The sequence below is a fragment of the Victivallis vadensis genome, from assembly GCF_003096415.1.
Taxonomy (GTDB): Bacteria; Verrucomicrobiota; Lentisphaeria; order Victivallales; family Victivallaceae; genus Victivallis; species Victivallis vadensis.
On sequence record NZ_QEKH01000011.1, the window covers coordinates 1 to 57,671 of the forward strand.

Sequence of the window (57,671 nt, forward strand, 5' to 3'; positions counted from 1 at the left end):
ATTCCCTTTATGTTGAGATTTTGAGTTACTCAAAATAAAAGGCAGATGCAACCTTGTCAAACAACACATCCCATCACAAAATTTGGGACATTATCAAAAGTTTACAAAATCAAAAATATATTACACCTTAATCTGTTTTTAATCAATGGATAACGCCAGAATATGATAAATCAGAAACGCCATGTAATTTTTAAAATAAAACTTGCAGTGCAGCGGGTTCCGCAACCGTCCCTTGCATTTCCCCGATACTTCGGCTATATTCTCACGATAACTCTCATTCAAGCAGGAGACAAAGAACATGCTCAAAGGTATTTCCCCGCTGATCAGCCCCGAACTGCTCAAAACGCTGGCCGAAATGGGCCACGGCGACGAGATCATCCTGTCGGACGCCCACTTTCCCGCCCATTCGATGGGGATTCCGGTGCTCCGCGCCGATGGAATCCGGGTGGCTCCGCTGCTCGACGCGATCCTGCCGCTCTTCGAACTGGACGCTTATGTGGACGCCCCGGTGGTGATGATGGCCGCCGTCCCCGGCGACACCCTTGACCAATCGCTGCTCGACGGTTACCGGGCCGCAATCGAAAAGCACGCGCCCGACGCTCCGGCAACCGCCCATATCGACCGCTTCGACTTCTACGAACGCGCCCGGAAGGCATTCGCGGTCGTGGTCACCGGCGAGACCGGCAAATACGGCAACATCCTGCTGAAAAAGGGCGTAACGCCGGTCAAATGACCCCGGTTCCCGCCACTTCTTACCGGAAATTGAAAAAAATATCCGTAAAAAACAGCAAAGAAAGTTGCAAATGCTCCCGATCCGGTTATATTCCGTGGCAGCACACGGCGATAAACGGCGTCTGCGGTAACAATTCTGGAGAAGGATATGTCGGAAGAAATGAAAAAGGTTGAACAGGGAAGCATCACTCCCGAAGAACGGACTCTGGGACTGGTCTGCGTCCTGCTGCAATTCCTGACGGTGGTCGGGCCGCTGATCGTGTGGCTGATCAAGAAAGATGAATCCGCCTACCTCAATGCGCTCGGCAAGGAGACGATCAACTTCCAGCTCACGCTGCTGATCCTCTATGTGATCTGCGGAGTGCTCACGATCATCGTGGTCGGCGCGCTGCTGGCGCCGCTGGTCGGCCTCTTCGGGTTGGTGATGATCATCGTGGCGGCGGTCAAGGCGAACGAAGGGATCATCTACCGGTATCCCTTCTGTTTCCGCTTCCTCAAGTGACCGGATCTGCCGTTCCGGCTCCGGGGCCCGATGGTTCCGGGGCCTTTTTTCTTTCCGCGTTCCGCGGCGGCAATACCCGGATTTCCATTGAGGCGGCCCGATAGCCGTCGCCGCCCCAGAAGAGCAGCCGGTGCGTTCCCGGCGCGAGCATAAGATCGCTCCCGGCGGCAATCTTCCCCTGATAGCGGTTGTCGAGGTAGAAATGAACTTCGGCGGGAGTGCAGTCGAGCCGGAACCGGACTCCGCCGCCCGCTTCGGCCCGGTAGGTGCCGGGGGCGGGAGTGACGACGGCGGTCGGCTTCGGAGCTTTCGCATTGGCTTCCCTGCGGCAGTCGCGGCAGCTTTGCAGCGGAATGCCGCGCACGACGGCGCCGGGAAAGGTTTCGCCGCAGAACATGCCGGGACGCAGGCCGCTGCGGCGGCAGAGCGCGGTGATTTCGCGGTGCGCCTCAGGCCACTCCGGAGGCGGAGCGTTGCGGTAAAGCGTCCGCATCATGGCTCCGGCGGCGGGGGCTGCCAGCGGACCGCCGACCAGATCGGGCGACGGCGTGCCGTCCTTGTTGCCGAACCAGACGCCGACCGTCCACTCCGGGGTGAACGCGATACACCACGCATCGCGGTTGCCGTTGGAAGTGCCGGTTTTCCACGCGACCGGCAGGCCGCCTGCCCCCGGCAGCGCCCGGCTGCGCAGCATCGACGCGAGCATTTCGCAGCTCCCGGCGCTCCACACCGCGGTTCCGGCGGGAGCGGCGGTATCCTCCAGCAGCAGAAACGGGCGATGGATACCGCCGGAGGCGATCGCGCGATAGGCGTTGGCGAGGTCGAGCAGCGTCACATCGAGGCTGCCGAGCGCCAGAGAAAGACCGAGCTTGTCCGGCGCGGGAGCGCCGGGACGCCACAGCCCGAACCGGGAAAGCGTCCGTTTCACCCGCTCCGTGCCGAGCGATCGCAGCAGCCGGACCGCCGGGGTGTTCAATGACTCCGCCAGCGCCGTCTCCGCCGAAACCCGGCCGCGGAACGTGCCGTCGAAGTTTCCGGGGCGGTAGCCGCCGTAAAGCAGCGGCGAATCGTCGAGCACGGTGTCGCCGGCCAGCATCCCGCCTTCGACCGCCTCTCCGAACAGGAACGGCTTCAGCGCCGAACCGGGCGAGCGATACGCGACGGCGGCATTCACCTGCCCGGCGGGAAGCGCCCCGAAGTCCAGGGTACCGACCAGCGCCCTCACCTTGCCGGTGCGGTTCTCCAGCACGGCCAGCGCCCCGTCATGAACCGAGGGATGAAGCGCAACGCTCCGCTTCAGCAATGCCAGCGCGGCGTCCTGAAGTTCAGGGTCGAGAGTGACCGTCACCCGTTCCGGCAGCGGGGCTTCCGCGCTCCGCTCGGCCAGCTCGAAAAACTGCGGATCGGCGGCGCGCCGCCACAGCGGCAGCGAAAAGTCCCGGTAACGCAGCGGTTCTTCGGCATAAATCCGTCCGGCCTCCCCGGCGGTCAGCAGCTTGCGGCGGACCAGCATTTCCAGAACGGTTTTCTGCCGCCGGCGCGCCGCTTCCGGGTGCCGGTCGGGACGGAAGCGGTTGGGGCGCTGCGGGATTCCGGCGAGCAGCGTGCATTCGGCGAAGTTCAGCTCCGACGCGGACCGCCCGAAGTAGTAGCGCGCCGCCGCTTCGACGCCGTAGAGCTTGCCGCCGTAGGGAAGATAATTGAAGTACGCTTCGAGGATTTCGCGTTTGGAGTGCTTTTTCTCCCAGCCGCGCGCCAGCTCCATCTGGCACAGCTTGTTGAACCACGAGCGGGGCCGCCGGTCGGCCAGGTTCATCAGCTGCATCGTGACCGTGGAGGAGCCGGAAACGATCCGGCCGTGTTTTAAAAGCTGCCAAAACGCCCGCGCCGACGCCGCCAGGTCGACACCGTCGTGCCGGTAAAAGTTGCGGTCCTCGACTGCGAGCGTGATTTCGACCAGATGCGCGGGAAGCGCATCGAGCCGGACCGGGAAACGCCACTCGTAGTCGAAGCCGGGCCGGGAATGCAGCAATCTCCCCGCCCGGTCGAAGAACCGGCGTGCCGGAATCCGGCGCGCCAGCTCCTCCTCCGGCAGCGGCACGCAGTACGGCAGCACCCATTGGCGGAACGCGGCAGCCGCCGCGAAAACCGCCGCTAGGATGGCCGCGCCGGCCGCCAGACGCCTCCGGTTCAGGACAATCCGCCGCATTATACCGTCATTTCACCTCAAAAAGGCCGTCCGTGACGGAGACCGCCTTGAGTTCGGGGCGGTACATCGATTCGATCTGCACCGCCGGAATCGCGAAGCGGCCGCGCTGCACCGCGCGCACCCGGTAGGTGACGACGGCTTTGCCGGCATGGATGTCGCCGAACAGCAAAAAGCGGTCGTCGCGCCGTTCCAGCATCCGGGCATCCACGCCGGAGTCGACACGCTTGTCGAATACCGCATTGCGGGTCGCCAGACGCTCGTCCTCGATTTCGAGGCCGCCCGGCAGCAGGTCGCTGATCACGATGTTTTCGCATCCGGCGGCGGCGGTCACGGTGATCCGCGCCTCCAGCAAATCGCCGGAGTTGCAGCATCTGACCGGCTTGGCGTCGGCGTCGAAGTATTCGCGGCGGATCGTGAAGCCCTCGGCAACTTCCCTGCCCTCTTTCGGCAGCCCCCGGCTGCTCACGTAGACGTAAAGCGGGGCTTCGCCGCTGTTCACGACCGTGAACTTCGCCGGTACGGCGAAGTCGGCCCGGAGTGCGGAGCCGCCGTCAAGCGTCCGGTCGGGTTGGCCGGAGACCTGAAGCGTTCCCTTGCAGGCTCCCTTCGCATGGCGGGCGGCCCAGCGCGACAATCCGAGCGCGGCCCACGCGTTGTTCTGGGTGGAGCCCCATTCGCCTTCGGGACGGATCTTCTGCTGCAGCAGCGCGGCAAGCCGGGTCACGGCCGGATTCTCCGGCGCGAGATCGCCGAGAATCCACAGCGCGAGGCCGAGGCGGCGTTCTTCGGAGTCGAGCGCCCCGCCGGAACGGCGGCTGTAAAGGTGGAAGGGATGATTCAGCAGCGGCCCGATCACCCTGGCGCCGTCCGCGGCGAAGTTGGCGCGGATCAGCGCGGCTCCGGCGAGGAAACGGCTGAACAGCTCGGGATTTTCCGAAATCACCGCGCGGGCGGGAGCCTCCGCCGAGGCCGGATCGGCCAGCGCCAGCAAATAGCAGGCGTAACCGCGCTCCTCGGCGGAGTTGCCGCGGTCGTTCACATACCGGCGCAGCTGCGTGACGATCTGCCGTTTCTCCTCCTCCGGCAGCGGATAACCGGCCAGCTCGGCTTCGAGCAGGAAATGCCACGCAAAGAAACTCCCGGCCATCCACGAGGCGCGTTCGCCGGGCCACATCGAATAGCAGCCGTCATATCTGCGCATCGCCTGAATCCGCGCCAGCGCGGAGCGGAGCTTGAGATCGGCATCCGCGCCGAAACCGGCAGGCAGGATTCCGGCCTCCTCCAGCGGCTTCACCGCGAGGAACGGGAAAGCGCCGGCGACGGTCTGCTCCAGACAGCCGTAGGGATACTCGTTCAGCCAGCGCAGCGCACCGGCGACCGAAAGCGCCGGGGAGCCGATCTCGACCGCCGCCTTGCCGAACGTCAGGTCGAAGTCGGGGTGCGCGGTGTCGAACGTGGCGCTTCTGCCCGGTTCGACGGTGTGGATCACGGTCCGGTTTTCGGCCTGCCGGGGCGGGCGCACCGTGAAGCTCTCGCTGCCCCGGACGACCGTGCCGCCGAGTTTCAGTTCGGCCCGGACCGTCACCGCGCCGGGCAGCTTCGACGCCCGGACCGGGATGGTCACGACCCGGCGCTCCCCTTTGGCCAGCTCCAGCTTGCCGGAAGCGGCGGCGACCGGTTCGAGCGCCCCTTCGACGGTGATGCTCCAGTCGGCGGCGCTCTGTGCAAGCTCGTGGTTGAAACAGGTCAGCGCGAGTTGGAACTCATCCTGCGGCGCGACCGCGCGGGGAGCGGCGATCTGCACGGTCGCCGGTTCGCGCAACACCAGCTCGCGTTCGGCGGAACCGGTCTGCTCCTTATCCGAAGCGATCGCCATCAGCAACAGCGCCCCGGTGTGGTCTGGCAGCTGCAACTGATATTCGCCGCTGCCGGAAGCCGGCACGGAAACGGTCCGCATCGCGACGACCGCCGGAGCCTTCAGCGCGGCGGCGAACGGCGACAGGAAACCGGCGAGCTTGTCGCCGCCGCCGATCCTGCCGTCCACCACCTGCAATGCCGGATAGAGCTGCCTGTAGGTGTCGCCGAAGCGGAACGGGCAGTTGACTTCGCCGAAGAAGAACTTCCACGGGTCGGGCGTCTTCCAGTCGGTCAGCGCCAGAATGCCCCGGTCCACCGCCCAGAGCTGCAGTTCCGCCGGAACCGGCTGCCCCGCGAAGTCGCTGACCTCCGCCCGAACCGTGACGGCCTCGCCGGGACGGCTGACGGCAGGAGCATGAAGTTTCACATCGAGCCGCCGGGAGTTCTGGTCCACCGGAATCCGCACGAGGCCAGAAAGCCGCTTCGGAATTTTCGGGTCGTCCGACGGATCGGTCACCACGGTGACTCCGGCGAAATAAGTCCCCTGCGCCAGATCCGCCGGTACCGGAATCTCGATCGCATTCCGCCCCGCCTTCACCCGGTGGGAAGTGATGGAACGGATGCGGTCGGCTCCGGCCGTGACCACCGCCTCCCCCGCCGCCGGGGCGTTGAAGGCGAACTGCACGGTTTCGCCCGGCTGGCAGGATTCGGCGTCGAGTTCAAAGGCCAGCACCGACGGATTGCGCGACCGTTCGCCGCTCTCGCCCGCATAGTGCCAGAATTCGGTTTCGGCCAGCAGGTCCCCCGCCTTGTCCGCGACGCGGAGCGTGAAGTCGCCCTCCTGCGGCATTTCGATTTCGCAGCGGTAGATGCCGCGCCCTTCGGGAACAAGCGCCAGCTTCCGCGCCGGAAACTCCTGCTGAAACTGCTGCCACTGATAGTTCCAGCGGCCGTCCTCTTCGACCAGCCGGTAGTCCCAGTCCCTGCGGATCAGGATGCCGGAGAGGGCGGGTTCCTTCAACTCATACGGCTTGCCGTCCGGCGTCACCGCCGCGATGCGGAACACGCGGCGATTCCCCTGCGCTCCGCCGTCCTGCAAACCAAGATAGTGGTCGCGGTAGTGGCAGAACGCCCGGACGGTGCCGGAAACGCTCCGCCCCACCGGCGGTCTGGCGGTCGCGACCACGACGATTTCGACCGGCAGGACGGGCTTGTACGCCAGCTCCGGGATCTCGAAGCTGTCGTTGAACGCCCCGCGGCTGACCTCGCCGGAGCTGCGGAAGGTGCGCGCGGAACTGCGCTCCACCGCGGCGCGGGTGCCGAAGGTGAAGCCGCGCCAATCCTGCGGCCTGAATTCCGCGACCGCTTCGCGCACATTCAGGGTGACCGGGCCGCTCTCCAGCGGCACGCCGAAATAGTAGTCGACCCGCCCTTTCACGCGAAGCGTTTCCCCCGGCGCAAGCGTTTCCTTTTCGGCGCGGAACTCCATCTTGAGCTGATCCGGCACATATTCGCCGACCAGAAAACGGGTGGAGCCGTAACACTGCGCCGCCGCCCGGTCCTCGCCGGGAGCGCGCAGCCGGACGGAGTAGGCACCGGTCGCCGCCCCCGCCGGAATCTCCACTCCGGTTTGATAGAAACCCGAAGCACTGCCGGTCACCGGCCGGGAACAGAAGAGCTTCCCCGACGGAGCGGTCACTTCCAGCACCAGCGGCACTCCGCCCGCCGCGTTCAGCTTCCCGGCGTCGCGCAGATAGCCGAAAACGCCGATGGTTTCACCGGGGCGGCAGATGCCGCGCTCCGGGAACAGAAACGCGCCATATCCGGCCTGCCGGGCAACCGGCAATCCCCGGTCCGCCTTGCGCAGGTCGGAGCGGTTCAGTTCGGAGAACGGCAGATAGGTCACATCCTCGCCCTGAATCGCGACCAGCAGCGCCGGCTGATCGTCGGGATCGGCCAACGGCTCAAATTCGATCTTCCCGAATCCTCCCGCATCGGTTTCGGCTTCGCCGAGCGGCTGCAGCTTGCGGCTGTAGAGCTGCACCACCGCGCCGGAGACCGGACGGTTCCCGGCCAGCGACCGCACCGCGAAACCGACCTCCCGTTCACCGGCGACCGCCTGAAGCGCCAGGTCGGTCAGCACCACCAGCCGCGAATCGCTGCGGGAGGCGTCGGGCGAGGAAATCCGCAACTGATACACACCGGGAACCCGCTTCAGGCCGAGCGCGTCGAAGGGCAGCGCGATACAGTTGCTCCGGTTGCGGGCGGCGGGAGCGTCCAGCGTGACGGTGCGGAGGCTCCGGGAACAGTCGCTCCACGGGGATTGCAGAAAATCCAGCAGCCGGTTCGGGTAGACCTGAGACAGCTCCACCTGGACCTTGCCGGTGTTGACCGTTTCGACCGGCAATTCCCAGACGGAGCCGGAAACCGGGAAGAAGGAGCCGTTGCTGAGGAAATTGATCCGGGGCGGCAGTTCGGAAGCGATGAAGCCGGGGCGTTCGGTCCGTTCCAGCGGCGGAGCACCGCCGGCAGCGGGCAGGCCCTGCTTTACCGTGAACTGGTAGAATTTGCCCGGCTCGAATCCGGCGGAGATGTACCAGCGGTCGCCGCTGCTGTTCACATTCAGCGCCAGCGGCGGAGTCACGCTCAGGAACTCCGCCGCCTTCTCCGGCTGCGGCGGCGCGCTGAACCGGATTTCAAAGCGGGAATTGTCCGCGTCATACCGCGTTGAGAGAATCCGCAGCGGTTCCGGGGCGGTGGCGACCGGCGGCTTCGGCAGCGGCTGCGGAGCCGGAACCGGTTTCGGCGGTTCGGCGGCCGGGGCGGGGGTCGGCTTCTCCCTGTTCCGGGAATAGAGTTGGATGGCGAGACCCGCATTGAGGGCAAGTGAGGCGAGAATGACCCCTCCTGCGGCGTACCGGACGACTGTTTGCTGTTTACCCATGATGACCTTTTTCTTCGACGATGGAGATTGGCGTGGAGTGGTATTATACAGGGTTTTCACAGGATTTCAACTGCCGGAAACAAGTTTTTCCGAAATCATTTTTTCTCCCGGAAAAATCCGGAAAAACCGGCCCAAAGGGCGCCTCCCCGATCCTGATGCGATTTTACTTTTCCGGCAAAGCAGGTTATATTGCCTTATCGTACAAAATGTTTTTTCCGGAGGAGAATTTTCATGAAATATATCGGTGCACATGTCAGTATTTCCGGCGGCGTCGAAAACGCGCCGCTGAACGCCCATGAACTCGGCGCCACCGCTTTCGCGCTGTTCACCAAGAACCAGCGCCAGTGGCACGCCGCTCCGCTGACCGCGGAGTCGATCGCCGCCTTCAAGGCCAACTGCGAAAAATTCGGGTTCAAACGGGAAATGATCCTGCCGCACGACAGCTATCTGATCAACCTCGGCCAGCCCGACCCCGAAAAGCGCAAAGCCTCCATCGCCGCCTTCACCGATGAGATGAGGCGCTGCCATCAGCTCGGACTGGTCAAACTGAACTTCCACCCCGGCAGCCACCTGAAACAGGTCTCCGAGGAGGAGGACATCCGGCTGATCGCGGAAAGCGTCCGCGAAGCGATCGACGCCGTCCCGGAGGTCGTCGCCGTATTCGAGAACACCGCCGGGCAGGGCAGCAACATGGGCTATCGTTTTGAACAGATCGCCGCCATGCTCGAACAGGTCGACCGCCCCGGCCGCGTCGGCGTCTGCCTCGACACCTGCCACACCTTCGCCGCCGGTTACGACCTCGCCACCCCGGAGGGCTGCGAAGCGACCTTCAAACGCTTCGACGAGCTGATCGGCTTCAATTATCTGGCGGGCATGCACCTGAACGATTCCAAAAGCAAGCTCGGCGGCAAGCTGGACCGGCACAATTCGATCGGCAAGGGCGAACTCGGCTGGGAAACGTTCCGCCGGCTGATGGCCGAGCCGAGGCTCGACAATATTCCGCTCGTGCTCGAAACAATCGACGAAACCCTCTGGAAACAGGAAATCGCAATCCTTCAGGCCTTCAGCCGCAACGAGAACCCGGAACTGCCATGGTAAATACCTGGCGTCAAAGCGATACGCTCAATGCGGAACGCAGGAAGACGGCTTCGACGGGGCCGTATTTCTGCAACGAATAGTCAAATGCGGCGGCGCGGGCGGCGAGTCCCATCGCGGCACACAAGCCGGAGTCGGAGGCGAGCTGCTTCAGGGCATCCGCCCATTCCGCCGGGGAATCGGCCAGAAAACCGGTCACGCCATGCCGTATGACTCTGACGTTTTCGCCGACGGGACTGGCGATGGCGGGAAGTCCCGCGGCCTGATACTGAATCAGCTTGTATGCCGATTTGCCGCGCGAAAACGGATCATCCGTCAACGGCATGATCCCGGCATGGCACTGCAGCAGCAATCCGGCTTCCGCGTCGGCGGACCAGTCGGCAAAACGCATCCGCACGCCCGGGATCGCACGGGCTTCGAGATCGCGCCGCGCAATCACCAGCAATTCAAAATCCGCCGCCCGGCTCATCGTGCGAAGCGCCCCGGCGGCCTGTTCCAGATAGGAGTAGGTGACCGGGGTGCCGATCCAGCCGACCGTAAAGCGGGGAAATTTTTTCACTCCGGCGGGATCGTAAGCGCCGAGATCCACGACGGTCGGAATTTTGATTGCGTTGGGGTTCAGGGCTGCCACCCGTTCCAGCAGGAAGTCGTTGGCGGCGATCACGCCGTCGGCCCGCCGGATCAATTCGTCATATTTACCCGCCAGCCGGGGCCTGGAAGCATACTTCTCCCACACATTGTCGTCGAAGTTCAATATGTAACGGTGGCGGCGCAGAAATTTCAGCTCGAATGCGGCGGAAAGCTCGGGCAGCAGCTCGTATTCGACCAGCAGCCGTTCCGGCAGGCGGGGCAGCAGTGCAAGCCGGCGCAGCAGCGCTCCCGCCGCCAGCAGCCGCGATTTCCCCTGCCCCGCGTAAAGCCTCCTCAGATACGCGGCACGGAAAAAAGGATGGTATTCCGGCCGGAAGCCGCCGTTTTCCAACGCGTTACGGAACAGGTAATAACGCAGGCGGCTGGAAGCTCCCATCTCGTCATACCGGGTCAGAACCCCCAGCGGAATACTCATAAAACGTCGCCTTCCAGTTTGAATGCTGCCGATGCCGTCATTCAATATAGCGCGTTTTCCGCAAAAGTACAGGCCCGCGCGGAAAAACTACGCCTGCCGGAGCTGGTCGAGGCGGCGTTCGCAGGCGATCATCAGAATCTGGTCGAGGATCAAATCCAGCTCGCCCTCCATCAGCTTCGGCAGGTCGAACGTATTCACATTGAAGCGGTGATCGGTGACGCGGTTCTGCGGGAAATTGTAGGTCCGGATGCGTTCGCTGCGGTCGCCGGTGCCGACCTGGGAACGCTTGTCCGCGGCCTGCTTGTCGGCCTCCTCCTGCTGCTTATGTTCGAGCAGCCGGGCGTAGAGAATGCGCAGCGCGATCTCCTTGTTGCGGTGCTGGGACTTCTCCTGCTGGCTGGCGACCGCGATTCCGGTCGGGATATGGGTCACGCGCACGGCGGAGTCGGTGGTGTTCACGCACTGGCCGCCGGGGCCGCTGGAACGGAACACGTCGAAACGGAGGTCTTCGGGGCGGATGTCAAGCTCCACTTCCTCCGCCTCCGGCATCACCGCGACGGTCACGGTGGAGGTGTGGATGCGGCCGCCGGCCTCGGTGGCAGGCACGCGCTGCACCCGGTGCACGCCGGACTCATACTTCATCAGCGAATAGACTTCGTCGCCGGAGAGTGAGAAGGAGACGTCCTTGATCCCGCCGAGTTCGGTGTCGGTCTGGTCGAGCACTTCGATGCGCCATCCCTTCTTTTCCGCGAATTTCATATAGGCGCGGAAAAGTTCGCCCGCGAAAAGCGCGGCCTCGTCGCCGCCGGCGGCGGGTTTGATCCCGACGATGATATTCTTGGCGTCGTTGGGATCGGGCGGCAGCAGCGAAATCTGAATGTCAGCTTCGAGTTTCTGCGCCCTCTCCTCCAGATCGGCGATGTCGGCGGCGATCAGTTCACGCAGCTCGGCGTCGGTTTCGGCGGTCAGCATCTCGCGGTTGTCGGCAAGTTCGGCAAGCGCCTTGCGCCAGTCGTCGAACTTCCGGAACAATGTTTCGAGTTTGCGGTGTTCCTGCGATACCCGGCGGCACTCCGCGCCTCTGGCGTAGATGGCCGGATCCGCCAGCGCGGCCTCGAGCTCCGCGAAGCGTCCGTGCAGGTTTTCGATATATCCGGCGATGTCTTCAGGTACCATTTGCAGTCAAATCCCAAAAAAGGCCTGCCGGGAAAAAGCTCCGGGCAGGCCCATGAATTCCATAAAGCGAGCGGATCAGCCCTGCTTCTTGTAGCGGCGGTTGAACTTGTCGATACGGCCCGCCGTGTCGACGAACTTCTGCTTGCCGGTGAAGAACGGGTGGCACTTCGCGCAGATACCGACCTTGTACTCCGGACGGGTCGATTTGATGTGCCAGACTTCGCCGCATGCGCAGGTGACGACAGCCTCACCGTACTTCGGATGCAGATCCTTTTTCATTTGTCATAACTCCATGTTCAGGTTATATTATGTAAATTGTAACAGATCGTTTTCAATCAAAAGTCAAGTATAAAACATATCACGCTTCCGGGAAAATTCAAGCGCGGTATCAAAAAAACAGGAGACAAAGTCATGCTGCTGGCCGAATTCATCCGCCGGACGGGTTTTACACCGGAATTTGCCGATACGCTTTCCTCCAACTGGCAGGAAGTGCCGGACACGGAGGCGCTGCCGGAATGTTTTACGGATGGCTTTTTCGAACGTTACGCGGAAAAGCTGGCGGTCCCGACGCCGTTCGCCCCGGAACTGCCGGAATTGAACGCGCGGGTCGCGGCGGAACCGGCGCTGCGCGTCTACGCGAATCTGATCATCGACGCGGCATTCCGGCGCGATGAACCCGGTCTGGGAAAGTGGCCGGCGCCGGAAAAGCTGCTGACGCGGCGGCAGTGCGGCCTGTTTCAACTGCTGACGGCGATGTCCGCGCTGCCGCTGATCGCGGCAAGCTACCGGAAAATCGGGCTGCCGCCGGAGTATGCGGACGGTCCGGCGAAGTGGATCGGCGGAACCATTGCGATCTACGCCGCCGCGCATGACGGCAATCCCGGCCACGACCTGCAGCAGATTCACTGGCTGAAGCACTATATGGAAAACCGCCTGTTCCGGGTGGGGCGCTTTGAATTTCTGGTCCACAGCGCGCCGGAGTGGCTGCCGGCGATCTACCGCAGCCGGAAATCGGGGCGGACCGTTGCCCTCTGCCGGGACGGCTGGGTCCTGACGCAGGAAGGTTTCCGGGCCCGCAACGGGGCGGTCGGAGTCGCGGGCGGCGAAGGGTATCCGGTCCGCCCGGAAGCAGCCGGAATCCAGATTGCGCACCTCGACGAGGCGGACGGCAAAGTGACCGGAATCCCGATCAATCCGGCCACCGGGCGGGCCGAACCGGAACAACGCGAAACGCTGGACCTGACGGAATACGCTCCGGTGCTGTCGGCGCACGAGTGGGTGCCGAGTTTGCACATTCCGGGCGGCGGCGGCATGACGCCGGAGCTGGCGAAGGAGTCGCTGTGCCGGGCGGTGGAATTTTTCCGTAGATATTTCCATAAGGAACTGCATGCGATCTGCTGTGAATCGTGGATACTGAATCCGGACTGGATGGCGGAGCTGCCCGGTTCCAATCTGGCGCGCTTCATGGAGGAGGTCTACCTGACGCCGATGCCGGAGGTGGACCGGGCGGGCCTGTTCTTCGTCTACGGGCGTTCGGAGGGAAAGCTTTCGGAATACCCGGCGGACAATTCGCTGCGCCGGGCGTTCCGCCGGATCATCGACGCCGGCCGCCCGCTGCGGATGGGAGGCATGTTCATCCTGACGGCCGACCTGGACCGGTTCGGCACGGGAACCTACCGGAACCGCTGAAAAGTTGCAAAAAAATCGGATACCAGGCTTGAAAAAATAAAAAACGGGTGTCCATTATAGACTATGCAGGTGGCAGGATAGCTCAGTCGGTAGAGCAGGGGACTGAAAATCCCCGTGTCCCCAGTTCGATTCTGGGTCCGGCCACCATTCTTTTTGCCTTCTTTCGGGGAGCCCCCCTCAAACAGCTCCCGAACGATGGATCGAGCAGATCCGAATACGATGAGGAAATACCGTTCCTCCGCTTCGATAAAGTATCGATAAGTTATCGCATTTCTTTATCAATATTACACTTTCAGCCCCGTCATCCCGGCTCTCCTGTTTCAAAGTCAGGACAAAAGTACCGGCAGGAAACGGAAAAAACTTGCAAACCACCAACCCGATGATATCTTACGAGCAGAGGTTTCTGTAAACCGGGAGGTTTTTCATGCAAGATCTTGTCTGTTCCTCCGATCTCCGCTGGATGCGGGCCTTGAAAGCCGTGGCATGGTTCTTTATCGTGACCGGCATATTCGGGGTTCTGGCGACAATCTGGTCGGCTGTTTTTTACGACCGGCTTGTATTGGACTTTGGAAATCTCCTCAACCTGTTCGCCGGATACGGCCTGCTCCGTCTCCGTCGGGGCTGGCGTCTTTATCTGCTGGTCTATTTATGGATAACAGTTCCCGGCGGCGGCATTCTTCTGGCTCTGTTTCCGTGGCTTCCACTGGATCAGGCTTATCGCAACTGGCATTGGCTGTTGTTCGGCGGCCTGCTCCTGATTGAACTGCTTCTGGCCTCCTGCCTTGTCGTTCTTCTTCAGCCGAGGGTAAAAGCACTGTTCCGAACCGATATCAACCGGCTTGGATGCCGCGCAAATCAGGAGAATCAAGAATGGTGAAGTTTTTCAGGAAGCCGTGGTTCTGGATATTGCTCCTTGACGTTCTCTATCTGCTGATTGCAGTTTTTCTGTACTCTCCTTTGCATTGTTTCCAGATGCCGCTTATTCCGATTGGGAGGAGTTTTATATCATGAAATGGCGCGACAGCGCCATTCGCTCCCTCTACTCACTTTTCACTTTCCTGATTTCGCTTGCCTGCTGCATCATCACGCCGTTTCTTCGGAAAACCGCTGTCAGAGCAAAAGCTGCATCGATGTTCATTTATCTGCTGCTGGCTCTCTTTTCGCTGGGCTTCCTGATGCCGTCATTCGAAGCGGCACGGGAACCAGCCCGACGGATTTCCTGCGGCAGCAACCTCAAACAGATCCGGATATGCCTCGAACAGTATGCGGAAGATTTCAATGGCTTTCTGCCGCCGGACCTGCCGACTCTTTTCGAGTCGGCGTATCTGTCGGATGCGGCAATCTACCGGTGTCCGGGCAGGCGGGAATCACACACGGATTTCTCCGACTACCTCTATTACGGAGCAAACCGCAGGATTGATGAAAAACCGCCGTTCCTCCTCCTGAAGGATCGCGCGAGAAATCATCCGGGAAAGTATGGCAATCTCATGCTGTCGAACGGCAATCTGCAGCACGAAAGAGATTGAGAGCTTATCCCTGAATAAAGAATATCACTCCCCCCTCCCCTGCCGCCCGACGGAATCTTTCAGGCGTTTGGGATAGTTGGTCGTGATCGAATCGACGCCGAGGGCTGCGTAGCGCAACGCTTCCATCGGAGAATCCACCGTCCAGACATGGAGTTCAAGCCCGCCGTCGCGGATCGCTTTGACCAGTTCCGCGTCGAGCTTCGGGTGCCGGCAGAGGTCGAGTCCGTCCGCGTTGATCGCGCGGGCCAGCCGGATCAGTTCTTCGGCGGAAGGCGTGGGGCGGCCGGTGGCGCGGTCGGTGCCGAGCCCGCGCAGATAATAGGTCTTGCAGTCGGGCATCTGCTCCTTGGCCAGTTTCAGCAGTGACGGATGAAAGCTGATCAGGCGAATCCGTTCCATCGGCACCCGGGACTTCTTCAGTTCCTCCTTCACCAGCGGCAGAATCAGCGGATCATCCTCCTTGAGTTCGATATAGACCAGCTGTTCCGGCGTCACGACCCTCAAAAGCTCGGAAAGCTGCGGCAGCGCCTCCCCCTTGAACTCCTCGCCTTTGAATTTGCCCGCGTCAAGCCGGCGCAGCTCGGCCAGGTTGGATTCGCTGATTTTCAGGTCGACGCCGGTGGTCCGCTTCGTGTTCGGATCGTGACAGATGACCAGCCGGTTGTCTCTGGTGCGGTGGATATCGCATTCGACCCCGTCGGCCAGTTGGCGGCCGGCCAGCTTGAACGCCGCCAGCGTATTTTCGGGCGCCTCCCCGGAGGAGCCGCGATGGGCGATGTAGAGCGGGGCGGCGTGAAGAGCCGGCAGAAGCATGACGGCGGCCAGCGGGAGAAATCCGAGTTTCATGGACAGAATCCTTTCTGTGTCTGTGGCGGTTTCAGTTCGCATAACATATCATCCCAAACAGGATTGTCAACCGCCCGGAAAACGCGGCTTTCCATACCGGTTTTACAATTTTTACCATTTCTCCGGCCGGAACGGATCAATTTTGTAAAAAGCCCCCCGCCTTTAGTTGCAATACAATTCATTGATCATCAAAGCAATAGCCGAAAATCAGACGACTTGGCACGAGGATTGCTTTTCTTCCGGCATACGGTTTCCGTCAACAATCATTCAGAAACACAGGTGTAACATGAAACTAATCATCGCCTACATCAAGCCGGAACGGTTGAATCCGGTGAAACAGGAGCTTTACAAGAGGAACATCTTCAAGATGTCGGTCAGCAACGCGCTCGGCTGCGGCCAGCAGAAGGGATACGTCGAAGCCTACCGCGGTGCGATTTCCGAGGTGAACCTGCTCAAGAAGGTGCGGCTGGCGATCGCGGTGAACGATGAATTCGTACAGCCGACCGTGGACGGCATCATCGCCGGGGCGCGCACCGGGCACATCGGCGACGGCAAGATTTTCGTGCTGCCGATGGATCAGTGCATCCGCATCCGCACCGGGGAAACCGGCAGCGAAGCGATCGGGTAAGGCAATTCAATGATTTCTTTCGGAGGATATTTCATCATGAACAGTTTGAAAACAATATTGATCCCCTTCCTCGCCGTCGCCGGGACGGCGCTCGCCGCCGGGGAAACCGCCGCCGTGCTGACTCCGGCGCAGGAGGCGATCTTCACGATCAACAACGTCTGGGTGCTGATCGGCGGCATGCTGGTCTTTCTGATGCACCTCGGCTTCGCGACACTCGAAGCGGGCCTCTGCCGGGCGAAGAACTGCACGAACGTACTGTTCAAAAACACGCTGGTTCCGGCGATCGGTTTCATCACCTACGCGGTCTGCGGATTTTCGCTGATGTATCCCGGTGAAGCCAACTGGCTGCTGGGCAAGGTGATCGGCTTTGCCGGATTCGGCATGGGGGCCGACCCGGAGGCCTCCATCGCCGCGGCCTACGCCTACAACGGCGGCAAATTCACCTACTGGAGCGACTTCTTCTTTCAGGGGATGTTCGCGGCGACGGCGGCCACGATCGTCTCCGGCGCGGTCGCGGGCCGGGTGAAGGTGAACGCCTATCTGGTTTTCACGCTCTTTTACGTGTCGATCGTCTATCCGATCATCGGTTCGTGGGGATGGGGCGGCGGCTGGCTGGCGGGAATGAACTTCCATGACTTCGCCGGTTCGACCTTCGTGCACAGCGTCGGCGGCTGGGCGGCGCTGGCCGGGGTGATCCTGCTCGGCCCCCGGATCGGCAAGTACGTGAACGGCAAGGCGATGCCGATCATGGGGCACAGCATGCCGCTGGCGACGATCGGCACCTTCTGCCTGTGGCTGGGGTGGTTCGGCTTCAACGGCGGCTCGATCCTGAGCGCCGAACCGACCAAAATCTCCTACGTGCTCTGCACCACGATGTTCGGGGCGAGCGCCGGAGTGATCGGCGCGATGCTGTCCGGCATGGCGATCCTGCGCAAGCCCGACCTCTCGATGACCCTGAACGGCTGTCTCGCCGGACTGGTCGCGATCACCGCCGGAGCCGACTGCGTCAGCCCGACCGCGTCGATCCTGATCGGCCTGATCGGGGGAGTGATCGTGGTGCCGTCGGTGCTGATTTTCGACAAGCTGCAGCTTGATGACCCGGTGGGCGCGCTGTCGGTCCATCTGGTGAACGGCGTCTGGGGCACGCTGGCGGTCGGCATCTTCGCCTTCCGTGAAACCGGCTACACCTTCCTGACGCAGCTGACCGGCGCGGTGACGGTCGGACTGGTCGCCTTCCCGTGCGCATTCGTGATCTTCTACGCGGTGAAAAAGACGATGGGCATCCGGGTCAGCACCGAGGAGGAACTGCGCGGCCTCGACCTCGGCGAACACGGCATGGAAGCCTATCCCGGCTTCCAGTTCTTCAGCAACCAATAGAGGAGCGGGAGTCCCCCTTCCCCAACCGGAACCGATTGCTTTCAACCGGTTCCGGTTTGCTTTTTCCACAAAACGGATTATAGTTCTTTACTATAAGGAACAATGCCGCAAGAGGAGTGGAAGCAATATGGAAAAATGGACTTTCGATGTAAAAGGGATGCACTGCGCGAGCTGCGCCGCCAATGTTGAAAAGGCGGTCAAAAAGCTCGAAGGCGCTTCCGAGGTCTACGTGAATTTCGCCGCAAACCGTCTGGCGCTCGACGCCGATCCGGCCAAACTGACGCAACAGCAGGTGATCGACACCGTCCGCGCGGCGGGTTTTGAAGCCTCGCTGCCGGAAAGCGCCGGTTCGGAGCCGGTCAAAATCAACTTCGACGTCAAGGGGATGCACTGCGCGAGCTGCGCCGCCAACATTGAAAAGACGGTCGGGAAGCTCGACGGCGCTTCCGATGTCTATGTGAACTTCGCCGCCAACCGCCTGACCCTCAGAATGATACCGGAAAAGCTGACCAGCCGGCAGGTGATCGACGCCGTCCGCGAGGCCGGTTACGAGGCCTCGGTCGCGGAGGCGAAGCAGAGCGCGGCGAATGAGGAGGAGGAAGCCTCCGAAGCGAAGCGCGAATTGTTCCGTTTCGTGACCGCGGTGGTGTTCGCGGCGCTGCTGTTCTACACCGCGATGCACGGCATGCTCCATTTGCCCTTCTTCCCGATATCGGACAAGGCGCGGGCGCTTCTGGAAATCGTGCTGCTGATTCCGGTGGTCTGGGCCGGGTTCCGCTTCTATACCAGCGGCTTCCGTTCGCTGTTCCGGGGCGCGCCGAACATGGATTCACTGATCGCCTGCGGCACCGCTGCCGCGGCGGCCTACAGCTTCTATCTGTGCGCGCAGGGTGAATTCAAGCATCTCTACTTCGACACCGCCGGGATGATCGTCGCACTGATCATGCTCGGAAAATTCCTCGAAGGCCGTTCCCGCCGCCGCGCCTCCGGCGCGATCCGGGAGCTGCTGGAACTCGCACCGGAAACCGCCGTACTGGTCACGCCGCAGGGGGACCGGGTGGTTCCGGCCGCCGAAATCCAGCCGGGCGACCGGCTGCGGGTCAAGCCCGGCGAACGCATCCCCGTGGACGGCGTGGTCGAGGAGGGTGAAACCAGCATGGACGAGTCGATGCTCAGCGGCGAATCCATGCCGGTCGAAAAAGCCCCCGGCTCCGAAGTGACCGGCGCGTCGGTGAATAAAAACGGTTCGATCGTGATGAAGGCGACCCGGGTCGGCAGCGACACCGTGCTCGCCCGGATCGTGCAGCTGGTGCAGGATGCGCAGGGCTCGCGCCCGCCGATCGCCCGGCTGGCCGACCGGATCTCCGGCTGGTTCGTGTGGGCGGTGCTCGGCATTTCCGCCGTGACGTTCCTCGCATGGCTGCTGGCCGGAGCCGGTTTCCCGGCGGCGCTGAGCTTCGCGCTGGCGGTGATGGTGATCGCCTGCCCCTGCGCCCTCGGGCTGGCGACGCCGATCGCGCTGATCGTCGGCATCGGCCAGGGGGCGAAATCCGGCATCCTGATCAAGTCCGGCGCCGCGCTCGAAACCGCCGGCAGGATCAGCACCGTGGTCTTCGACAAGACCGGCACGCTGACTGTCGGGAAACCCGCCGTCACCGAGGTCAGGGTGATTCCGGGGGCCGGTTTCGACGCCGACCGGATGCTCGCGGCGGCAGCCTCCGCCGAGGCCGGTTCGGAACACCCGCTCGCGCAGGCGATCGTGACCGCCGCCCGCGAGAAAAAGCTCGAATCGTGGAAGGCCGAACAGTTCACCGCCCGCCCCGGCTTCGGACTCTCCTGCCGTCTCGGCGGCGCGGAGTGGCTCTTCGGCAACGCCAGGCTGATGCGCGCGGTCGGGCTTGAACCGGAGGTCCCGGAGCTGAAACTCTCCGGCGCCGGTTCCGTCGTCTACGCCGCCCGCAACAAAAAGCTGATCGGCGTGATCGGCATCGGCGACCGGCTCAAGCCCGGCGCGGCGGACGCCGTCGCCCGGCTCAAATCCCTCGGCATCAGAAGCGCGATGCTGACCGGCGACAACAACGCGGTCGCACAGGCTATCGCCGCGGAACTCAAGCTCGACGAATTCCGCGCGGAGCTGCTCCCCGGCGACAAGGCCAAGGCGCTCAGGGAGTTCCAGGCCGCCGCGAACGGCGGAGCGGTCGCGATGGTCGGCGACGGCATCAACGACGCGCCCGCGCTGGCGCAGGCCGATGTCGGAATCGCGATCGGCTCCGGCACCGCGATCGCGATGGAGGCCGCCGACGTGGTGCTGATGAACAGCGACCTCGCCGAAGTCCCCGCCGCGATCCGCCTGTCGCGGGCGACGATGCGGATCATCCGTGAAAACCTTTTCTGGGCGTTCTTCTACAACGCGATCGGCATTCCGCTCGCCGCCGGGGTGTTCTACGCGCTTTTCGACGGCCCCATCCTGAACCCGGTTTTCGGGGCGCTGGCCATGGCGGCCAGCTCCGTCTCCGTCGTGCTCAACGCCCTGCGGTTGCGCGGCTTCCGCCCCTGACCGGAACGCAGGCCGTCTTCCGGCGCTCCGTTCTCAGTCCGGGAACAGGGCGCGGAATTCCGCCGGGGCAGGCTGTGCGCCGTAAGGGGAGAGTTCAAACAGTTCGGCCCTCCGGATTTCATCGCCCCGCGCTCCGTAACGCTCGCGCAGGGCTTCACGGGCAAATTCCGCGGCCTGCCGGTCGCGGCCTCCCCAATGGCGGTCGAGATACTCCTGCCGCTCCTGCCGGCTCATGCGATCCGGCTCCGGCGCTTCCAGCCCCATGTTCCACGGCAACCACTCGTAGAACTGGGAACGGTGGCAGTCGAGCATCCGCAATTTGGTTTCCGCCACCGAATCGATCTCCGTCACCGCGTCGGCGCGGATCGGGCGCGGATCGGTGAAGGCGTCATATCCGTATGCGAAAACCGGGTCCTTCCGCGGAATCGGCGTATCGGCGCAGTACATCGGCACCCGGACCAGATACGCACAATCCATCACGCACTGGGCGGTCGCGCGGTGGTCGGCATGGTAATCGCAAAGGCGGTGGGAGATCACCACATCCGGCCCGAAATCCCGGATCACCCGGATCAGTTTTTCACGCAGTTCCAGCGTGCATACGACATGGCAGTCGGGTACATCCAGAATCTCATATCCGGTCAGCCCGGCGACCTTCGCCGACTCCTGCGCTTCCCGGTGCCGCCGCAGCGCCAGCGCGGCAGGCTCCATCGCATAGTGTCCGCAATCGCCGCTGCTGACGGAGACGAATTTCACCCGGTGTCCAGCCTTCAGCAATTTGACCGCGCATCCTCCGAACAACAGATCCGGGTCATCCGGATGCGCCCCGATCACAAGATAATTCCTCACCATTTCAGCCATCTTTTTCCATCTCCGGTAAAAATCAATTCCATCCGTTTCAGAAGATAGCCCCTCCGGCTTCCCTTGTCAAGTTCCCGGTTCCTTAAGGAAAAGCAACCAACTCGAAGTCCATCCAATTTTGTCCCAGTGAACTTGCAGAGCCTTCTGTGCCAGTCCGTGGGTACAATGCCCGGAAAGGCAGAGTGGCAATCTTGGAGTGCGGAGATTCATCTCCGCTTTCAAGTCGCACGTGAACTTTATATTCAACTTTGCATTGCATCAAGAACAGGCGAGGCTGCCCGGAGGGAAGTGAGCACCGCACCTCCGGCCTGCGGATGGGTCCGGGGGACGTCGCGCACGTCCCCCGGACCCCCTCGCCGGTGGCGGAAGCCGGTCCGATTGCAAGGCACTTCCGCTCGCGGGCGCGGCTTCGCCGCTTACTTGTCCGCCTGCGGCGGCCAACCCCTTCAACGCCCGCGTTGCGGGCTACGCCAGGGGGGGCTTCGCTCACTACGTTCGGCTTCGTCACTACCGTTCCTCGTTACTTGCTACCGCAAGTAATTCCCTCACATGCGTTCGCGGCGCTGACCGCGCTTATTGTGCGCCGCGTAAAAGGCAGCACGGCCTTATTATGCGCCGCGTAAAAGGTGACGTGGCCTTACTTATGCACCCAAAATGGTTTTGGTGACCGACCGATGCTTGGCATGTGCCCACCGCCGCACGCCCCCCGAAGGGGCATTGGCGTGCGCACCCGGCAGCGGCACCTTGCCGCCCGCCTGTGCGACCCCGGAGAACGTAGAGCGCGTACTCGGCAGCGGCACCTTGCCGCACTTGCCGCACTTTGCCGTACTTGCCGCCCGCCGTCAAAATTCGCAATTTTTTCCGATTATTTCCGCTTCAGGGGTTGACATTTCATCTTTTCTATTGCATAATTAATGTACAAACAGAAACGGAGATTGTACATGAATTATACAAACACCGCCATCTGCTCTCCGCGCGAACAGGTGATCCGGAATGTGATGGCCCTGATCCGGGAGCGGGAGCTGCCGCCGGATGCCGAAGTTCCGGCGGAAAACCTGTTGGCGGAGCGGTTCGGCGTTTCGCGCGGCACGGTTCGTTCGGGGCTGGCCGTGCTGGCGGAACGCGGCGTGCTCGAAAAGCGCGGCCGCCGGATGCACGTGGTTCCGAAGCCGAAGGGTTCCGGTTCCTCGCTGATGAATCGGACCATCATTCTGCTCGGCCCCTCCGACAAGGACGATGCGATCCGCAAGCGCAACTCCGGTTTCATGGATGCGATTCAGGCGGGAGCGCTTGAGGAGGTGATGGCCCGGAATATGCACTCTCTCTGGCTGAACGCCTCCCAGCTGCACGGCGGAGAACTCGAAGAACTCGCCCAGATCCGCCCCGGCGGGGCGCTGCTGTTCACTCCGGCTCATCCGACTCCGGCCTTCGACGCGGCGGCCCGGCGGCTCGCGGCGTCCGGGATTCCGGTGGTTTCCTCGGTTCACAGTACGCTCTACGAGAAGATCGACCATGTGCTGCCCGACCACGCCGAAGGCACCCGACAGCTGACGGATGAACTGCTCCGGCGCGGCTGCAAACGCATCCTCTGCTATCTCGCCCGGGGACGCGCCGAATACTGGGTCGCCGCCCGTTACCGGGGCTACAGCGCCGCAATGCAGGCGGCCGGCCTCACTCCCGAACCGCTTCCCGAAAACTGTTACTGGGGCTGTAACTACGATGCCGAAGATGCGTGGCAGGAGTCCCGGTTCCACGAGGAAGTCCGGCTGGCGGCGGGATACCTGCTCGATTACTTCAGGCCGGGTGCGCCCGCGCCGGATGCGCTCCTCGCCAAGACCGACTGGGACGTGCCGATTCTCGCAGCGGCGCTCCGACTGCTCGGCCGCACTCCCGGCAAAGATGTGGTAATCGCCGGATACGACAACAAGATCGCTTTCAACGGCTGGTCCCGACTGGAAAATTACACGCCTCCGCTGACCGTGGATAAAAGGAATAATGAAATCGGCCGCCGCATGACCGCCCGGCTGCTGACCCATATCGACTCCCCGGAAACTTGGAAACCGGAAAATATTCTGGTAACTCCAGAGCTGATTACAATTTCATAACTCACGGTTATTTCGGCATAAGCGGCAAGGTGCCGCTGCCGGGTACGCGCTCTATGCCCTTCGGGGGGCGTGCGACCAGGCACAGGCAAGGCATCGGTCGGTCTGCATAACCACTTAAACGGCATGCAAATAAGGTCGCACAACCACTTACGCGGCGCACAACAAGCGCGGTCAGCGCCGCGAACGAATGTGAGGGAATTATTTTGCGGCAGCAAAATAACGAGGAACGATAGTGACGAAGCCGAACGTAGAGAGCGAAGCCCCTCCGGCGTAGTGAGCGCAGCGAACGATGAGGAGTTGACGGGCGCAGCCCGGCAAGTAAGGGGCGCTAGCCCCGCCCGCGAATGGAAGTGCTCCGCAAGTCAACGGGAGTTCCGAGGCGAGCGGGGAGGTCCGGACGGGCGATCGTGCACGCCACAGGCGGGCAGGCCTTGAAAAAGGCCCTCCGGAGCCATCCGCAGTTCAAAGCGCAACCAGTTTGTTGCCTGGAATGGCATGGGAAGGTAGCTAAGCGTATGAGTGACTGCATGATTGCGTGCGACTTGACATCGGACGGCATTGGGCCGGACAAGTAAACATCGCCTTTGAGTTGTTGCCGGTAACGGCCCTGAAATAAAAAGCGACCTGTGAACAAAGGAGAAAATATGTATAACATGAGAAAGGATAAGCAGATGCAACACGAAAATTCGGCAATTTCTCTTAACATACCCGGTATTATGCGCCGGAATTTTACTCTTATTGAGCTGCTCGTTGTGATAGCGATCATCACCATTCTCGCTTCCATGCTGCTTCCGGCGCTGAACTCGGCGCGGGAACGGGCGCGCTCTGCCAAATGCCTGAGCCAGATCAAGCAGAACACTTTCGACATCATCAACTACGCGGACGATTACAGCGGTTATGCGCCGGTCTGCGTCAAAATGGGTGGTCTCAGCTACGCCTGGCCCCGGTTGCTCTGGAAGCTCGGTTATTCCAAACCTCAGATGTTCGTCTGCCCTTCCGCGCAGGGCTACAACCGCGGCACCGAACTGCTCGGCCCCAAGTTCAATAACGACGGCAACAACTGGACTGCCGGCTGCCATTACGGAATGAACCGCTATTTCGGCACCTACGGAACCGGCGGCAACAAGTATTATTATTTCCCGGATGATGCGGCAACCATCATCGGTAACAAGATTTATCCGATCAAAGTCACCCGCAGGGGATCGGAAACCATCATGCTGGCGGATTCCGTGGTCGCCCACGGCGCAACCGGGATTCCGGATGTGGAAGCCTACGGCGTTCCCTTCGGCACTCCGGCTCTCTCCCGGTCCAAGACCGTGCTGGACAATTGCCCCTACATGATCGATTCCCGCCACTCCGGCAATGCCAATGTATCATTCGTCGACGGCCATGCCGTGAGCAGACAGCGGGCGATTTTCGTCTATCAGGTCACCGACAAGCTCGACCGGTATTTCCTGCCGACCTTCAATCAATGAGGTATGAAATGAAATTTCTGCTGACACTCTCCGCACTGCTGGCCGGAACGCTGCTGACGGCGGCTCCGACGCTGTATGTGGACAACCTCAAAGGCAGCGACGCCAACGACGGCTCCCGGGAGAAGCCGCTCGCTTCGATCGAACGCGCCTGCAAACTGGTCAAAACCGGCGGGCGGATCGAAGTCGCCGACACCGGAACGCCCTATTCGCTTCCCTACGGCGGCCCCGGCAAGGAACGGGGATTGCGGCTGCTGACCGGCGGCACGGCGGATTCGCCGCTGGTGGTGGAGGGCAACGGAGCGGTGGTTTCGGGGCTGGCGGTAATTCCGGCGGAAGCGTGGAGCAAGGAGGCCGACGGCGTCTATTCGCTGCCGTTCGACCCGATGAGCAACTTTTTCCGCCGGGACATGAGCAAAAACTACTGGCTGCCCGGCACGCAGATCTGGTTTGTGAACGGCAAGGCCGCACCGAACCTGCTCGACCGTGAAACGCTGGAAAAAACGCCCAACGGCTTCTGGTGGAACAAAAAGGAGCGCAAGGTCCTCTACCGGTTGCCGGAGGGCAGACAGCTCTCCGACCTGAAAATCGAACTCCCCGCCAACTACGGCTTCTACATCCACCGCGACCACACGATTGTGCGCAACTTTACGATGATGTTTTCCTGGAACGACGGCTTCGACGCGGCGGAAACGCCGAAAAGTGCGATGTACCTCAACTGCCTGGCCTACAACAACTGCGGCCAGGGAATGTCGATCCACGACGCGAGCAGCGTCTACTATCAGGATTGCGGCGCGGTGAACTGCGCCAGCTCGGCGGTCTGCAACGTCGGGCAGAGCAATGGAGTTTACAAACGGTGCGTGCTGATCGACAGCACCTTCGAGGCGGCGGTGTTCCTGAACAACGATTCGAGCGCGCTTTTCGAAGAGTGCCTGATCGCCGATGCGGAACCGGCGGAACTGGTCTGGCAGCGGGGCCGGTCGAAGATCACCTTTTCCAACTGCGTGCTGATCGGAAACGGGAAGAACAATCTGGCGATGCTGGAAGCGGGGGCGCTCTCCTTTTTCGGCTGCACGATGCGCAACGGCACCGGCTTCCTGTCGCTGGAGCCGCGTTCCGCGACCGGTTCGCTGAGCGTAGAAAAGTCGCTGCTGCGCGGCTTCGCCCGTTACTATGTGAAGCTGCCGGACCAGCCGGCCGCGCTGCGCGTCAACCTCGCCGGCAACCGGTACGCGCCGAATGCGGGGCACTGGTACAAAGGAAAATCCGAAGTTCCGGGGACCTCCCCCGCCCTGACGGCGCTGAAACTGGACCGAGGTTCCAAAGCCGAGGAGTTCCGGCTCACGGGGCGCAAGTCCAGTGAAAACCCCGGCGCTCCCGGCCGCCGTTCGCAGCGGATCGGCGCCCAATTGCCTGAACCGGTCTGGCAAATTTACGACCGTCTGAAAAATTATCAGGCCACACCGGCCGGAATCGTCAAAAAAGGAGCTGTTTTAAAATGAAATATTCATTGTTTTTCGCCCTGCCGCTGCTGGCCGGGACGCTGGCGGCCGCCCCGGTCGGACTGCAGCAGGAGATCGCCGCCGGAATTTCCTCCGGCAAAAAGGAGATCGTGCTTACGCAGCCCGAATACCGTTCCGGCCGCACCGTCGAACTGAAAAAACTCGACGGCGTGACCATCGACGGCAACGGCGCCAGACTGGTGATGACCGACCTGAAACACGCGGTCCGGCTGAGCAACTGCCGCAATGTGACCGTCAAAAACCTGACGGTCGACTACGACCCGCTGCCTTTCACACAGGGGGTGATCACCTCGGTTTCGCCGGATTCCCGGATAGTGGAGTTCACGATCGACAAGGGCTATCCCGACCTGACCGGCCCCTACGCGGTGGGGCGGATGCACCTGTTCACCGCCGACGGCAAAGAGTGGAAGCGCGATGCCGCCGACCTCTACGGCAGGACCGAAATCATCGACGCCCGGCACGGCCGGTTCCGCGCCTCGAAACCGGAGCCGGCGTTCGCCGCGGGGGACCGGGTCGCGCTGAACCAGCGCAAGAACGGCGCGTTTTACCTGACCGGCTGCGGACCGGTGCGCTTTGAAAACATCACCATCCACACCTGCCCCAGCCTCGGTTTCTGCAACCGCTTCAGCGAGGGCGGCGACGAATTGATCAATGTGAAACTGGCGCGCGGCCCCAGACCGGCGGAGGCCGACGCGGAGCGGCTGCTTTCGACCTGCGCCGACGGGCTGAACTACGCCTATATCCGGCGCGGCCCCAAGCTGGTCAACTGCGACTTCTCCTTTATGGGGGACGATTCGGTGAACCTGCACTCCGTCGCGCTGCCGGTCGTCCAGTTGCTGGATGAAACCACCTTCGACACACTCCGCCCCTATAAGCACGAGGAGTTCGCCAAAGTGGTCCGCCCCGGCGACAGACTGCGGCTGCTCGATCCTTCCGATTATTCCGTCGTCGGAGAAGCGGTGATCAGAAGTTTCCGCCCCTCCCCGCGCAAGTATGACCGGGAAACGCTGAAGAAGTTCTACTTCAACCGCGGCGACGGGCTCAAGGACTGGACCGCCTATGAAATCACCCTCGAACCCGGCGGCGCTCCGGTGAAGGCCGGCCTCTTTTTCGACATTCCCGCCATCGGCGCGAACGGCTTTGAAATCCGCGACTCCCGCTTCCACGACCATCGCGGGCGGGCGCTGCGCATCATGGCCTCCGACGGCGTGATCGAAAACAACCGTTTCGAGCGGATCAAACACGCCGCGATCACCGTCGGCGCCGAATACGGCTACTGGCGCGAAGCGGGCTGGGTGGAGAATATTCAGATCCGCAATAACAAAATCCGTGACGTCGGCTGCAATATGATGCTCCAGCCGGACTCCTATGCCAACGGCGCGATCAGCGTTTTCGCCCGGCTGGAAGATTACTCCGGCACCTTCAAGGGCAACCGGAACATCACCATCACCGGGAACTCCGTCGACACCTGCCCCGCCGCCGGAATTTTCCTCTTTGCCGCTGACGGCGTCACCCTCAAAGACAACCGTCTCGTGAACACCGCGTTCGGCAAAAAGACGCCGGGCCGCGACTGCGGCTTCACCGGCCTGAAACCGGTCTGGATCATCAACTCCGCCAACGTCACCCAATAGGGGATTTCGCTGCAGTTCAAGAGAATTGCCGCCTCCCGCCGGATATGGCACATCGCCTGTCCCGGCAGGAGGCGGTTGTTTTTGCAGCCCATCCGCTGCCGCAACGGTATTATTTCATAAAGTTTCAACTTGACAAAAGTTCACAACTGCAATCGTCACTGATAATTGCAACGATGATTCTTATTGACGGCATTTGACGGATTTTATTTCATATTGTCACAGCATCACATCATATCGTATTAATTACTTGAATCCATAAGCGAATGATATTTCCATTAATCTTATTGACCTCCTATTGAAATTCATTATTTTTTATGGTATAATAACAAGGAACTGAATGAACAGACCGGAAGTGCGGAGGGGGAGGCAAAGGTCTGTTCACCGACAGTTTGAAAAACCCGATAGAGAGGTGTAAATTGTCTTTTGCAAGGAGAATCAAATGTTGGGCCATCGGTTTGACGATGGCGGCGGGGGGCCTGATGGGGTACGGAGCGGAACAACTGAACTTTCGTTCGTCGCCGATGACGGCGGGGAAGGCTTCGCTGAGCGAAAACGGCTACATCGTGAGCCGGGAGCTGGGCGGAGCCAATTTTTCGCCCGAATTGCGGTATCCGGTGCAGCTGATCTACCGTTCGGATTCGGCGGACGCGGGGCTGTTCGGGACTTCGTGGCGCAGCCCGCAGCTGGAAAGTTCGGCGATTCCGGAAAAGGACGGCGTGCTGTGGACGACTCCGTGGGGAGAGAAAATCCGCTTCTTCGCCAAGACCAAAGACAAAGACATCCTCGACCTCTACAAAGACGCGATGAAGGGGCCGAAACCGTACTTTTCGCCGTATTCGGAGTGGGAGGCCGACGGCAAAGAAGGGAACTGGATCTTCTACGGCAAGCGCACGCTGGAGGGCTGGAAACTGGCCTACCGCGACGCGAAGCTGATCGCAATCACGGCTCCGTCGGGGCGCAAAATCGAGTTCAGCTACTACGACGGCCGCCCGACGGCGGTGACGCAGGACGGCAAGGCGTTCCTCGAACTCTCCTACGAGGGCAATCTCGTCAAGGAGTTGAAAATCAACGGGGTAGCGCACCAACTCGCCTACGCTTCGGGCAAGCTGCTGGTGCTGCCGGAGACGGTGAACGGCAAGGCGGCGGAACTGATGCGCGCGCGGCTGACCGCGATCGCGTCGACGGGAACCGCTCCGGTGCAGTTCGGTTATGACAAGGACGGCTATCTCGCTCTCATCAAACAGGATAAGTTCGTTGATAAGCTTGCGGTGGAGCATGAAACCGAGGCGCAGCGGCTGAACTACCTGAAAGCGGTCGCCGAAAAGGAGAAGCCGCAGCGGGTCGCGGTGGCGGGCCGGATCAAGGCGGACCGCTTCTTCAATTACCGTTATCTCTCCGACAAGCCGGGGCAGCTGGTGCTGACCGACCGGGCGAAACGCGAGGCGAAATTCGACTACAACGCCGAGACCGGCATCTTCAAAACCACCGGTTTCAACGGCCTGACGCAGACGATCTATTACTTTAAGCGTTATGATGTTGCGTACAACGGCAAGGTGCGGCAGATCGTGGACGGGCGCGACCGGGTGGTGGTCAGTTACCGCTATGACAAGCTGACCGGGCAGGTCAGCCGGATCCGCGACATCGCGGGCAACGAAATCTACTTCACCTCCAACAAGTTAGGCGAAGTGGAACTGGTGGAGCGCCGCGCGGCGAACCAGCTCAAGCGCGAACCGGTGGCGGCGTTCCGCTACGATGCGAAGCGCAACCCGATCGCCTCCATGCAGTTGGACCAGTCCGGCAAGTCGGCGGTCGAAACCCGCATCCGCTATAATGCCTACAATCAGCCGACCAACGTAAGTGACGGCCAGAGCGAGACTTCGATCGTGTACAACCGCAACGGCTATCCGAGCCGGGTCGGCAATGTGTTTGAACAATTTACCTCTTTTGAATACGACCGCTACAACCGCTTGATTTCGGCGACCGCGCCGAACGGCGTGACCACGAAATACGCCTACGACGAGGCCGGGCGCATCGCGAAAATGGCGCGTCTCGACGGCGAAGAGCTGTTGAGCAGCCTCGAAATCGCGTACAACGCGCAGGGGCTTCCGGCGCAGTACCGCGACCACAAAGGGCGGGTCAAGTCCGCTGAATACAACGAGTTGGGCAAGGTGGTCAAGGAGTTCCTGCCGAACGAAACCAGCGTCGAATATCTGTACGACAGCATCGGCCAGCTCGCCAAGGTGCTGGACCAGAACCGTCACGAGATCAACTTCAACTACAACGGCTTCGGACTCGCGGGCAAGCGCACCGCCGAAAACCAGCTGACCAGTTACCTGCATGACAAGAACGGGATGCTGAGCGCGGTGATTTCGCGTTTCGCGGATCAGAAGCAGGCGGATCGCAAGATCGGTTACGAATACGACGACTGCGACCGGCTGGTCAAGGCGGACTACGGCAAAGGGCAGGTCGAAACCTTCCAATACGACAGTTGGGGCAAACTGATCGCGAGTTCCAAGGTTGATGCAACTGCAAAGCGCAGCGCGACTTACGCCTACGATTACTTCGGCAGGATGACTGAAAAGATCGAAACCGCCGTCGAAAACGGCAAGACGAGCAAGACGGTCAGCCGCTACGCGTACAACAACTACGGCCAGCGCATCGGCCGCGTGACCACCGCCGACGGCGTGACGTTCAGCGAAAAGCGCGAATACGACGAGTTCGGCAGACTCGCGAAGATCGTATCCGGTTCCGATACCGTCACTTATGCGTACAACACGAAGAATCAGCTCGTGACCCGCACCACCAACGGCATCGCCGTCCGGTACAGTTACACCAAACTCGGACAGCTCGCCGCGAAGAGCATCGCGGGCATGGAGGATGCAGCAAGTTTGAAGTATTTCTATGACAAGGATGGAACGATCAGCGGCCGCGAAGTCGGCGGCGTAAAGCAGAGCTACAAGTACGACAAGATCGGCCAGCTGCTTGCGGTCATCGATCCGGCGGGCAAGGAGGTCGAGAAATATGTGTACGATCCGGCGGGCAATATCCTGAGCAAGACTGTCGCGGGCAAAACCACGACCTACACCTACGACAAGGCGAACCAGCTGGTCAGCAGCAAAACCGCCGACGGCAAAGTCACGAAATACGAATACGACGCGGCAGGCCGCATGGTCAAAGAGGGCGAAAAGACCTTTGCCTACGGATGGCTCGACAAGGTGATGCAGGTCGCCGAAAACGGCAAGACCACGCAGACCTATACCTATGATATGCTCGGCCAGCTTGCTACGGCAGACTACGGCGACAGCAAAGAAACCTTCCTGTGGGACGGCCTCGCGCTGCTGAGCCGCAACAACCTGAAATACGTGAACGAGCCTGCCGTAACCGGAGGCAATCCGATCCTCGCCGGAGACAAAATGCTCTTCGACGACATGCTCGGCAACACCCTCGGAGTAAAAGACAGCGAAAAGTTCAGCGCCATCGACCGCGACGCTTTCGGCGAACTCAAGCCCGGCGAGAAGCCCAACCTCGCGGTAAACTTCTTCACCGGCAAGCCCGAAATCGACGGATTGGGGTATAGCTTCCTGTTCCGCAACTACCGCGCGGATTTGGGGAAATGGCAGACCACCGATCCGCTCGGGTATCCTGACGGCTGGAATAATCTCGCGTATGTCAATAATGGCGTGACCATGAATATCGACTGGCTGGGAGGGAAAATCAAATTTTCGAGGACTGTCTCACCAAGTGATCAAGCCAAATTTAATGCAACAATTGCAGCAATAGAAGCACGAACGGATTCCAGCGGGGCCGCCCTAGTAAAGGCAATTAAAGATAGCGATAAAGAGATTATTGTTATGCCTGACTCTTGGAATGGCGGAAAAGCAGGCTTAATGCCGATGGGGACTGCAGGAGAAAAAGCGACTTTTTATTATACTTTTGATGAAAGTCAACTTAAAGATAAGTATAGTGAAAATGACGGTTATTATCCTGATGATGAAGCGCTTATGCTACATGAATTGACTCATGCAAAGCAGTTTATAGATGGAAGATTGGATGATATGGATGACAAGACGAGAGAATTAGAAGCCTGTAAGGAAGAAAATCAATATTGGAAAGATATTGGTTCTGATAAAAGACGAAAAACGTATGGAAAATATGTAATAGAGTAAAGTCATTCACTTCTTCCGGGTTATTAATTTAATAAACCGGAAGAAGTGATCAAAATATGAAGATTTTAATATGAATATGAGATTTTTTTTCTTTTGGGTTATCATGGGATTGTTTACTTCTACTCTTGCAATGGAAAATATGCCTTTACCTGCTATAGAAGAGCTGCAAACTGTGCTGAACCAAAATAACAATTCTTCTTCATATTCTGATAACTCGCTGTCAAATCCCGAAAATGGACAGTTGCCGATCCGAGATAAGATTATTCATTTTTATAAAAATGAACTAAAGAATAACCATGACGGCCCGCGTGTTTTGGTTGAAGGCCTTGTAAAAAGTGGGCAAAAGCCTTCCTGGTTATCAAGTACTTTGTTGACAGAGCAGTTTTGTTATCATTTCTTTATTGATTATAACAGAAATGAAGTAGAGTTATGGCAAAGTAAGCTTGATGAAGAAAACCAAAAGAAATTAAAAATTTGCTGGCAAAATATTGCATCCATCAAAAAATCTCTCCTATCATGGGAAGATATCATCAGTGAAACCCATCCTTTCAAACCAGAATTAGAGGAATATTTAAACGGTGGTCGATTGATATTCTTTTGCACCGTATGGAATAAGACTAATGGAAGGCATAGTTTCCCCTTCGCAATTTGGGGGCCTGTTCTATTAAATGAAAAAGGAATTTCAAGCGAACAAATATTTCTATCTGAGTTTTCCGAATATCTGGAACTCATGCGTAAGCGTGATAAAAATGCCAGATTAAAATTATCGCTCTCTGAATTTCAAGAGAAATGGTAATAGAACCAGCTTTTATACACCAGAACCCAAACAAGCTCTGTATTCTTTATTCTGTAAATTCTATCAGAAAAAATTGAAAAGTGCCAAGTTACTGGATTCTCAGTGAAAGTTTTGCAATCTTTCTCGGCATGACATCGGATGAATAGAGCAAGAAACAGTTGTTATCATGGATCTCACTACACATCAATAATTTGAAACCGTTGCAAGATTTTGATTTACTCAGATATTTGAGCTACAGAATATTGCAAAAGGAACCATTGCCTATTATCTTTATAAAAAGTAATCTCGAAGACCATCAACGGCGATGTCATAGATTTCAGCCAACAAGACAGATGAATAACCAAGTGAAACTGAACAGCCTTCTGCTTTTATTTGCTATATGTATGATACCTGTATGCATGGCAGAGGATTTTTTGATAGAACAATCTCTGAAAAAATCCATTGAACATTACTGTTCAAAACCATTTTTCGATGAGAAAAGAGAAAATTTGGAACGCACTTATGAGATTTGGAACTCCATTGTCAAACCGTTTCTTCTGCGCCATCATGTAGATAACCTTAAACTGGTTTTCATCTGGTTGGATAGTTCAACTCCGCAAACTCAATGTTGGCTTATCGCTGAGTCTATGATATATGAAATGAAGATAGATAATAAAAATATCCATAACTTTACGATAAAGGAACGAAGAATACCCACTTCTATTTTCAGTATCATTGATCAGTTAAAGGAAGATACTGCAAATCTATCTGATGACCACTTTCCCGTGCGAAGCAGTGGAAATGCCATTTTCCTTTATATTTTTCCAGAAAAGGAGAAGGAAGCTACTTGCCTGTATACAACTCCTCCTCATTCATACCAGAAAAACAGAATGAAATTACACATCAATTTCCTTCGTAATTTGGGAATGGAACTTCCCTTTATGAAGATATGGGAACAGGAAAATAAACAATAGGGCAAACAAGGCATTTCCCCTGCTAACAGGCACATTTGCCATTTCCAACAAGACGGGAATGCAGCTCCGGGGAGAAATCCCCGGAAGTGTTGATTGAAACTTTTTGTCTGTCCGCCGGTACGCGATCCGGCATCACCTCCGCAGCACCCTGTGATCCCGACAATCGCAGGCCTCGCCGTACGGCGGACAGACTCCTTCAGAGTACGAAGTGAACTGTTTCTGGTCGACGGAGTTGTGAATGCAAGAGGCTGTCATTCACTGTTCAGGAGAAGCGGAAACCCGAAACCGTTTCGCTCCGTACTCTAAAGGAAATTCCCCGATACGGGGAGAGGCTGATTTGAAAATTTTTGTTTATCCGCCGATGAACGGAACGTCACCTCTGGAAGAAAGAATTTCGATTTATTTATTCGGTCGCTCCCGGGTGGGAACGGCTATTCCGAAAGTCGTTACCGTTTCGCGAATCGGCGGGCAAACAGCTTTGAAGCAGCGCAGGCTTCGACGCCCGGCTGCGCCTCCCCGATGCGAAGCATCTCTGGAGTGTGGAGATTCATCTCCGCTTTCAAGTCGCGCATCACTCTTATGCGGTCATGTGCATAAGCAGGGGAACAATGCGATTGGAAAGCGGAGCTGAAGTCGGCTTCGCCGACCCTACGGGCTCCGCACCGGGAGGTTGATCGTGCGCAATTCGGTCGCGCCTCCCCGACACGGGGAAAGGCTGATTTGAAAATTTTTCAAGGAATGAAAAAGCTTGGCGCAACTGTCGCGCGAAGCACTTCTTCTTCAAAAAATCGGCAATAACTCCGTCTCCGGGGTTGCAAAACACTCTCTGAAGCATTATGCTGATCAATAGGGAAAGGAAATTGCGTTTTTTATCTCCGTCAAATCATATTTTTATAATTATTTTATATTTTTTTGCAAATATAATCAGATTTCCGGTTGATTTCTGAAATTTTATCGTTATATTATTCAGTGTTGACTGAATAAGAAATCCAGTAACAGGTTTTCAGTCAGCGTTGATGAAAAGTTGTTTACCCGTCGATGAACGGAACGGTTCTTGCATTGGAATAGAATTTCGATTTATTTTTATTCAGTCTCTGGCGAGACTGAACTCCATTCCGATACATCGCCAGCCGGGCCGCGAGTCGGCGGGTAAACTTTTTAATGCCATTTCTCTCATTCGGTGCGCGGCAGCGTCCAGACGGTCAGTCCGGTGAGGTCGCGGCGATTCGGAACAAGCCACGCCAGCACATACGCAACCACAAAGAGCAATGCATTCACCAGGATTGTGGTCCAGTAAGAGTGAACCGGCAATGCCAACCCCGGCGGCAGCCAGCCGAACGTGTTCAGCATCAGATAGAGATTGAAACAGAGCGCCACGGCGGTTCCGGCGATGATCGCACGGTTTCCGACCCTCGTGGAGAAAAAGCCGAGCAGGAAAATGCTCAGGATGCCGCCGCCGAACAGCGAGCCGATGATCAGCCCGAAGTCATTCATGCTCTCCTTGGGAATATAGCAGATCAGGATCGCCCCGCCGATCATCAGCACGCTTGCCGCTCCGGCGATCAGCTTGGCAATCACCAGATGCTCCCGGTCGGTGCGGGGACGGCCGAACCGCTTCACGAAGTCCACCGTGCAGATCGTCGAAATCGCGTTGATCGAGCTGGACTGCGACGACATCGCCGCCGCAAGGCAGGCCGCGATGATGGTTCCGCCGACAAACGGCGGGGTGCGGGTCAGGATGAAGTGCGGCAGCACCTCGTCCGCCGCCATCGCCGCGACCGCCGGTTCCGGGAACACGTGGTAAAACGCGAACATGCAGCTGCCGAGAAAGAAGAAGCTCATCCACGTCGGCACGCTCATGAACATGCAGATCAGCGTCGCCTTGCGCGCTTCGCGCAGCGACTTCGACGCGATGTAACGCTGCACCACATTCTGGTTGCTCGCATACTCGTTGGTGAAATTGACCAGCCCCAGCAGCAGCACCGCGAAGAAGGTGCGTTCGTTGAAGCCGCCCCGCATCGGGCCGAGGCTGAATTTGTTGAATTCCGTGCCGATTTCAATCACCTGCCCGAAACCGCCGGGCAGGTCCCAGACCATCAATCCGAGGCAGAGCAGCCCGCCGCCGAGCAGGATGAAAGTCTGCACCACATCGGTCCAGACCACCGCTTCGATGCCGCCGAACACCGTGTACAAACTGACCACCACGCCGCCGACGATGATGATCCACAGGATCGGAATTCCCAGCATCCCCTCGATCGGAATCGACACCAGATAGAGGATCATCGCGAGGCGCACCACCTGCAGCACCAGAAAACTCAGCGCCGCATAGGAGCGGATCAGCACGCCGTACCGCTTTTCCAGATATTCAAACGCGCTGGTCATGTTCCCCTGCCGGAAGAGCGGGATAAAGAAGATCAGCGCGATCACCGCCACAAAAGGCAGCGCCAGATTCGTGACCGCCTGCCGGTAGTCCAGCACGTAAGCCGCCGCCGGAATCGCCAGAAACGTGACCGAACTGATCGAAGTGCCCAGCATCGAAATGCCGATCGCCCACCCCGGAAAGGAGCGGTTGCCGAGGAAGTACGCCTCCGTGCTGGTGTTTTTGCGGGCGAACCAGACGCCCATGCCCGCCATCCCGGCGAGGAACAGGACGACCGCGAGAAGATCGAGAATACGCATTGTCTTTCTTTCCGTAGCTTGTTTTTATTTTCCCGGCCTGAGCAAGCCGGCCAGAAATTCATCGGTCACCCGGTCGAATTCCGGGTAGCTGCCGTGGATCGCCTGCGGGAAATTCACGATCCGTTTCGACGCCGACGGAATCGAATTGAACGCCGCGTACACGCTCGACGGCACGCAGGTCGTATCGATGAAGCCGGTCAGCACCAGGCACTCCGCCCGCCTGATCCGCGCCGCGAAAAAGGCGCTGTCGTAGTAGGCCACCGCCCGCGCCACCGCCGGATCGGCCGGTTTGCCGCCCTTCATGCGGATAAAGCGCGGCCAGCCCGCCGTCCTGCCCGCCAGCGGCGCGCCGTGGTCGCACATCGCCGGTTCGTGGGCGATCACCGCCGTCACCGCCGGGTCCAGTCCCGCGGCGGCCAGCGCCTGTGCGCCCCCCTGACTGCCGCCGTACACGATCAGGGTCCGGCCGTCCCAGTCGGGGCGGGCTTTCAAATAGTCCAGCGCCCGGATCAGCCGCCGGTACATGCCGTTGAAATAGATTTTCTCCCGGTCATCGGCGCCTTCAAAGCGGTAATCCTTCATCGTGGTGCGGTAGAGCCGGACGTACTCCTCATGGCTGCCGCCGTTGCCGATGCCGTGGGCGTTCACATCTAGCACCAGCAGCCCCATTCCGGCGAACCGGTACTGCGGCATCGCGCTGCGCACTCCGGCGGCGTGCCACGTCACCATCGCCGGGAACTTCCGCCCCGGTTCACCCGCGGGCCTGGTCAAATACGCCCGGACCGGCTTCGTGCCGGGAGTCGCCACGGTCACGTCGAACAGCTCGAACCGGCCCCGGTACGGTTCTTCCACCTCAAGCGGCACCTCGCGCGGCGCTATCGCCCCGGCGCGGACCGCCCGCTTCTGTTCCTCCAGCGACAACTGTTTCAGATTGCTCAGGCAGCTCGCCTGATAAGCCGTCTCGCGCGCTTTGTTGAGTGCGGGCAGCAGCATGCTCGCCAGAATTGCGATGATCGCTATCACCACGAGCAGCTCAATAAGGGTGAACGGCCTTAAGCGGCAGTATGCGGGGGGCGTGTCCGCCTCATGCCGCGCCCCCTGCGTCCGGCAAGGTGCCGGTGCCGGGTACGGGGCGGTCGACAGGCGGAGCAGCGGTCGCCCGGCGGGGAAAGAAGATCCGCAATAACGTGAAGTTCTCTTCCCGCTTTTTTGCGGAAAGACAACTTCACGTTTTTGCTCCGACTTGCCGCTTGCAGAGCATTGGCAAAGGCGTGAGAGCTTGCAGAAAGTAAGAGAAATGTTAAGAAGATTTGGTACGGGGAGAGACGCGGCGCAAATCGCCGCTTTCTCTCCCCCGAACCCCTCTCTTTTACGCAGAGCGGGAACGAGGGGACGGGGGAATATGTTCGCTTTTTGTGTGCGGGTTGCTGAATTTTGCTTCATGATGATACCTCCATTTTCAAGATGCTGTTTCATCGCAGGTTCATTCCCCGGTTCTGACCAGTACCGTCAGTTCGGCGTCGCTCAGGGTGCGGCCGGACTTCGAGCCGGTCCAGTCCGGATGCCCGGCGGGCGCATTGCCGATGCCGAGGTCGCATGACGCGCCTTCGCTCCAGTGGTTGTATGCGAATACCGTCCGGCGCTGCCGGTGATTGTGCAGCTGCATGCTGCCGTAGCCGGGCGAAGTGGAGAGGTTCATCCGGTCGCCGAAATCACAGCGCCCGTCGGAAGCGCCGGGCAGTTTGCGGATATTGGCGCCGGAATAGTTGCAATCCCAGAATTCGATGCTGCATCCCTCCGGGAACAGGCCGTTTTCCACGCCGGGGACGTTGGAAATGATCCGGACGTTCCGCACATCCTGCTGAAAACGCGCCCTGCTCTCCCTGACCGGCACGCCCAGTTTCTTCGGGTCCGGTGAAAACGGATCCATCTCCGCGTACACGAACTGCTCCTCCCCCTTTTTCGGCCGAAGCCGCAGAAAGTAGGCGACCCGCTCGATCTTCCCGGACAGCGACTCCGTCCGGTCCTGCGCATAACGGATGGAATGCCCGGAGGCGGCCTCCAGCGGCCTGACCCGGTAGAGAACCTGAAATCCCGCCGCCTCGGGAATCCGTTCCGACAACGGGTTGGCGAGCGGCGCTTCGCCCAGTTGGAAAATGCCGGCGGGCAGGCCGTGTTCGTTGACCAGATTCGGTTCGGCGACCAGACTCCACGCAAAGCGGACCGCCTTCGGTTCCGGCGCATCCGGCGCACTCAGGATCACCCGGCAGCCGTCCAGCCGGGCCGCCGCCGCATGCCAGATGCCGCGGTTGTCGCAAAGCTCAAACCAGTCGGGAGCCTTGCCGTCGCGCGTCGCGAGCTTCGCCGCATTGCGGAAGGTCACCACGGCCTCTCCGCCCTCGACCTTCCAGCTCTCCGGCTCCGGAAATTCGGCGGGCACCTCCCGGCCGAAGGTCCGGCGCAGCGCCAGGCCGGCCAGCCGCTCCCCGACCGGCCGCTTCTTCACCGGATGGATATCGCGCAGGTTGCCGACGTCGTTGATCACCGCCATGCCCGCATTCGGAATCTCCCGCGCCGCGCGGCTCTGCGCCGCCCACACCGACGCCAGCGCCACCGGATTCTGCCGGGCGTAGGCGAACGGCGCCAGCTGCACCAGATAGAACGGCATCTCCGGCGACGCGAACTCCCGCCGCCAGCCGGTGGCCAGCGCCTTGAGTTTTTCCGCATAAACCAGGCCGTCGAGCCGGTTGGCCTCCCCCTGATACCAGATCGTTCCGCCGACCGCCAGCGGCGTCAGCGGCCGGATCATCCAGCGGAACAGCATCCCCACGTCGTCGCGCGATGCGCAGCGCAGTTCCGCCGGAAACTTCGGCGGCAGCGGCGGCGGCGATTTCCGCGCCAACGCCTCCTTCACGGCGGCGTTGTAGGTTTCACAGGCGGCAAGCCACTGTTCCAGCCGCTCCCGGTGGGCGGCGGAGGCCGGATCGAACAGCTGCGCCTGCCGGTTCAGTTCCGCAAGCTGCGGATAGTTGCCCAATTCCGCCGGGCTGATCCACGGTTCGATCCGGGTGCCGCCCCACGACACGTCGATCAGCCCCACTGTGACCTCCAGCTCCGCCGCGAGCCTGCGCCCGAAAAAGTAACCGACGCCGGAAAACGTCCCGGAACTCTCCGGCGAGCTGACCCGCCATCTGCCGGTTCCCTGTTCCGGCGCGACCTGTCCCCAGTGGCGCTCCACCTGAAACAGCCGCAGCCGGGGATTCGCGGAGTCGCGGATCGCCTGCTCCGCCCCTTCGCTCTGGTTGAGCCGCCACGCCATATTCGACTGCCCCGAACAGAGCCACACCTCCCCGATCATCACATCTTTGAAGCGCAACGTATTTTCACCGGCCACCGTCAGCTCGCAAGGGCCGCCCTCCGGGCGCGCCGGCAGCGTTACGCGCCAGCGGCCCGAGGCGTCGGCGACGGTTTCCGCCACGCTTTCCCCGAGCGTGACCTTCACCGCTTCCCCCGGCTCCGCCCAGCCCCAGACCGGCAGCGGACGGTTCCGCTGCAGCACCATCGAGTCGCCGAACACCGCCGGAGTCCGCACCGCCGCGCCGAGCGGCAGCGCCGCCAGCAGCCCCAACCACAGGAAATAACGTACCTTCCTCATCTTCTCATCTCTTTTTCAGCCAGATTTCGGAAATGCAGGTGCTGACCGCCCGGCCCGGCACCTTGCGGAATTCGATCGCCACCTCGCCGCCGGACGCGGTCACTTCCGCCGGGATGTCCAGCGAGAAACGGGTGAAATCCTCCGGTTTTTCCGAGGCCGGGCTGAGCAGCCGCCGTTCGCGCCCCGGCTCTTTGGAGGTCGGGTTCACAAAGTGCATATTGTTCGGCACACACCTGCCGAGCAGCCGCCCGTTCGCATACACCTCGAACTCATTCGGGCTGTTCAAGGCGAAAGTCACACCGTCGGGATTCGGATAGGTGAACTCAACCTTGTAGGCCGCTTTCGGATCGACCGCCGGGTAGACGAACCGCAGCCCGTCCAGCGCCTCGCTGCTGAAGTTGTAGGAACGCTGCGAAGGCCGCGAATCCCGCACCATCCGGCCCGAACCGTAATAGACCTCGCCGGATTTCGGATCGAAGTGCGGCATCTCCCCCGGCGTGCCGCAGTTGTCGTAGTATTCAAGTTCGCCGACCCGGTCGTAATTCACCACGGCGTCGCACAGTTTGCGGGCGGCGGCTTCGTCCGGCGCGGCGGCGATCTCCTTCAGCCGGGCGATCAGCCAGCCCGCGCCGACCTGATCCGGGCGGCTGTCGAGCCGCTTCAGCGCGATCGACCGCAGCCCGGCGGCGGCATCGAGCGCATCGTCGGTCCGCTGCATGATCTCGCGGTACGGCTTCAGCGCCGGAATCCGCCCGGCCTCCTCCAGTTCCGCAATCATCCGCTTCACCTGACCGGCGGAGGGGACTTTGCCGGAAAGCTGAGTCAGCACCCGGTCATAGACCCGCTTCTGCGCATCCATCCGGGTCCACATCCACGCATCGAACGCGGCGCGCTGCCGGAAAAGGTCGAACCGCCAGTTGTTCCGCCGGTACGGCGCGGCCATCTTCCGGTACGCTTCTTCGACCATCCGGTGGCACTTCAGGATGTTTTCCCCGTTGGGCAGCATTGCCTGTTCGACATTCCGCTCATGCAGGAAGATCGCGTCGGTCAGCAGTTCCGCGACGTTTTCGCCGCAATAAAACGCCGCGTATTCACGGGTGATCTGCCGGTCGGAAAACTCCGGGCTCCACAGCAGCCGCAGCGTGAAGAACTTCGAGAAATCGTCGAAGATCGACTCCGAATACCCGATGCCGTGCTCGATGTACGGCAGCACCTCACGCCACACGCGCCCCAGCCGGACCGGGCAGGCGTTGAACGAGCGCCGCTCATAGGTTTCGGACCACGCCGGATCAAGCTCGGCCACGCCGGTCTGCGAACGCTTCCAGTGGCCGATATCCATAAACGCGAGTACCTGCTGCCCCGGCGCCAGATAGTTCAGCCGCGACTTCAGGAAGGCGCTGCCGGGGTAGACGCCCGGATAGCGGTCGAACGCCGGATTGGGCTTCACATAACCGTAGAAGGAGTTTTCACTGCTGCCGGGGCCGTAGGCGTAACCGGCGAACTCCGGGGATTTGTCCCGGTAGAAACGGTCGAACAGCAGCCGGTTCGCCTCGGTCCTGAACTCCTGGTTGGAGAAGAACACTTTGGCCTTCGGGTGATATTTGTGGATCGCCTGCGCCGTCTCCACCGCCAACTGGTAGTAGGTCAGCGCCCACGGGCGGCACTTCCCGCAGTCGCACCCCGCCACATCCCCCGGAAGCAGCATCACATAGTCGATGCGCGGCGTATGCCTGGCCGCGATCTCATGCCCCCAGATCATCGCCTCGCGCGCCTCCGGAATCGACGGGCAGGCGTGCTGCCACGAGCGGTAACGGAACAGCAGCGCGCGCCACTCCGGCTTCATATTGTCCCGGCCGATCCCGTTGATCGAGTGCGAAAGCACATAGTTCAGCCCGTATTCGTCGCAGAAATCCATCACAAAGGTACTGACCTGCTTTTTTTCGCCCCTGTAACGGTCGAGCACGACCGGCATTCCGCCGCCCCAGCCGTGGGTGTAGCCGTTCATGCCCTGCAGGATCAGCTCCTCCTGATAGTCGATCCCCTCCTGCTTCTCCCATTTGCGCGCGCCGGTGCCGGTGCGCATGCCGGAGTCCATATTGACCGGCCATCCCTGATTGACGCTGCGCAGCTCATAGCGCGGAGCGGAGGTCTCGTCACAGGCGTCAACGGAAAACCCGCTGCCGTCGAGCGCGGTTTTCCGGTAGAGTGCGCCGAGGCCGAACAGCGTGCCGAGCCGGTCGGCCCCGGTCACCTCCGCCACCACGCCGCCGGCGGGAACGGATGCGATCCGCAGCCGGTAGCCCTCCGGGCCGGGCGACTTTTCCGCCGGGAAGTACGGCAGGATCTTCACCAGCAGTTCTCCTGCCTTCGGAGCGGCGGAGACAGCCTCCGCCTCGGCAAGCTGCGGCACGCGCGCCTTCATCCGCCGCAGGAACACGCCGGCGCTCTGCCGCAACCCGGCGTCCGATGTTTCCGGCAGTTCCAGCCGGAGCCGTTCGATCGGAGCGGCGGCCGCCGCCACGCAGAACGACAGCCCCAGAAACAGACAATATTTCAACATGGATATCCTCCCCCTTTTACGGATGTTTTCAGTACAGGTAACCGCGGTTGGCCCCGGTCATATAGTGGACGTTATTCACACTGTCGCCCGGATCGGTGTAATCTTTGCCCATCTCGGTCACATGGACGGTCCGGACGCTGCCGTCGAGGCAGGCGCGGTTGCTGTCCCGGATCATCCTGACCGCGACCGGAAACGCCACGCCGGACGCGCCGGAAATCCCGCAATGGTTGAAATCCGCCTGCCCGTTCAGATAGAAGTTGCGGTCGGTGAACACCGCCTGGCGCGGTTTGCCGCGGCTGATCTTGGCCGGAGCGCCGGTCGGTTCGGTATCCTTGAAGTTGCTCGCCGCCCACTTGCGGCGCGGCATCAGCCCGGCCCAGTAACAGAAGCGGGCCGAATACGCCTTACTGCCGCTGCTCCACGACGGACCGGGCGTATAATGTGACGGGATGGCCGGGCAGTGGAAGATCAGCAGTTTCGTCCGGTCCTGTGCTCCGCCCTCCAGCCCGGAAATCCCCAGATAACCGGCGAACGGCAGCATGAACGACCCGTACTGCAGATTGTTGGTAAAGGAGTTGTCCGCCGTGGCTCCTCCGAGCGGCGCAGCGTAATTATTCTCCAGCGCCTGATCGTTGTTGTCCCCGGCATACATCAGGAACGCCTGCGTCAGGTTCTTCAGGTTGCCGGTGCAGCGGGCGCGTTTCGCGGTCTCGCGCGCCTTGTTCAGCGACGGCAGCAGAATCCCGGCAAGGATCGCAATGATCGCCACGACGACCAGCAGCTCAATAAGGGTGAAATTACGTTTCATGGCCGGTTCCTCCGAGTTTTTGAATAACACTACTTGCCTTTTCCCATTTTTTCCACATGCGAATGAAAAGTTTTCAACTGAATCAGCTGTTCGCCGGAGAGACGGTCGCACGCCACCCGGCAGAAGTCGGTCATCGGCACGCCGCACTCCTTCAAAAACAGCTTCGCCGAGCGCGGATACTTGAACTCCACATGGCGCTGGACCAGATTGAAGAAATCCTGCAACTCCCGCGCCCGCGCCGGATCGCCCCGGAAACAGGCGCACTCCTCCGACAGCAAGCCGGGGTAGAAATTCGCGGAGGTGCCGCTGTAACCCGCCGCACCCAGCTCCAGCGATTCGAGGCAGGTGGTCAGGTTCGCATTGTAGAGCTTGAGCCCGGTTCCGGCACAGGCCGCGAGTTTTTCCGCGATCACCGCCGCGTCGCAGCAGGTATCCTTCAGGAACGCGAGCCGCCCTTTCGCCATCCGGGCCAGTTCGCCGAGCAGCGCCGGAGCGACCAGCCGGTGGTAGGGAACCGGACACTCGTAAAGTCCGAGCCGGATCTCCGCCGTCGCCGCCAGCAGCCGCCCGAACGCCTCCCGGAACGCCGCGTCATCCGCCTCCTGCGGCACCAGCTGACAGGCCGGAATCACCACCGCGTCCACGCCGCAGGCGGCCATGTCGAACACCGACTGCAGTTTCTCCGCCTCGCTGTTGCCGAGGCAGCCGCAGGTCACCACCGGCACCCGCCCGGCGGCAACCGCCACCGCTTCGCGCGCCAGCTCCAGCCGTTCCGCCGCGGTGAGCTCGTACAGTTCGCTGCTCAGGCAGACCGCGAACAGCCCGGTCACGCCGTTGGCGATATAATATTCCAGCAGCGCCCGGTAAGCCGGGAAGTCGATTTTACCGTCTTCGCGAAACGGCGTCAACACCACCGGCCACACTCCGTCTTTGAATTCGCGTTCATTCATGATGCTCATATCCCCCGTTGATCGTTGTTATTTCTTCTATTATTATGGCACAGACGATCCCCGGAAGCAATAGCAGTCCGTTTGCAAAAAATATCCGCAACTTTGCATTTTCTATAACCAAAAATCCATAAAACAGCCTGACAAGAATTTTTTTACATTTTTAAAGCAAACAACTCTTGCAATTAAGGCAAAACGGCAAAATAGTAAAGGAGGAGAGCGAAACAATGGAATTCCTGCTGAAACAACTGATCGCCGCGTGTCGCGAACTGCGCGAACCGGCCGGCTACTACCACGGCATCACCGGCGGACGGCAGGATATGCCGGACAACATCATCCTGCTGCACCGCTGCCGGGAAATGAAGATCAGCTTCGCACATAACGCAGACAAACTCTATCACAGCCGGTATGTGCTGACGCTGAACCTGAAAGCGGAGGGGCTGGTCTGCGTCAATGAGAAATCGTTTCCGCTGCCGGAGGGCTACGCCGCGCTGACCTACCCTTACCAGTCGCACTGCTATGTGGTGGACCAGAACGTCTTCGACTGGCTGATCGTGACCTTCGAGCAGAACTGCCCGCTGGCTCCGGGGCTGATGTACCGCAGCACCCGGCTCAGCGCATCGTGCTGCGCCGTCGCGGAACGGCTGCTGGCGCTCTACCGGGAGCTGCTCGCCGCGCCCTCCGCCGCAGGGGCGGAGCTGCTGCAGTCACTGCTGCAGACACTGCTTTTCGAGCTGCTTTATTCGACCGATTTCATCAATGCGGAAAACCGGCCGCACAGCGACAACAACCGCATCCACCTCTTTGAACAGCTCAACGGCTATATCTTCCAGCACCTTTCCGATCCGGAGCTGTCGCTGGAGGAACTGGCCGCGAAACACTACATCTCTCCGGCGCTGCTGCATCTGATCTTCCGGCAGATGGCGGGCTGCACGCCGGGCAAATACATCCGCGACATCCGGATCAAGCAGGCGCAGAAACTCCTCGACCAGCGCGAAACCCAGATCGCCGAAATCGCCGAACGGACCGGTTTTTCCTCGCCCGCCGTCTTCAGCCGCTGCTTCCGGCGGGAGGTCGGACTGTCGCCCAGCGAATATCAGTCGCGCCAGAGCGTGTAGGGATTGCGGCTGAGGGCGCCGTTGGTATAGCGCGGATCGCCGGAAACCTCCGCACCGAGCCAGTCGGGACGCACGAACGCGGTCTCCTCGGCAGGCAGTTCGATTTCGGCGGTGAAAAGCCCGGCGTTGAGTTTGAAATACTCGTCGACCTCCCAGAACAGGCCGTCTCCGGCCGGAAAGGTGTAGCGGATCTTTTCGACGATCCGCGTACCGCAGAATTCCAGCAGCATCGCCTCGGCGTCGGCCACCGGAATCTCATATTCAAATTCACTGCGGCTGACGCCGGAGGGACGCCCCTTGACGGTCAGGAACGCCCGTTCCCCGGCGATTCGCACCCGGAGCGTCGGGGGCGGTGCGGTGCATATTCCGCTCTCGAAGTAGCCCTGCACCATGCGCACTCCCCTGCCCGCCGCCGCGCGCCAGCCGTCATTCGCGACCAGGAACTTGCGTTCGATCTCGGTCGCCATCAGTTCCGCACGCCGAACTTGTAGACGGTGTACTGCTTGTATTCCCCGCCGGGATTCAGCCGGGCGCTCGGAAACTCCGGATGGTTCACCGCATCCGGCCAGAGCTGGGTTTCAAGGCAGAACGCGCTGAACTGCGGATAACTGCTCTCCGTCTTTCCCCTGAGCGTGCCGTCCAGGAAAAAGCCCATGTAGAACTGCACGCCGGGAGCGGTCGTGGAGCAGGCCAGCTCAATGCCGGTCCGGTCCGACCACGCCACCGCGACGTTCTCCTTGAAGCTCTCCGCCTCGTCGGAAAGTACGAAATTGTCATCGAAACAGTTCGGATTCTCCTCGTGGATCTTCGCAAAACTCTTGCCCGCGCGCAGGTCGTAAAAGGTTCCGGCGACTTCCGGATTGCGTCCGGTCGGGGCCAGGAATTCGTCGACCTCGGTGCGGCGGCCGGCCTGAATCATGATGGAGTGGTCGCCGCATTCGCCCGCCCCCTCTCCGTTCAGGTTGAAGTAGCTGTGATTGGTCAGGCTCAGCACGGTCGGCGCGTCGGAAGTGCCGGAGTAGGCGATCGACAGCGCGTTGTCCTCGGTGATGTGGTAGACCACTTCGACCTTCACATTTCCCGGGAATCCGGCGTCGCCGTCGGGACTGTTCAACGTCAGCTTCAGCGTGTAGTCGTCCACCACCTCCGCCTCCCACAGCCGCCGGCCGTAGCATCGGCCGCCGTGCAGGGTGTTTTTACCGTTGCTGTCGTTCAGTTCCAGCTGATAGGTCTTGCCGCCGAGCGTGAACCTGCCGTTGGAGATCCGGTTCGCAACCCGCCCGATCAGCGCGCCGAAGAAAGGGCCGTTTTCGATATAGTCCGCCGGCTCCGCGAAGCCGAGCACCACATCGACCAGCTTGCCGTTGCGGTCCGGCGTCAGCAGCCGCACGATCGCGCCGCCGAAATCGGTGATGTCCGCGCCGAAGCCGGAGCTGTTGCGCAACGAATACAGCCGGGCGGTCCGCCCGTCGGGAAGCTGGAAAAAGTCCTGAATTTTCATCGTCGATCCTCCTCGTTCACCGGGATTCCACCGGTCAGTTCACTGTAGGTTTTGAAATGCAGTTTCGCGCAGCGGGCGAATGCACCCGGCCCGTGTTTTTCCAGAATGCGCGCACCGGTTTCGCGCACCAGCGGCCCGGCCCCCTTCGGAAAAGTTTCGCCGAATTCCGCCGACAGCTTCTCCATGCCGCGCAGGAACTGTTCCCGCGCGAGGATGCTCGCCGCCGCAACCGCAACGTCGCTCTCCGCCTTGGTCCGCTGCTCCATACGGATCTGTTTGCCGCGCGTCATCAGCGCCCGCTTGATCAGCGACTCGTCGGCGAACTTGTCCGACAGCATCCGCGGGCACTCCGGCACCTTTTCGAGCAGGTTCTCGATCACCCGGGCGTGTCCCCAAGCGAGCAGCCGGTTCAGGTTGCCGATCTTGTCGTAGAGGCGGTTGTAGGTCTCCGGCGGCAGGTTCACCACCGCATACTGATCGCGCGCGATCTCCCGGATTCCCTTCGCCAGCTCCAGAATCTTCTTCGGGCTTTTGATCAGCTTGGAGTCGCAACAGCCGAGCTTACGCAACTCCGGGCCGGTTTCGGCGTCGGCGTAGACTCCGGCGATGCACAGCGGCCCGAAGAAGTCCCCCTTGCCGCTCTCGTCGATGCCGCCGTGCGGCTCGACCGGTTCGTCAGCCGGATCGGGGTCCAGCCCGAATGTGAAAGTGTGCAGGATCTCCGGCTCCAGAATGAAACTCACGAAATCCTCCGTGCCGCCGCCCTGCACCGTCAGTTTGCCGGAGTTGTAGACCGCCACGTTGACCTTGTCGCCGACCGCCTTGTAGCGGGCGTACTGAAGCTGCCGGAACTCCCAGCCGCGCCGGTCGAGCAGTTCCCGGAGCGCGTCCGCCTGCTCCGGCGTGACGGTGCACACGTAGCTGGTCACTTTCTTACCGGCCATATCCGCCCTCCCCCAGAATCGTCCGCCCGGAGAGCGCGGCCGCGATGGTCGCGCCGTCGGCATAGGAGAGGTTCGCCCCCGCCGGCAGTCCCAGCGCCGGCTGCGTGACCCGCACCGGCGCGTCGCGCAGCAGCTCCGCCAGATAGATCGCGGTGGCCCGCCCCTCGACATCGGGACTCAGCGCCAGGATGATTTCACGCACCTGACCGGAGCGGGCAAGCCCGATCAGTTTCTCCAGATTCAGCCCGGCGCCGTTTTCGGCGTCGAGCGGCGACAGCCGCCCGCCGAGCACATGGTAACGCCCCCGGAAATTGCCGCTCGCTTCGATCGCGAACACCTGCGCCATCGTTTCAACCACGCAGACCAGCTGCCGGTCGCGGTCGGGCAGCCGGCAGACCGCGCAGAGTTCGCCGGCATTGGACAGCGCGCCGCACTCCGGACAGCTGCCGACCGTGGCCGGCAGCGTTTCGACCAGTTTGCCGAGATATTGCAGTTTCTCCGGCTCCCAGCCGAGCATGGACAACGCGAGCCGTTCGGCACCGCGCCGCCCGATGCCGGGCAGCTGCTTCAACGCGCCGATCAGCTCCTCGACCGCATCCGGATAACTCAGATTGCCCGCCATGCCGCGCACCGCACCTTCCGCTTAAAAAATTCCGGGCAGGTCCATGCCGAGCCCGCCGGTCACTTCGGTCATCTTGGCCTGCGCAGCCGCCTTCGCCGCAATCAGGGCGCTGTTGGTGGCGAAAAGGACCGCCTCCTGAAGTTCGGCGGCATTCAGATTCGCGTCCGGGGCGATTTCGACTCCCTTGACCATGAAGTCGCCGGAGACGGTCACCTTGACCAGGTTTCCCGCGCTGGAGGCGGAGAACTCCATGGTCGGCATCTCCTCCTTGAACTTCTTGAGGTTGGCCTGAATATCCTTCGCTTTGCTCATCAGTTTTGCCATTTCGGCGAGATTACCAAACATCGTACAAAAAACTCCAAAAACAGTTAAAAAAAGCCGGCTTGAAGCACTTCCCCAAGCCGGCCGTGAATCGAAATTATTTCTTACATTCGGCCGCGGCGGCTTCCTTCGCATTGTAATTGCGCCGCTGTTCCGCCCGGCGGTGCCACATCGACACCAGCGGAGCCGCGATGAAGATCGACGAATAGGTGCCGACCACGATGCCGAGCATCATCACCAGCACGAAGTCGTTGATCGCGACGCCGCCGCCCAGGAAGAGCACGAACACCACGATGAAGGTGGTCAGACTGGTCAGGATCGTCCGGTTCAGCGTCTGGTTGATCGACAGATTCACGGTATCCACATAGTTCTTGCAGACCCCGAGGTGCACATTCTCCCGGATACGGTCGAACACCACCACCTTGTCGTTCATCGAGTAGCCGATCACGGTCAGCAGCGCCGCCACCACGGTCAGCGAAATAGTACGGCCCAGCAGCAGATAGATGCCCAGCACCACCAGCAGGTCATGCCCCAGCGCGATCAGGCTCGACAGCGCGTACACGAATTCATACCGCAGCGACACGTAAACCGCAATGCCGACCATCGACAGCGCGATCGCGATCAGCGCCGCCTTGGTGAACTCCCAGCCGATCAGGCCGCCGACGCTCGATTCGAGGCCGCCGGAGAGCTTCGCATCGGGGAACGCCTTGTTCAGCACCGCCGCGAGCTGGTCCTTCGGGCTGGAAGTGGCGCTCCGGCCGGTCAGGTCGCCGCGGATCAGCACCTCGACCTTGCGGTTTTCGGAGGCCGCAGCCGCATTCGCCTTATAGGTGACGGTCGCATCGTAACCGGCGGCCTTGAGCACCTTTTCCATCTCATCCTGCGGGATCTGCGCCTCATAGTTGAAGGAAACCGCCGTGCCGCCGGTGAAGTCCACTCCGAGCACATCGCGGCCCTTGACGCAGAGCAGCACCACCGCCAGCAGGATCAGCGCGAGGCTGACCATCACGGTCTTGCTCCACATCCTGTCGAAATTGAAGTTGGTGTTTTTAAAGAACTGCATCATATGGATATGGTCGATCTTCGTATACCGGAAGATGTAGTCGAATCCCAGCCGGGTCACGAAGAGCGCCGTGAACAGCGTCGTCAGAATACCGATGCTCAACGTTACCGCGAAACCCTTGATCGCGCCGGTGCCGACGTACATCAGGATCACCGAAGTGATCAGCGTGGTCAGGTTCGCGTCGAGCACGGCGGAAAACGCCCGGCTGTACCCGAGATCGATCGAGGAGCGCAGGCTCTTGCCGGTCGCCAGTTCTTCGCGGACGCGTTCATAGACCAGCACGTTCGCGTCGACCGCCATGCCGATGGTCAGCACGATACCGGCGATGCCCGGCAGCGTCAGCGTGCAGTTGAACGCGGCCATCGCGCCGAGGATCAGCACAATGTTCAGCGCCAGCGCCACCACCGAAACCACACCGGCGAGCCGGTAGTAGACAATCATGAACACCGCGACCAGCACCATGGAGATCACTCCGGCCCAGATGCCGTTGGCGACGTTGGAGGCGCCGAGCTTCGGGTCGGTGTCGAACACCGCGTCCACCTTGATCTGGAACGGGAAGCTGCCCGACACCAGCGCGTCGGAAATGCTCTTGGCCTCCTCGTCGGAGAAGCTGCCGCTGATTTCGGCGTTGCCGCCGAGGATCGCCTGCCTGATCGCCGGGGCGCAGTACAGATGCCCGTCCAGCACAATCGCCAGCTGGCGGCCGACGTTTTCGCTGGTGACCCGACCGAACTGCTCAGCGCCTTCGGTGTTGAACCGCAGCTGGATCTTGCGCTGGCCGAACTCATCTTTGGCGGCCTGCGCGTGCGAAACGCCCTTTCCATCCATCTGGGCGCGGTTTTCGACGAAGTAGTATTCGACCCGCGGCGCCTGTCCGGCCCGGAACTCGCTGGTTTTCATCAGTTCGTAGCCGAGCGGAACGGTGAAATTCTCCGGGTTGGCCAAGTACTGCTGGACCAGCGCGGCATTGTCCGGATGCACCAGGCGGAAACGCAGCTTCGCGCTCATTTTGATCAGGTTCAGCAGCTTCACCTTCTCATCCTTGGCAACAACCGGCGCGCGCAACGCGACGTAGTTGCTGCCGGACGGGGCGATTTCCGCTTCGAAAATCTTCTGCCCTTCCAGACGTTTGCGGAGGATTTCGATCGCGATGTCGCGGTAGCGGTCGAATTCGGCCCGCATGCGCTTTTCGAGATCGGCGCGGCCCTCGCCGCCCTTGCCGGAATCCTCCTTGAGCTTGCTCAGGAACTCCTGATCCGGCACCAGCTGCAGAATGAACTCCACACCGCCGTTCAGGTCGAGTCCGAGGCGGATCGAACTGGAAGCCTGTTTGCGGATCAGGCTCATCACATCCCGGTTGTCCTGAAGATCGTTGCCCTTGACCCGGCGGGTCAGGTCGATCCCCTTGTCGTCCGCCGCCTGCAGCAGCGCCTGCGACTGGTAAAGCTGCGGATTCTTCTTCTGGAGTTCACGCGCGGTTTCCACCAGCTCGACGGCTTCGGCGTCATCCTTATTCGTCAGCATTCCGAGAAAGGTCTCGTAGTAATCGCGCTGGAACAGCGGATGGATCGCTCCGGCAAACACCAGGACCACCACCACGGTGATCAGCGTACGCAGAATCAACGGTCGATTGTTCATTTTAAGAAAATATCCTTGACTGTGGGATTACTTCGCCGCCTTCGGGTCGGCTTCCTTCGGATCCACGGCGAGGTCGGCAATGCCGTTCTTCACCACTTCGACCTGGACCCGGTCGGCGATTTCCACCACGAAGCTGTTGCTTTTCACTTCGACGATGGTGCCGTACATGCCGGAATTCAGCAGCACCCGGGTCCCTTTCACCACCTGGTCGATCATCTGCTGGCGCTTCTGCGCCTGCTTTTTCTGCGACCGCATCATGAAGAAAATCATCACCGCAAACACGATGATGATCGGCAGCATGCCGGTCAGCATGTTCGGCTGCGGCTGGGCTGCGGCGCCCGGCGCGGCAGCGGCTCCGTCGGCGACGACGGTGGTAGTGGTCTGGGCAGCGGCGGGAGCAGCGGTTTCCGCTGCGGCGAGGATGGACATGAAACTCATTTTTCTGACTCCTTTGGGTATTTTGTCAATCTTTCGAGATTTATTTGCACTGTCGTTTGCCGACTCCCAGAAGCGAGAGGTGACGGTCAAACCAACGTTCCAACGCAGCGTCGTACTCTTTTGAAAACCGGTGCATCGCCGCAAAAAAGCGGCCGCCCAGTTCTCCCTGCAGAATCGGACCGTAAGAGATATGCATCAGCTGGCGCTCCTCCGGCAGCTCCAGCAATTCCGGCAAAGCCGTGTCGGCGACTGCCTCAAGCGCGGGAATCCGGGCCGGATCGGCGGTGATGTGATAAAACTGTTTCATTCTCCCGAAATTCTCCAGTGCACAGCGATGCATCTCCCGGTAGAGCGCCGGTTCGTGCGCGGCGATGACTCCCGCCGCCACCAGCCAGCTTGTCCCGGCCGTTTTCAGGTGAAAGCGGCCGCCGGTTTCCCGGCCGATGATCGGGAACACGCTGAACTTGTCACTGCCGGAGTGAATCGAGAGCTTATAATCGCCGTAGGCGTGCGCGATCCGGACATGAAGCCGGAGCTGCCGCTCGAATTCGGCAAGGTTCCCGCGATAATCCACCCCTTTCTGGAATTCCCCGGGGAAACAGGGGGCCAGAGAAGCAAGTTCCACCCCCCGCTTGCGCAGTTCACGCGCAATAAAAAGATGATGGGCCGGAACGGTTTCCACTCCGGTCTCGTCAAAGGAAAGCTCCAGATCAAAATCGCTTCCCCGCTTCGACTTCAGATATTGAAACACCTTCACCGCAAAATCCAGCGCGGCGCCGTACATCACCGCGCACCGGCGCGCCGTCGCGCCGTCCACGGCGACCTCGCTTTCCCCGACCACGAACACCTGATTCTCATATTCAGAGCGGATCCGCTCCTGTTCCGCCGGATCGCAGTCGCCGAAACGCTCGCTGACCTCGCCGTCCTCCCACGCCGCCGCGGCGGCGACAATCTGGTCGGAAAGATCCAGCGTCACCATCGGCATTCCGGCCGCCAGCGCCGGTTCAAGATCGGCAATCGTCTTCAGGTGGTCGCCATCCGCACCCCACCCTTCGCGCCAGTCCGCCTCGAACACCGAAAAGCAGGCGGCGTCAACCACATCCTGAAACGAACGGTTCGTCATCGACAGCTCCCGCTTCGACTGCTGCGCCAGCACCGGCTTCACCTTGAACTTGCGGATCGAAGCGAGCTGCCCGCGACCGGCCAGCCCGAGCCGGTCGCCGCAGCCGATCGTCGTGCGGCAATCGTGCAGGCTCGAAGGGGCAGTCCACGGGAAATGGCGGCGCAGGGCGGCGGCATTGGCGGCCGAAAGCTTCCCCACCAGCGCCGCTCCGTCGGAGAGCCGGTGAAGCTCCCCCTCGAATCCGGCGGGAAGGACCTGCGGATAGTCGGCCACCACCAGCAGAAAACGCCGCTCCGTTCCCTGCCCGATCATCACCAGCGCCTCGCCCAGCTTATGGACCGAGGATGCGGCAACGGAAACCGGGCCGCTTTCTTTTTTGAGCAGCTTTCTGGCTTCCGCCTCACTTTTTTTCAGAAGGGCAAGCGCGCTTTCTGCAATATTTATCATCTGAAATCGATCCGATTTAAGTGGCAAAATAAAATCCAAACAGCTTAATATAACATCAACAACCCGATATTCAAGACAGCTTTCCGTCGATTTTCATTCCGGGAAATGATAAAATCCTGATTGCCCGCCGGTTCAACCATTCCGAAAACAATTCGACAAGCCCGCGGAAACCGGAGAAAAATCCGCCGGGATGCTTGAAAAACGCCTCGGAATCGATATATTAGCTTTCATTCTTATAATAAACGGCCTTATATCAATAGAGGAATGTTTCATCATGATCAAGTGCGGGATCATCGGCTGCGGTGTGATTGCGCCGACCCATATCGAAGGCTACCAGGCTCTTTCTGACGTTCAGGTCGTCCATCTGTGCGATCTCATACCGGAACGGGCCGACAAACTCGGCGAAAAGTACGGTGTCGCGCGCCGTTCCACCGACTACCGCCGGCTTCTGGCCGATCCCGAAGTCGATCTCGTCAGTGTCTGCACCGATCACGCCAGCCACGCTCAAATCGTGGTCGACGCCCTGAACGCCGGTAAACACGTAGTCTGTGAAAAATCCCTCGGGCGCGTTCCGGCCGACCTCAAACGCATGTGCGATACCGCCAAGGCGCATCCGGAGCTGGTCGCTTCCGGCATCTTTCAGCACCGGTTCCAGCCCGCCAACCGCACCCTGAAGCAGATGGTCGCGGCAGGCAAATTCGGCAGGATCATCGCGGTCAACCTCGCTTTCAGCTGCCTGCGCACCGATGAATATTACAACAAGGACGCCTGGCGGGGCACCTTCGCCGGCGAAGGCGGCGGCATCCTGATCAATCAGGCGATCCATCACCTCGACCAGCTCCGCTATGTGTTCGGCGACATCAAACGGCTCGTCGCACGGACCGCCAACCTGACCCATCAGGGCGTGATCGAGGTCGAAGACACCGCCGCTTTCGTAATGGAATTCAAGTCCGGCGTCTTCGGTACCGTGGTGGCGACCAACTCCGCCGCTGTCGAATGGCGCAGTTTCCTGTCCCTGATCGGCTCCGAGCTCTGTCTCGAATACGCCAATGAGGTTCCGGTACACGTCGAAGGCAAGAGCGCCGAACTCGCCAAAGAAGTCGAAGCCGCCCTCACCGTCAAAAACGACACCCCGGTTGTCGGCAAGAAGTATTACGGTGTCGGTCACACCGACCAGCTCGCCGATGTGATCGACGCGATCCGCGAACACCGCGCTCCCGCCGTCACCATCGAAGACGCCGCCGACAGTTCGGCACTGGTCATGGCCGTCTACGAATCCGCCGCCAAAGGCGGCTGGGTCGATGTCCCCGACTATCGCTGAATTCTTTTTTCGCACTCCCCACTCCGACATCGGGGATTTCGCCTTCGGCGACCAAGGCGCTTCGCCCTTGGAACCCGACCGGCAAGGTGCCGGTGCCGAATACTTGAGATCCGGGAAAACCGTTCCGGTTTTCCCTCCGGAAGGGGGAGGCTCTGGTAGAGACAGGCAGGGTTGTACAGGAGCGGCACACCGCTCCGGTCGGCGCAAAGCCCGCTTTTTTGCGGGCTTTAGGCACTCCCTGCGCCTGCTGCCGCCGGAGGTCACGCGCGGAACCTCCAGATGTTAACCGGATGATGTGAAATTACACTCATGGAGGCTGAACCCTCCTCCCTACCTTTTCATACAGGTAAGGTTCAGTAAGGCTCGTACTCAAAGATATGCTTGCCTGTGATGTGCCAGTTGTATTGTTGCCTGACCTCGCTTTGCGTATATCGGCAGATAAATTCTTATCAGCCTCCATCAGGGTATCTGTCTATTACCCGGTCAGCATCTGGAGGTTCCGAGCGTGACCTCCGGCGGCAGCAGGCGCAGGGAGTGCCTAAAGCCTGCAAAAAAGCAGGCTTTGTGCCGACCGGAGCGGTGTGCCGCTCCTGTACAACCCTGCCTGTCTCCAGCAGAGCCTCCCCTCCCCGGAGGAAAAGGCGGTACGCCTTTCCCGGCTCTCGTACCCGGCGCCGGCACCTTGCCGGTCGGGTTCCAAGGGCGAAGCGCCTTGGTCGCCAAAGGCGAAATCCCCGATGCCGGAGTGTGGAACCTTACTTTTTGAGCTTCATCTGGGGGAACAGGATCACGTCGCGGATGGATTCCGCACCGGTCAGGATCATGACCAGACGGTCGATGCCGACGCCCATGCCGCCGGCGGGAGGCATACCGTGTTCCAGGGCGACGAGGAAGTCTTCGTCCACCTTTTCGGCGAGCACATCGCCCTCCTGCTTGTTTTTCTCGAACTGCTCCATCAGGCGTTGACGCTGGATGATCGGATTGTTGAGCTCGGAGTAGGCGGGGGCGACTTCAACGCCGTTGATGCCGAGTTCAAAAACGTCCACATGGGTCGGATCGTCCGGGCAGCCCTTGGCGAGCGGCAGCAGTTCGACCGGAATGCGGGTCACGAAAGTCGGCTGAATCAGGGTCGGTTCGACGAGTTTTTCGTAGAGTTCGTTGGTCACGTCGAGGTCGGACATGCCGGTGTGAACGTCGAGTTTCAGCTCCTGCCCGCGTTTGATCCGCTCCTCCGGGGTGAGCTGGAACCAGTCCGCCCCGCCCTTTTCCTCGCAGAGTTCGTTGTAGGTCGCGCGGCGCCACGGCGGGGTCAGGTCGATCACCTTGCCGTTGCCGTGGTCGATTTTCAACGTGCCGACGGTCTTCATCGCGACGGTGGTGATCAGAGATTCGATCAGCTCCATCATGGTGCGGCAGTCGCCGTAGGCCTGATAGATTTCCATCATCGTAAATTCCGGGTTGTGGCGGCGGTCCATGCCCTCGTTGCGGAAGTTCCGGCCGAGTTCGTAGACCTTCTCGAAGCCGCCGACCAGCAGCCGCTTCAGATAAAGTTCGGGGGCGATGCGCATGTACATCGTCGAACTCAGCGCCTCGTAATAGGTGGTGAAGGGGTTGGCCGACGCGCCGCCCGCGAGCGCCTGCAGCATCGGGGTTTCGACCTCCATAAAGCCGCGCCCGTTCATGAAATTGCGGATTTCGGCCAGAATGCGGCTGCGCAGCTTCAGCACCCGGAAACTCTCCTCGTTGGTGATCAGGTCGAGGTAACGCTGGCGGTAGCGCTGTTCGATATCGACGAGGCCGTGATACTTTTCCGGCAGCGGACGCAGTGACTTGGAGAGCAGCGTGCACTCGTGGACGCGGATGGTCAATTCCCCCATGCGGGTCACGAAAGTCGGTCCCTTGATGCCGACGATGTCGCCGATATCGAGCTTTTTGAAGATGGCGAACGCTTCCTCGCCGATCTCGCTCTTGCCGACGAAAAGCTGGATTTTGCCGGTGCTGTCCTTGAGGTCGGCGAAGATCGACTTGCCCATGCCGCGCTTGGCCATCAGCCGGCCGGCGACCACGACTTCGGGGCCGAATTCGCCTTCGGCGGGAGCCTTGAAATCGGCGCGGACCTGTTCGATCATCTGTGCGCCGGGAAAAGCCTGGCCGTAGGGATCGATCCCGGCGGCTTCCAGCTCCTTGAGCTTGGCGAGGCGCTGGGCGAACAGTATGTGCATATCCGGTTCCGCCGGCTCCGCGGCCGGGACATTTTTCGTTTCATCGCTCATTTTTGTGATGACTCCGCTTATTTGAAGGTTGAATGCAAAATAAAACAGACAAAATTAATGTAACACCATTCCCGGCATCTTGCAATTCAAAAAAATGAAACTATTGTAAATAAAACAAGTATTTCAACGGTGGATTTTATGAGAATGACACGTCGATTGCCGAATTGTCCAGATAAATCACCTTTCCATCCATACTATTTCTTCCTCCGCAGCAGTATCATTAATCCGGGTGTCCGCATGGCGACTGCCATGTAACATAATAACCAAATCCCAGGGGGTTCTATGAAAAAATTCCTGTCAGCGTGTCTGGTCATGTGCGGTCTCGCCGCGATGGCCGACACGGTCGTAACGGTGGAAGCCGTGGAAGAGATCGCGATCGGTGGCGGCGGCGAATCAGCCATGACCATGGCGCTCGGAATGCCGACGCTGTGGTGGAGCGCTCCGTTCGCGGCGGTGCTGGCGCTGCTGATGGCGGCGGTTTTCTACAAGAAAATGATCGCCGCCG

Annotated in this window: 41 protein-coding genes and 1 tRNA gene (1 of these 42 running past the window's edge); 20 read left to right on the forward strand and 22 right to left on the reverse strand. The window is 60.4% G+C overall.

What is annotated here, in order from left to right; translation table 11 throughout:
- Positions 1-298 precede the first annotated feature (298 nt).
- Positions 299-733: an L-fucose mutarotase gene (gene fucU, locus C8D82_RS07945; protein WP_116883744.1), complete on the forward strand. Its 435-nt coding sequence runs from the start codon at positions 299-301 to the stop codon at positions 731-733.
- Between the two features lie 159 nt (positions 734-892).
- Positions 893-1,234, forward strand: a complete 342-nt coding sequence (locus C8D82_RS07950) for a DUF4870 domain-containing protein (protein WP_116883839.1) — start codon at positions 893-895, stop codon at positions 1,232-1,234.
- On the opposite strand, the gene C8D82_RS07955 is transcribed toward C8D82_RS07950, so the two are convergent.
- Positions 1,227-3,443, reverse strand: a complete 2,217-nt coding sequence (locus C8D82_RS07955; RefSeq protein WP_116883745.1) for a transglycosylase domain-containing protein — start codon at positions 3,441-3,443, stop codon at positions 1,227-1,229. The two genes, C8D82_RS07950 and C8D82_RS07955, sit on opposite strands and share 8 nt — an antisense overlap.
- Before the next feature lie 7 nt (positions 3,444-3,450).
- Positions 3,451-8,244 carry an alpha-2-macroglobulin family protein gene (locus tag C8D82_RS07960; RefSeq protein ID WP_116883746.1) on the reverse strand — a complete coding sequence of 1,598 codons (4,794 nt, stop codon included), beginning with the start codon at positions 8,242-8,244 and terminating at the stop codon, positions 3,451-3,453.
- A 231-nt stretch (positions 8,245-8,475) separates the two neighbouring features.
- On the opposite strand from C8D82_RS07960, the gene nfo reads away from it, so the two are divergent.
- Positions 8,476-9,342 (forward strand): deoxyribonuclease IV, encoded by an 867-nt coding sequence (gene nfo, locus C8D82_RS07965; RefSeq protein WP_116883747.1) that lies wholly within the window; start codon positions 8,476-8,478, stop codon positions 9,340-9,342.
- Between the two features lie 10 nt (positions 9,343-9,352).
- Here nfo and C8D82_RS07970 read toward each other — a convergent pair whose 3' ends face one another.
- From C8D82_RS07970 to rpmE, 3 genes are all read right to left on the reverse strand, one after another.
- Entirely contained in the window at positions 9,353-10,405 is a 1,053-nt protein-coding gene (locus C8D82_RS07970) for a glycosyltransferase (protein WP_116883748.1), read from the reverse strand.
- A gap of 87 nt (positions 10,406-10,492) precedes the next feature.
- Complete coding sequence (prfA, locus tag C8D82_RS07975) at positions 10,493-11,581, reverse strand: peptide chain release factor 1 (RefSeq protein ID WP_116883749.1); 1,089 nt, start codon at positions 11,579-11,581, stop codon at positions 10,493-10,495.
- Positions 11,582-11,656: 75 nt separating this feature from the next.
- Positions 11,657-11,860 carry a 50S ribosomal protein L31 gene (gene rpmE / locus C8D82_RS07980; protein ID WP_116883750.1) on the reverse strand — a complete coding sequence of 68 codons (204 nt, stop codon included), beginning with the start codon at positions 11,858-11,860 and terminating at the stop codon, positions 11,657-11,659.
- Between the two features lie 132 nt (positions 11,861-11,992).
- Between rpmE and C8D82_RS07985 the strand changes: the two genes are divergently transcribed.
- From C8D82_RS07985 to C8D82_RS08000, 4 genes are all read left to right on the forward strand, one after another.
- A complete protein-coding gene (locus C8D82_RS07985; RefSeq protein ID WP_116883751.1) occupies positions 11,993-13,270 on the forward strand; it encodes a hypothetical protein in 1,278 nt (425 codons plus the stop codon).
- Positions 13,271-13,341: 71 nt separating this feature from the next.
- Positions 13,342-13,417 (forward strand) — tRNA-Phe (locus C8D82_RS07990).
- Between the two features lie 277 nt (positions 13,418-13,694).
- The gene (locus C8D82_RS07995) at positions 13,695-14,147 is read left to right on the forward strand and encodes a hypothetical protein (RefSeq protein ID WP_116883752.1); all 453 of its coding nucleotides are present in this window, start codon (positions 13,695-13,697) and stop codon (positions 14,145-14,147) included.
- A gap of 130 nt (positions 14,148-14,277) precedes the next feature.
- Complete coding sequence (locus tag C8D82_RS08000; RefSeq protein ID WP_207776090.1) at positions 14,278-14,796, forward strand: DUF1559 family PulG-like putative transporter; 519 nt, start codon at positions 14,278-14,280, stop codon at positions 14,794-14,796.
- A gap of 24 nt (positions 14,797-14,820) precedes the next feature.
- Here C8D82_RS08000 and C8D82_RS08005 read toward each other — a convergent pair whose 3' ends face one another.
- Positions 14,821-15,642 carry a glycerophosphodiester phosphodiesterase gene (locus C8D82_RS08005; protein ID WP_165832920.1) on the reverse strand — a complete coding sequence of 274 codons (822 nt, stop codon included), beginning with the start codon at positions 15,640-15,642 and terminating at the stop codon, positions 14,821-14,823.
- Between the two features lie 286 nt (positions 15,643-15,928).
- Here C8D82_RS08005 and C8D82_RS08010 point away from each other — a divergent pair, with 286 nt between their 5' ends.
- From C8D82_RS08010 to C8D82_RS08020, 3 genes are all read left to right on the forward strand, one after another.
- On the forward strand, positions 15,929-16,270 hold the full coding sequence (locus C8D82_RS08010) for a P-II family nitrogen regulator (protein WP_116883754.1): 342 nt from the start codon (positions 15,929-15,931) through the stop codon (positions 16,268-16,270).
- A gap of 36 nt (positions 16,271-16,306) precedes the next feature.
- Entirely contained in the window at positions 16,307-17,647 is a 1,341-nt protein-coding gene (locus C8D82_RS08015) for an ammonium transporter (RefSeq protein ID WP_116883841.1), read from the forward strand.
- Positions 17,648-17,774: 127 nt separating this feature from the next.
- Positions 17,775-20,204: a heavy metal translocating P-type ATPase gene (locus C8D82_RS08020; protein WP_116883755.1), complete on the forward strand. Its 2,430-nt coding sequence runs from the start codon at positions 17,775-17,777 to the stop codon at positions 20,202-20,204.
- 33 nt (positions 20,205-20,237) lie between these two features.
- On the opposite strand, the gene C8D82_RS08025 is transcribed toward C8D82_RS08020, so the two are convergent.
- Positions 20,238-21,062 (reverse strand): PIG-L deacetylase family protein, encoded by an 825-nt coding sequence (locus C8D82_RS08025; protein WP_116883756.1) that lies wholly within the window; start codon positions 21,060-21,062, stop codon positions 20,238-20,240.
- A gap of 941 nt (positions 21,063-22,003) precedes the next feature.
- Between C8D82_RS08025 and C8D82_RS08030 the strand changes: the two genes are divergently transcribed.
- The 7 genes from C8D82_RS08030 to C8D82_RS08055 all read left to right on the forward strand — a co-directional run bounded on the left by C8D82_RS08030 (position 22,004) and on the right by C8D82_RS08055 (position 33,708).
- Positions 22,004-23,167 carry a substrate-binding domain-containing protein gene (locus tag C8D82_RS08030; RefSeq protein ID WP_165832921.1) on the forward strand — a complete coding sequence of 388 codons (1,164 nt, stop codon included), beginning with the start codon at positions 22,004-22,006 and terminating at the stop codon, positions 23,165-23,167.
- 716 nt (positions 23,168-23,883) lie between these two features.
- Entirely contained in the window at positions 23,884-24,642 is a 759-nt protein-coding gene (locus tag C8D82_RS21145) for a prepilin-type N-terminal cleavage/methylation domain-containing protein (RefSeq protein ID WP_147835575.1), read from the forward strand.
- 8 nt (positions 24,643-24,650) lie between these two features.
- A complete protein-coding gene (locus C8D82_RS08040; RefSeq protein WP_133245110.1) occupies positions 24,651-26,141 on the forward strand; it encodes a right-handed parallel beta-helix repeat-containing protein in 1,491 nt (496 codons plus the stop codon).
- Positions 26,138-27,793: a right-handed parallel beta-helix repeat-containing protein gene (locus tag C8D82_RS08045; protein WP_116883759.1), complete on the forward strand. Its 1,656-nt coding sequence runs from the start codon at positions 26,138-26,140 to the stop codon at positions 27,791-27,793. The genes C8D82_RS08040 and C8D82_RS08045 overlap by 4 nt, the downstream gene beginning before the upstream one ends.
- Before the next feature lie 479 nt (positions 27,794-28,272).
- Positions 28,273-31,959, forward strand: coding sequence for an RHS repeat domain-containing protein (locus C8D82_RS08050; RefSeq protein ID WP_165832922.1), 3,687 nt, complete (start codon positions 28,273-28,275; stop codon positions 31,957-31,959).
- A gap of 70 nt (positions 31,960-32,029) precedes the next feature.
- A complete protein-coding gene (locus C8D82_RS20625) occupies positions 32,030-32,755 on the forward strand; it encodes a hypothetical protein (protein ID WP_133245111.1) in 726 nt (241 codons plus the stop codon).
- Between the two features lie 344 nt (positions 32,756-33,099).
- Positions 33,100-33,708: a hypothetical protein gene (locus C8D82_RS08055; RefSeq protein WP_133245112.1), complete on the forward strand. Its 609-nt coding sequence runs from the start codon at positions 33,100-33,102 to the stop codon at positions 33,706-33,708.
- Between the two features lie 1,173 nt (positions 33,709-34,881).
- On the opposite strand, the gene C8D82_RS08060 is transcribed toward C8D82_RS08055, so the two are convergent.
- Genes C8D82_RS08060 through C8D82_RS08085 form a run of 6 tightly spaced genes read right to left on the reverse strand, consistent with a single transcriptional unit; the run spans position 34,882 to position 44,360 of the window.
- Positions 34,882-36,387 (reverse strand): sodium:solute symporter family transporter, encoded by a 1,506-nt coding sequence (locus tag C8D82_RS08060; RefSeq protein ID WP_116883762.1) that lies wholly within the window; start codon positions 36,385-36,387, stop codon positions 34,882-34,884.
- Positions 36,388-36,411: 24 nt separating this feature from the next.
- Positions 36,412-37,830, reverse strand: coding sequence for an acetylxylan esterase (locus C8D82_RS08065; RefSeq protein WP_165832923.1), 1,419 nt, complete (start codon positions 37,828-37,830; stop codon positions 36,412-36,414).
- A 40-nt stretch (positions 37,831-37,870) separates the two neighbouring features.
- Positions 37,871-40,042, reverse strand: a complete 2,172-nt coding sequence (locus tag C8D82_RS08070) for a sialate O-acetylesterase (RefSeq protein WP_116883764.1) — start codon at positions 40,040-40,042, stop codon at positions 37,871-37,873.
- Between the two features lie 4 nt (positions 40,043-40,046).
- On the reverse strand, positions 40,047-42,602 hold the full coding sequence (locus C8D82_RS08075; protein ID WP_116883765.1) for a hypothetical protein: 2,556 nt from the start codon (positions 42,600-42,602) through the stop codon (positions 40,047-40,049).
- A 28-nt stretch (positions 42,603-42,630) separates the two neighbouring features.
- Complete coding sequence (locus C8D82_RS08080) at positions 42,631-43,410, reverse strand: type II secretion system protein (RefSeq protein WP_116883842.1); 780 nt, start codon at positions 43,408-43,410, stop codon at positions 42,631-42,633.
- 29 nt (positions 43,411-43,439) lie between these two features.
- Positions 43,440-44,360, reverse strand: coding sequence for a dihydrodipicolinate synthase family protein (locus C8D82_RS08085; RefSeq protein WP_165832924.1), 921 nt, complete (start codon positions 44,358-44,360; stop codon positions 43,440-43,442).
- A 224-nt stretch (positions 44,361-44,584) separates the two neighbouring features.
- Here C8D82_RS08085 and C8D82_RS08090 point away from each other — a divergent pair, with 224 nt between their 5' ends.
- Positions 44,585-45,475: a helix-turn-helix transcriptional regulator gene (locus C8D82_RS08090; RefSeq protein WP_116883767.1), complete on the forward strand. Its 891-nt coding sequence runs from the start codon at positions 44,585-44,587 to the stop codon at positions 45,473-45,475.
- On the opposite strand, the gene C8D82_RS08095 is transcribed toward C8D82_RS08090, so the two are convergent.
- The 8 genes from C8D82_RS08095 to C8D82_RS08130 are packed head-to-tail and all read right to left on the reverse strand — an operon-like array spanning position 45,454 to position 53,572.
- The gene (locus C8D82_RS08095) at positions 45,454-45,942 is read right to left on the reverse strand and encodes a CYTH domain-containing protein (protein ID WP_116883768.1); all 489 of its coding nucleotides are present in this window, start codon (positions 45,940-45,942) and stop codon (positions 45,454-45,456) included. The genes C8D82_RS08090 and C8D82_RS08095 overlap by 22 nt on opposite strands.
- On the reverse strand, positions 45,942-46,976 hold the full coding sequence (locus C8D82_RS08100; RefSeq protein ID WP_116883769.1) for an aldose epimerase family protein: 1,035 nt from the start codon (positions 46,974-46,976) through the stop codon (positions 45,942-45,944). Before C8D82_RS08100 ends, C8D82_RS08095 begins: the two co-directional genes overlap by 1 nt.
- On the reverse strand, positions 46,973-47,920 hold the full coding sequence (gene rnhC / locus C8D82_RS08105) for a ribonuclease HIII (protein WP_116883770.1): 948 nt from the start codon (positions 47,918-47,920) through the stop codon (positions 46,973-46,975). Before rnhC ends, C8D82_RS08100 begins: the two co-directional genes overlap by 4 nt.
- Complete coding sequence (gene recR, locus C8D82_RS08110; RefSeq protein ID WP_207776091.1) at positions 47,910-48,542, reverse strand: recombination mediator RecR; 633 nt, start codon at positions 48,540-48,542, stop codon at positions 47,910-47,912. Before recR ends, rnhC begins: the two co-directional genes overlap by 11 nt.
- A 21-nt stretch (positions 48,543-48,563) precedes the next feature.
- Entirely contained in the window at positions 48,564-48,998 is a 435-nt protein-coding gene (locus tag C8D82_RS08115) for a YbaB/EbfC family nucleoid-associated protein (RefSeq protein ID WP_116883771.1), read from the reverse strand.
- On the reverse strand, positions 48,961-51,564 hold the full coding sequence (gene secD / locus C8D82_RS08120; protein ID WP_116883772.1) for a protein translocase subunit SecD: 2,604 nt from the start codon (positions 51,562-51,564) through the stop codon (positions 48,961-48,963). Before secD ends, C8D82_RS08115 begins: the two co-directional genes overlap by 38 nt.
- A gap of 27 nt (positions 51,565-51,591) precedes the next feature.
- Positions 51,592-52,002 (reverse strand): preprotein translocase subunit YajC, encoded by a 411-nt coding sequence (gene yajC, locus C8D82_RS08125; RefSeq protein WP_116883773.1) that lies wholly within the window; start codon positions 52,000-52,002, stop codon positions 51,592-51,594.
- A 40-nt stretch (positions 52,003-52,042) separates the two neighbouring features.
- On the reverse strand, positions 52,043-53,572 hold the full coding sequence (locus C8D82_RS08130; protein ID WP_116883774.1) for a tagaturonate epimerase family protein: 1,530 nt from the start codon (positions 53,570-53,572) through the stop codon (positions 52,043-52,045).
- Positions 53,573-53,846: 274 nt separating this feature from the next.
- Here C8D82_RS08130 and C8D82_RS08135 point away from each other — a divergent pair, with 274 nt between their 5' ends.
- Positions 53,847-54,893, forward strand: a complete 1,047-nt coding sequence (locus tag C8D82_RS08135) for a Gfo/Idh/MocA family protein (RefSeq protein ID WP_165832926.1) — start codon at positions 53,847-53,849, stop codon at positions 54,891-54,893.
- 755 nt (positions 54,894-55,648) lie between these two features.
- Here C8D82_RS08135 and lysS read toward each other — a convergent pair.
- On the reverse strand, positions 55,649-57,166 hold the full coding sequence (lysS, locus tag C8D82_RS08140; protein ID WP_207776092.1) for a lysine--tRNA ligase: 1,518 nt from the start codon (positions 57,164-57,166) through the stop codon (positions 55,649-55,651).
- 405 nt (positions 57,167-57,571) lie between these two features.
- On the opposite strand from lysS, the gene C8D82_RS08145 reads away from it, so the two are divergent.
- A protein-coding gene (locus C8D82_RS08145; protein ID WP_390621912.1) for a sodium-translocating pyrophosphatase crosses the window boundary here: on the forward strand, positions 57,572-57,671 show its start. Its footprint extends 2,216 nt past the window's final position; 100 of the gene's 2,316 nt are visible here — the first part of the coding sequence; it begins with the start codon at positions 57,572-57,574; its stop codon lies beyond the right edge, outside the window.

Excerpts from the sequence above, each read along its gene's own strand:
- fucU (WP_116883744.1), top strand. The coding sequence starts at position 299 with ATGCTCAAAGGTATTTCCCCGCTGATCAGCCCCGAACTGCTCAAAACG.
- C8D82_RS07950 (WP_116883839.1), top strand. The coding sequence starts at position 893 with ATGAAAAAGGTTGAACAGGGAAGCATCACTCCCGAAGAACGGACTCTG.
- C8D82_RS07955 (WP_116883745.1), bottom strand. The coding sequence starts at position 3,443 with ATGCGGCGGATTGTCCTGAACCGGAGGCGTCTGGCGGCCGGCGCGGCC.
- C8D82_RS07960 (WP_116883746.1), bottom strand. The coding sequence starts at position 8,244 with ATGGGTAAACAGCAAACAGTCGTCCGGTACGCCGCAGGAGGGGTCATT.
- nfo (WP_116883747.1), top strand. The coding sequence starts at position 8,476 with ATGAAATATATCGGTGCACATGTCAGTATTTCCGGCGGCGTCGAAAAC.
- C8D82_RS07970 (WP_116883748.1), bottom strand. The coding sequence starts at position 10,405 with ATGAGTATTCCGCTGGGGGTTCTGACCCGGTATGACGAGATGGGAGCT.
- prfA (WP_116883749.1), bottom strand. The coding sequence starts at position 11,581 with ATGGTACCTGAAGACATCGCCGGATATATCGAAAACCTGCACGGACGC.
- rpmE (WP_116883750.1), bottom strand. The coding sequence starts at position 11,860 with ATGAAAAAGGATCTGCATCCGAAGTACGGTGAGGCTGTCGTCACCTGC.
- C8D82_RS07985 (WP_116883751.1), top strand. The coding sequence starts at position 11,993 with ATGCTGCTGGCCGAATTCATCCGCCGGACGGGTTTTACACCGGAATTT.
- C8D82_RS07995 (WP_116883752.1), top strand. The coding sequence starts at position 13,695 with ATGCAAGATCTTGTCTGTTCCTCCGATCTCCGCTGGATGCGGGCCTTG.
- C8D82_RS08000 (WP_207776090.1), top strand. The coding sequence starts at position 14,278 with ATGAAATGGCGCGACAGCGCCATTCGCTCCCTCTACTCACTTTTCACT.
- C8D82_RS08005 (WP_165832920.1), bottom strand. The coding sequence starts at position 15,642 with ATGAAACTCGGATTTCTCCCGCTGGCCGCCGTCATGCTTCTGCCGGCT.
- C8D82_RS08010 (WP_116883754.1), top strand. The coding sequence starts at position 15,929 with ATGAAACTAATCATCGCCTACATCAAGCCGGAACGGTTGAATCCGGTG.
- C8D82_RS08015 (WP_116883841.1), top strand. The coding sequence starts at position 16,307 with ATGAACAGTTTGAAAACAATATTGATCCCCTTCCTCGCCGTCGCCGGG.
- C8D82_RS08020 (WP_116883755.1), top strand. The coding sequence starts at position 17,775 with ATGGAAAAATGGACTTTCGATGTAAAAGGGATGCACTGCGCGAGCTGC.
- C8D82_RS08025 (WP_116883756.1), bottom strand. The coding sequence starts at position 21,062 with ATGGCTGAAATGGTGAGGAATTATCTTGTGATCGGGGCGCATCCGGAT.
- C8D82_RS08030 (WP_165832921.1), top strand. The coding sequence starts at position 22,004 with ATGAATTATACAAACACCGCCATCTGCTCTCCGCGCGAACAGGTGATC.
- C8D82_RS21145 (WP_147835575.1), top strand. The coding sequence starts at position 23,884 with ATGCGCCGGAATTTTACTCTTATTGAGCTGCTCGTTGTGATAGCGATC.
- C8D82_RS08040 (WP_133245110.1), top strand. The coding sequence starts at position 24,651 with ATGAAATTTCTGCTGACACTCTCCGCACTGCTGGCCGGAACGCTGCTG.
- C8D82_RS08045 (WP_116883759.1), top strand. The coding sequence starts at position 26,138 with ATGAAATATTCATTGTTTTTCGCCCTGCCGCTGCTGGCCGGGACGCTG.
- C8D82_RS08050 (WP_165832922.1), top strand. The coding sequence starts at position 28,273 with ATGGGGTACGGAGCGGAACAACTGAACTTTCGTTCGTCGCCGATGACG.
- C8D82_RS20625 (WP_133245111.1), top strand. The coding sequence starts at position 32,030 with ATGAATATGAGATTTTTTTTCTTTTGGGTTATCATGGGATTGTTTACT.
- C8D82_RS08060 (WP_116883762.1), bottom strand. The coding sequence starts at position 36,387 with ATGCGTATTCTCGATCTTCTCGCGGTCGTCCTGTTCCTCGCCGGGATG.
- C8D82_RS08065 (WP_165832923.1), bottom strand. The coding sequence starts at position 37,830 with ATGAAGCAAAATTCAGCAACCCGCACACAAAAAGCGAACATATTCCCC.
- C8D82_RS08070 (WP_116883764.1), bottom strand. The coding sequence starts at position 40,042 with ATGAGGAAGGTACGTTATTTCCTGTGGTTGGGGCTGCTGGCGGCGCTG.
- C8D82_RS08075 (WP_116883765.1), bottom strand. The coding sequence starts at position 42,602 with ATGTTGAAATATTGTCTGTTTCTGGGGCTGTCGTTCTGCGTGGCGGCG.
- C8D82_RS08080 (WP_116883842.1), bottom strand. The coding sequence starts at position 43,410 with ATGAAACGTAATTTCACCCTTATTGAGCTGCTGGTCGTCGTGGCGATC.
- C8D82_RS08085 (WP_165832924.1), bottom strand. The coding sequence starts at position 44,360 with ATGAATGAACGCGAATTCAAAGACGGAGTGTGGCCGGTGGTGTTGACG.
- C8D82_RS08090 (WP_116883767.1), top strand. The coding sequence starts at position 44,585 with ATGGAATTCCTGCTGAAACAACTGATCGCCGCGTGTCGCGAACTGCGC.
- C8D82_RS08095 (WP_116883768.1), bottom strand. The coding sequence starts at position 45,942 with ATGGCGACCGAGATCGAACGCAAGTTCCTGGTCGCGAATGACGGCTGG.
- C8D82_RS08100 (WP_116883769.1), bottom strand. The coding sequence starts at position 46,976 with ATGAAAATTCAGGACTTTTTCCAGCTTCCCGACGGGCGGACCGCCCGG.
- rnhC (WP_116883770.1), bottom strand. The coding sequence starts at position 47,920 with ATGGCCGGTAAGAAAGTGACCAGCTACGTGTGCACCGTCACGCCGGAG.
- recR (WP_207776091.1), bottom strand. The coding sequence starts at position 48,542 with ATGGCGGGCAATCTGAGTTATCCGGATGCGGTCGAGGAGCTGATCGGC.
- C8D82_RS08115 (WP_116883771.1), bottom strand. The coding sequence starts at position 48,998 with ATGCGAAGGAAGCCGCCGCGGCCGAATGTAAGAAATAATTTCGATTCA.
- secD (WP_116883772.1), bottom strand. The coding sequence starts at position 51,564 with ATGAACAATCGACCGTTGATTCTGCGTACGCTGATCACCGTGGTGGTG.
- yajC (WP_116883773.1), bottom strand. The coding sequence starts at position 52,002 with ATGAGTTTCATGTCCATCCTCGCCGCAGCGGAAACCGCTGCTCCCGCC.
- C8D82_RS08130 (WP_116883774.1), bottom strand. The coding sequence starts at position 53,572 with ATGATAAATATTGCAGAAAGCGCGCTTGCCCTTCTGAAAAAAAGTGAG.
- C8D82_RS08135 (WP_165832926.1), top strand. The coding sequence starts at position 53,847 with ATGATCAAGTGCGGGATCATCGGCTGCGGTGTGATTGCGCCGACCCAT.
- lysS (WP_207776092.1), bottom strand. The coding sequence starts at position 57,166 with ATGAGCGATGAAACGAAAAATGTCCCGGCCGCGGAGCCGGCGGAACCG.